The organism is Chryseobacterium endophyticum, assembly GCF_056333165.1.
In genome coordinates this window covers 57802-114994 of record NZ_JBWGXE010000010.1, presented here as the reverse complement: position 1 = coordinate 114994, position 57193 = coordinate 57802, and the positions used below count along the sequence as shown (strand labels likewise).

59 protein-coding genes and 1 tRNA gene (2 of these 60 running past the window's edge) are annotated in these 57193 nt (G+C 37.6%); 32 read left to right on the top strand and 28 right to left on the bottom strand.

Annotated features, from left to right (window positions below; genetic code table 11):
- The 3 genes in view from yajC to AC0N32_RS18495 are tightly spaced (at most 10 nt apart) and all read right to left on the bottom strand, a layout consistent with a single transcriptional unit that may run on beyond the window.
- On the bottom strand, positions 1-359 hold the 5' portion of the coding sequence (yajC, locus tag AC0N32_RS18505) for a preprotein translocase subunit YajC (RefSeq protein WP_476395321.1). 13 nt of this gene lie to the left of the window's left edge; 359 of the gene's 372 nt are visible here — the first part of the coding sequence; its start codon is at positions 357-359; the stop codon falls past the left edge of the window.
- A gap of 4 nt (positions 360-363) precedes the next feature.
- Positions 364-885, bottom strand: a complete 522-nt coding sequence (locus AC0N32_RS18500) for a DUF1573 domain-containing protein (RefSeq protein ID WP_476395320.1) — start codon at positions 883-885, stop codon at positions 364-366.
- A gap of 10 nt (positions 886-895) precedes the next feature.
- Positions 896-1801: a transcription antitermination protein NusB gene (locus AC0N32_RS18495; protein ID WP_476395319.1), complete on the bottom strand. Its 906-nt coding sequence runs from the start codon at positions 1799-1801 to the stop codon at positions 896-898.
- 90 nt (positions 1802-1891) lie between these two features.
- On the opposite strand from AC0N32_RS18495, the gene AC0N32_RS18490 reads away from it, so the two are divergent.
- Together AC0N32_RS18490 and AC0N32_RS18485 are read left to right on the top strand one after the other, a co-directional pair.
- Positions 1892-3553, top strand: coding sequence for an ABC transporter ATP-binding protein (locus AC0N32_RS18490; RefSeq protein ID WP_476395318.1), 1662 nt, complete (start codon positions 1892-1894; stop codon positions 3551-3553).
- Between the two features lie 99 nt (positions 3554-3652).
- Positions 3653-3988, top strand: a complete 336-nt coding sequence (locus tag AC0N32_RS18485) for a DUF3276 family protein (RefSeq protein ID WP_002976288.1) — start codon at positions 3653-3655, stop codon at positions 3986-3988.
- 249 nt (positions 3989-4237) lie between these two features.
- Here the strand turns inward: AC0N32_RS18485 and AC0N32_RS18480 are convergent, their stop codons facing one another.
- Positions 4238-8284 carry an RCC1 domain-containing protein gene (locus AC0N32_RS18480; protein ID WP_476395317.1) on the bottom strand — a complete coding sequence of 1349 codons (4047 nt, stop codon included), beginning with the start codon at positions 8282-8284 and terminating at the stop codon, positions 4238-4240.
- A 644-nt stretch (positions 8285-8928) separates the two neighbouring features.
- Between AC0N32_RS18480 and AC0N32_RS18475 the strand changes: the two genes are divergently transcribed.
- From AC0N32_RS18475 to AC0N32_RS18465, 3 genes are all read left to right on the top strand, one after another.
- Complete coding sequence (locus AC0N32_RS18475) at positions 8929-9816, top strand: hypothetical protein (protein ID WP_476395316.1); 888 nt, start codon at positions 8929-8931, stop codon at positions 9814-9816.
- 105 nt (positions 9817-9921) lie between these two features.
- Positions 9922-10305, top strand: a complete 384-nt coding sequence (locus AC0N32_RS18470) for a T9SS type A sorting domain-containing protein (RefSeq protein WP_476395315.1) — start codon at positions 9922-9924, stop codon at positions 10303-10305.
- A gap of 72 nt (positions 10306-10377) precedes the next feature.
- The gene (locus tag AC0N32_RS18465; RefSeq protein ID WP_476395314.1) at positions 10378-11475 is read left to right on the top strand and encodes a hypothetical protein; all 1098 of its coding nucleotides are present in this window, start codon (positions 10378-10380) and stop codon (positions 11473-11475) included.
- 77 nt (positions 11476-11552) lie between these two features.
- Here AC0N32_RS18465 and AC0N32_RS18460 read toward each other — a convergent pair.
- The 11 genes from AC0N32_RS18460 to AC0N32_RS18410 form a co-directional block, all read right to left on the bottom strand.
- A tRNA-His gene (locus tag AC0N32_RS18460) sits at positions 11553-11628 on the bottom strand.
- Positions 11629-11663: 35 nt separating this feature from the next.
- The gene (gene bshB1 / locus AC0N32_RS18455; protein WP_476395313.1) at positions 11664-12383 is read right to left on the bottom strand and encodes a bacillithiol biosynthesis deacetylase BshB1; all 720 of its coding nucleotides are present in this window, start codon (positions 12381-12383) and stop codon (positions 11664-11666) included.
- Between the two features lie 81 nt (positions 12384-12464).
- Positions 12465-14114 (bottom strand): tetratricopeptide repeat protein, encoded by a 1650-nt coding sequence (locus AC0N32_RS18450; RefSeq protein ID WP_476395312.1) that lies wholly within the window; start codon positions 14112-14114, stop codon positions 12465-12467.
- A 97-nt stretch (positions 14115-14211) separates the two neighbouring features.
- Complete coding sequence (locus tag AC0N32_RS18445; protein ID WP_476395311.1) at positions 14212-15084, bottom strand: PstS family phosphate ABC transporter substrate-binding protein; 873 nt, start codon at positions 15082-15084, stop codon at positions 14212-14214.
- Positions 15074-15271, bottom strand: coding sequence for a C4-dicarboxylate ABC transporter (locus AC0N32_RS18440; RefSeq protein ID WP_476395310.1), 198 nt, complete (start codon positions 15269-15271; stop codon positions 15074-15076). Before AC0N32_RS18440 ends, AC0N32_RS18445 begins: the two co-directional genes overlap by 11 nt.
- A 72-nt stretch (positions 15272-15343) precedes the next feature.
- The gene (locus AC0N32_RS18435) at positions 15344-16186 is read right to left on the bottom strand and encodes an energy transducer TonB (protein WP_476395309.1); all 843 of its coding nucleotides are present in this window, start codon (positions 16184-16186) and stop codon (positions 15344-15346) included.
- Between the two features lie 24 nt (positions 16187-16210).
- A complete protein-coding gene (locus AC0N32_RS18430; RefSeq protein ID WP_476395308.1) occupies positions 16211-16783 on the bottom strand; it encodes an ExbD/TolR family protein in 573 nt (190 codons plus the stop codon).
- A gap of 12 nt (positions 16784-16795) precedes the next feature.
- On the bottom strand, positions 16796-17404 hold the full coding sequence (locus AC0N32_RS18425; RefSeq protein WP_476395307.1) for an ExbD/TolR family protein: 609 nt from the start codon (positions 17402-17404) through the stop codon (positions 16796-16798).
- A gap of 61 nt (positions 17405-17465) precedes the next feature.
- On the bottom strand, positions 17466-18329 hold the full coding sequence (locus tag AC0N32_RS18420) for a MotA/TolQ/ExbB proton channel family protein (RefSeq protein ID WP_248388582.1): 864 nt from the start codon (positions 18327-18329) through the stop codon (positions 17466-17468).
- 240 nt (positions 18330-18569) lie between these two features.
- Positions 18570-21842, bottom strand: a complete 3273-nt coding sequence (gene leuS, locus AC0N32_RS18415) for a leucine--tRNA ligase (protein WP_476395306.1) — start codon at positions 21840-21842, stop codon at positions 18570-18572.
- A 187-nt stretch (positions 21843-22029) separates the two neighbouring features.
- Positions 22030-22503, bottom strand: a complete 474-nt coding sequence (locus AC0N32_RS18410; RefSeq protein ID WP_476395305.1) for a lipocalin family protein — start codon at positions 22501-22503, stop codon at positions 22030-22032.
- 195 nt (positions 22504-22698) lie between these two features.
- Here AC0N32_RS18410 and AC0N32_RS18405 point away from each other — a divergent pair, with 195 nt between their 5' ends.
- The 3 genes from AC0N32_RS18405 to AC0N32_RS18395 are packed head-to-tail and all read left to right on the top strand — an operon-like array spanning position 22699 to position 25082.
- Complete coding sequence (locus AC0N32_RS18405; RefSeq protein ID WP_476395304.1) at positions 22699-23676, top strand: acyltransferase family protein; 978 nt, start codon at positions 22699-22701, stop codon at positions 23674-23676.
- A gap of 11 nt (positions 23677-23687) precedes the next feature.
- On the top strand, positions 23688-24446 hold the full coding sequence (locus AC0N32_RS18400) for a glycosyltransferase family 2 protein (protein WP_476395303.1): 759 nt from the start codon (positions 23688-23690) through the stop codon (positions 24444-24446).
- A gap of 9 nt (positions 24447-24455) precedes the next feature.
- Complete coding sequence (locus AC0N32_RS18395; RefSeq protein WP_476395302.1) at positions 24456-25082, top strand: deoxyuridine 5'-triphosphate nucleotidohydrolase; 627 nt, start codon at positions 24456-24458, stop codon at positions 25080-25082.
- Here the strand turns inward: AC0N32_RS18395 and AC0N32_RS18390 are convergent.
- The 5 genes from AC0N32_RS18390 to AC0N32_RS18370 all read right to left on the bottom strand — a co-directional run bounded on the left by AC0N32_RS18390 (position 25074) and on the right by AC0N32_RS18370 (position 28584).
- On the bottom strand, positions 25074-26303 hold the full coding sequence (locus AC0N32_RS18390) for a 3-deoxy-D-manno-octulosonic acid transferase (RefSeq protein ID WP_476395301.1): 1230 nt from the start codon (positions 26301-26303) through the stop codon (positions 25074-25076). The genes AC0N32_RS18395 and AC0N32_RS18390 overlap by 9 nt on opposite strands.
- Before the next feature lie 12 nt (positions 26304-26315).
- A complete protein-coding gene (locus AC0N32_RS18385; RefSeq protein WP_476395300.1) occupies positions 26316-26654 on the bottom strand; it encodes a cupin domain-containing protein in 339 nt (112 codons plus the stop codon).
- On the bottom strand, positions 26651-27118 hold the full coding sequence (locus AC0N32_RS18380) for a DUF1648 domain-containing protein (protein WP_476395299.1): 468 nt from the start codon (positions 27116-27118) through the stop codon (positions 26651-26653). The genes AC0N32_RS18385 and AC0N32_RS18380 overlap by 4 nt, the downstream gene beginning before the upstream one ends.
- 18 nt (positions 27119-27136) lie before the next feature.
- Entirely contained in the window at positions 27137-27853 is a 717-nt protein-coding gene (locus tag AC0N32_RS18375) for a C40 family peptidase (RefSeq protein ID WP_476395298.1), read from the bottom strand.
- Between the two features lie 83 nt (positions 27854-27936).
- Positions 27937-28584 (bottom strand): O-methyltransferase, encoded by a 648-nt coding sequence (locus AC0N32_RS18370; protein ID WP_476395297.1) that lies wholly within the window; start codon positions 28582-28584, stop codon positions 27937-27939.
- Positions 28585-28750: 166 nt separating this feature from the next.
- Between AC0N32_RS18370 and AC0N32_RS18365 the strand changes: the two genes are divergently transcribed.
- A complete protein-coding gene (locus tag AC0N32_RS18365) occupies positions 28751-28906 on the top strand; it encodes a hypothetical protein (RefSeq protein ID WP_476395296.1) in 156 nt (51 codons plus the stop codon).
- Positions 28907-28964: 58 nt separating this feature from the next.
- Here AC0N32_RS18365 and AC0N32_RS18360 read toward each other — a convergent pair whose 3' ends face one another.
- The gene (locus AC0N32_RS18360; RefSeq protein ID WP_476395295.1) at positions 28965-29798 is read right to left on the bottom strand and encodes an OmpA family protein; all 834 of its coding nucleotides are present in this window, start codon (positions 29796-29798) and stop codon (positions 28965-28967) included.
- A gap of 85 nt (positions 29799-29883) precedes the next feature.
- Here AC0N32_RS18360 and tilS point away from each other — a divergent pair, with 85 nt between their 5' ends.
- The 7 genes from tilS to AC0N32_RS18325 all read left to right on the top strand — a co-directional run bounded on the left by tilS (position 29884) and on the right by AC0N32_RS18325 (position 37051).
- Complete coding sequence (gene tilS / locus AC0N32_RS18355) at positions 29884-31224, top strand: tRNA lysidine(34) synthetase TilS (RefSeq protein ID WP_476395294.1); 1341 nt, start codon at positions 29884-29886, stop codon at positions 31222-31224.
- The gene (locus tag AC0N32_RS18350) at positions 31214-33277 is read left to right on the top strand and encodes a protein-disulfide reductase DsbD family protein (RefSeq protein ID WP_476395293.1); all 2064 of its coding nucleotides are present in this window, start codon (positions 31214-31216) and stop codon (positions 33275-33277) included. The genes tilS and AC0N32_RS18350 overlap by 11 nt, the downstream gene beginning before the upstream one ends.
- A gap of 210 nt (positions 33278-33487) precedes the next feature.
- On the top strand, positions 33488-34015 hold the full coding sequence (locus AC0N32_RS18345) for a biopolymer transporter ExbD (RefSeq protein WP_476395292.1): 528 nt from the start codon (positions 33488-33490) through the stop codon (positions 34013-34015).
- A gap of 62 nt (positions 34016-34077) precedes the next feature.
- On the top strand, positions 34078-34593 hold the full coding sequence (locus AC0N32_RS18340) for a hypothetical protein (RefSeq protein ID WP_476395291.1): 516 nt from the start codon (positions 34078-34080) through the stop codon (positions 34591-34593).
- An 11-nt stretch (positions 34594-34604) separates the two neighbouring features.
- Complete coding sequence (locus AC0N32_RS18335; RefSeq protein ID WP_476395290.1) at positions 34605-35387, top strand: alpha/beta fold hydrolase; 783 nt, start codon at positions 34605-34607, stop codon at positions 35385-35387.
- Positions 35388-35391: 4 nt separating this feature from the next.
- Positions 35392-36216, top strand: a complete 825-nt coding sequence (locus tag AC0N32_RS18330; protein ID WP_476395289.1) for a hypothetical protein — start codon at positions 35392-35394, stop codon at positions 36214-36216.
- Between the two features lie 43 nt (positions 36217-36259).
- Positions 36260-37051 (top strand): patatin-like phospholipase family protein, encoded by a 792-nt coding sequence (locus tag AC0N32_RS18325; RefSeq protein WP_476395288.1) that lies wholly within the window; start codon positions 36260-36262, stop codon positions 37049-37051.
- 9 nt (positions 37052-37060) lie between these two features.
- Here the strand turns inward: AC0N32_RS18325 and AC0N32_RS18320 are convergent, their stop codons facing one another.
- Complete coding sequence (locus AC0N32_RS18320; RefSeq protein ID WP_476395287.1) at positions 37061-38068, bottom strand: DHH family phosphoesterase; 1008 nt, start codon at positions 38066-38068, stop codon at positions 37061-37063.
- Positions 38069-38287: 219 nt separating this feature from the next.
- Between AC0N32_RS18320 and rpmH the strand changes: the two genes are divergently transcribed.
- Positions 38288-38446, top strand: coding sequence for a 50S ribosomal protein L34 (gene rpmH, locus AC0N32_RS18315; protein ID WP_007843334.1), 159 nt, complete (start codon positions 38288-38290; stop codon positions 38444-38446).
- A gap of 155 nt (positions 38447-38601) precedes the next feature.
- On the top strand, positions 38602-39312 hold the full coding sequence (locus AC0N32_RS18310) for a cell division ATP-binding protein FtsE (RefSeq protein WP_476395286.1): 711 nt from the start codon (positions 38602-38604) through the stop codon (positions 39310-39312).
- Positions 39313-39348: 36 nt separating this feature from the next.
- Here AC0N32_RS18310 and AC0N32_RS18305 read toward each other — a convergent pair whose 3' ends face one another.
- Genes AC0N32_RS18305 through AC0N32_RS18295 form a run of 3 tightly spaced genes read right to left on the bottom strand, consistent with a single transcriptional unit; the run spans position 39349 to position 42096 of the window.
- The gene (locus AC0N32_RS18305; RefSeq protein WP_476395285.1) at positions 39349-40056 is read right to left on the bottom strand and encodes a tRNA1(Val) (adenine(37)-N6)-methyltransferase; all 708 of its coding nucleotides are present in this window, start codon (positions 40054-40056) and stop codon (positions 39349-39351) included.
- Complete coding sequence (locus AC0N32_RS18300) at positions 40056-41510, bottom strand: sensor histidine kinase (RefSeq protein WP_476395284.1); 1455 nt, start codon at positions 41508-41510, stop codon at positions 40056-40058. Before AC0N32_RS18300 ends, AC0N32_RS18305 begins: the two co-directional genes overlap by 1 nt.
- Positions 41500-42096: a riboflavin synthase gene (locus AC0N32_RS18295; protein ID WP_476395283.1), complete on the bottom strand. Its 597-nt coding sequence runs from the start codon at positions 42094-42096 to the stop codon at positions 41500-41502. The genes AC0N32_RS18300 and AC0N32_RS18295 overlap by 11 nt, the downstream gene beginning before the upstream one ends.
- Positions 42097-42145: 49 nt before the next feature.
- On the opposite strand from AC0N32_RS18295, the gene pdxA reads away from it, so the two are divergent.
- From pdxA to AC0N32_RS18225, 14 genes are all read left to right on the top strand, one after another.
- The gene (gene pdxA, locus AC0N32_RS18290) at positions 42146-43237 is read left to right on the top strand and encodes a 4-hydroxythreonine-4-phosphate dehydrogenase PdxA (RefSeq protein WP_476395282.1); all 1092 of its coding nucleotides are present in this window, start codon (positions 42146-42148) and stop codon (positions 43235-43237) included.
- Between the two features lie 84 nt (positions 43238-43321).
- A complete protein-coding gene (locus AC0N32_RS18285) occupies positions 43322-43843 on the top strand; it encodes a YceD family protein (RefSeq protein ID WP_476395281.1) in 522 nt (173 codons plus the stop codon).
- Between the two features lie 59 nt (positions 43844-43902).
- Positions 43903-44106, top strand: a complete 204-nt coding sequence (gene rpmF / locus AC0N32_RS18280; RefSeq protein WP_007843326.1) for a 50S ribosomal protein L32 — start codon at positions 43903-43905, stop codon at positions 44104-44106.
- A 126-nt stretch (positions 44107-44232) separates the two neighbouring features.
- Positions 44233-44718, top strand: a complete 486-nt coding sequence (gene accB, locus AC0N32_RS18275; protein ID WP_476395280.1) for an acetyl-CoA carboxylase biotin carboxyl carrier protein — start codon at positions 44233-44235, stop codon at positions 44716-44718.
- Between the two features lie 104 nt (positions 44719-44822).
- Entirely contained in the window at positions 44823-46178 is a 1356-nt protein-coding gene (gene accC / locus AC0N32_RS18270; protein ID WP_089853068.1) for an acetyl-CoA carboxylase biotin carboxylase subunit, read from the top strand.
- Between the two features lie 396 nt (positions 46179-46574).
- Entirely contained in the window at positions 46575-46997 is a 423-nt protein-coding gene (locus tag AC0N32_RS18265; protein ID WP_476395279.1) for a hypothetical protein, read from the top strand.
- Positions 46998-47012: 15 nt separating this feature from the next.
- The gene (locus AC0N32_RS18260) at positions 47013-47531 is read left to right on the top strand and encodes a hypothetical protein (RefSeq protein ID WP_476395278.1); all 519 of its coding nucleotides are present in this window, start codon (positions 47013-47015) and stop codon (positions 47529-47531) included.
- A 188-nt stretch (positions 47532-47719) separates the two neighbouring features.
- The gene (gene rocD, locus AC0N32_RS18255; protein WP_476395277.1) at positions 47720-48964 is read left to right on the top strand and encodes an ornithine--oxo-acid transaminase; all 1245 of its coding nucleotides are present in this window, start codon (positions 47720-47722) and stop codon (positions 48962-48964) included.
- Between the two features lie 5 nt (positions 48965-48969).
- A complete protein-coding gene (locus AC0N32_RS18250; RefSeq protein ID WP_476395276.1) occupies positions 48970-49755 on the top strand; it encodes a glycosyltransferase family 2 protein in 786 nt (261 codons plus the stop codon).
- A complete protein-coding gene (locus AC0N32_RS18245; RefSeq protein WP_476395275.1) occupies positions 49752-50516 on the top strand; it encodes a polysaccharide deacetylase family protein in 765 nt (254 codons plus the stop codon). Before AC0N32_RS18250 ends, AC0N32_RS18245 begins: the two co-directional genes overlap by 4 nt.
- Before the next feature lie 20 nt (positions 50517-50536).
- Positions 50537-51301, top strand: a complete 765-nt coding sequence (locus AC0N32_RS18240) for a glycosyltransferase family 2 protein (protein ID WP_476395274.1) — start codon at positions 50537-50539, stop codon at positions 51299-51301.
- 4 nt (positions 51302-51305) lie between these two features.
- Complete coding sequence (locus AC0N32_RS18235) at positions 51306-52295, top strand: WaaS/CpsH family glycosyltransferase (protein ID WP_476395273.1); 990 nt, start codon at positions 51306-51308, stop codon at positions 52293-52295.
- 2 nt (positions 52296-52297) lie between these two features.
- Positions 52298-53485, top strand: a complete 1188-nt coding sequence (locus AC0N32_RS18230) for a glycosyltransferase family 4 protein (protein ID WP_476395272.1) — start codon at positions 52298-52300, stop codon at positions 53483-53485.
- Positions 53486-53487: 2 nt separating this feature from the next.
- On the top strand, positions 53488-54735 hold the full coding sequence (locus tag AC0N32_RS18225; protein WP_476395271.1) for a glycosyltransferase: 1248 nt from the start codon (positions 53488-53490) through the stop codon (positions 54733-54735).
- Here AC0N32_RS18225 and AC0N32_RS18220 read toward each other — a convergent pair whose 3' ends face one another.
- The 3 genes in view from AC0N32_RS18220 to AC0N32_RS18210 are tightly spaced (at most 27 nt apart) and all read right to left on the bottom strand, a layout consistent with a single transcriptional unit that may run on beyond the window.
- A complete protein-coding gene (locus AC0N32_RS18220; protein ID WP_476395270.1) occupies positions 54736-56001 on the bottom strand; it encodes a glycosyltransferase in 1266 nt (421 codons plus the stop codon).
- Between the two features lie 27 nt (positions 56002-56028).
- Positions 56029-56676, bottom strand: a complete 648-nt coding sequence (locus AC0N32_RS18215; protein ID WP_476395269.1) for a glycosyltransferase — start codon at positions 56674-56676, stop codon at positions 56029-56031.
- Positions 56663-57193: the final stretch of a glycosyltransferase family 2 protein gene (locus AC0N32_RS18210; RefSeq protein ID WP_476395268.1), read on the bottom strand. It continues 657 nt past the right edge of the window; only the last 531 of its 1188 coding nucleotides appear in the window; its start codon lies off the right edge, out of view; its stop codon occupies positions 56663-56665. Before AC0N32_RS18210 ends, AC0N32_RS18215 begins: the two co-directional genes overlap by 14 nt.

Sequence of the window (57193 nt, the reverse complement as noted above, 5' to 3'; positions counted from 1 at the left end):
AGGTCGATTTCTTTTTTCTCTGTCGTTTTTTCAGCGGCTTTAGCTTTATCGCCAAAACGTGCTTCTGTAAACTCTCTTGAAACAGCTGCTTTTTCAAATTTCAGTTTCCCTGATAAGGTTTCGATAACAAAACCGTCATCCTGAACCTGGGCAATTCTTCCGTGGAGGCCTGAAGTAAGCACGACTCTTGTTCCTACTTTAAGGGTTTCCTGAAAGTTTTTTTCCTGCTTCTGCTTTCTCATCTGCGGCCTGATCATCAGGAAATAAAAACCGACAAACATAACCCCCATCATGATGAGCATCATGGAAGAGTTTCCTCCCGCGGCAGGTGCCTGTAAAAATATGGATAGTAAGTTCATGATCTTATGGTTGGATATTCGCGGTGAACGTTAATTTAATAGGTGCTTTTTCTACATTAGCAAAAACATCTGCAAATTTATTCACGTTTCCGTCGAAGTTGCTGGAATCGAAATGCAGGGTGATTTTTCCTTTTTTACCGGGCATGATCGGTTCTTTTGTAAAATCAGGAGCCGTACATCCGCATCCCGGTTTCACTTCTGAAATCACTAAAGGATTGTTTCCTGTGTTTGTAATTTCGTATACATGCTCTACTTTATCCCCTTTTTTAATTTTTCCGAAATCGAAGTTGTTTTCAGAAAGCGCGACAGTTGTCGTCGGCTGGTTGGATGCCGGTGTTGCTGCAGGAGCGGTTTCAGCAGATACCGGAGCTACGGCAGAATCACCCACGGTGGTAGCGGCAGGAGCTGCTGTAGAGTCTGTACCTGTAGCAGTTTCAGTACCTGTAACTTCTTTGTTTTCTTTTTTACAGGAAACCAATCCGAAACCGATTACTGATAAAGCGATGATTGATAATGTCTTTTTCATATTGAACTATTTATATTCTATTTAAATCTTTGCAGTATTTATCTAAAATCCCGTTAATGAAAATGTTGGACCGGTCGGTAGCGAATACTTTGGCAATCTCGATATATTCATTAATGATCACTCTTGAAGGGGTAAAAGGAAAATTATCCAGCTCCGCGATGGCCGTCGAAAGAATAACTTTATCCATCAGGGCAACTCTTTCAATATCCCAGTTCTCAAGTCTTTCCTCCAGTTTTTTCTCGTTGTTTTCCCAGCTGTCGAGGGTATTTCTTAAAAGCTTAATGGAGAATGTTTTGTCTTCATCATCTTTAATCATTTTAATTAAAGTTCTGCTTTCTTCATTTTCTTTCAGGAATCCGATTGTTTTTTGCACCATGGAATTGGCAATGTGAATATCATCGTACCATGAAAGTTCTTTATCTCCAAGATAATCGTGAAAATCATCATTTTCAGCGATATATCTTAAGAACAGTTTTCCGATAAATTTCTGATCTTCTTCAAAAGAATATCCGTTTTCTTTCATGAAATCCTGATATCTTTTTCCTGCGGTGATTCTTTGGAAGGTTTTTACCAGAAGGTCGTCATGCAGATCCCATTTCAATTGTTTGTGCTGGCCAGTAAAGAAAAGTCTTTCAGGATTTTCTTCGAGCTTCTGCAGAACCTTGTTGTTGATGAATTTTTGGTTAGGATTAATATCAGCATCGGTTTTAATATATTTATTTTTCCCGATTTCTATCTGATTTTCTGCCAGCTCTTTAAGAGCAACGAGAAAGTTTAACTCATAGATGTAGAGATAATAGATTTTCTCTATTACGGTAAACATATTTTTCTCTAACACATCAAATTTTACAGGATTCTGGTAATATGAATACACAGTCTGTACTACTTTTTCACGGATTTGTCGTCTTCCTAACATTCAAAGAGCTTTTTATGGGTGCAAAGATACAAAATTTAAAATTTATGAAATTCGTAGTGTGCCTACATTTTCTTAAATTTGTAAAACTTTATGAAAGCTTTAAAAACTTTAAACCCTTACTTCTGGAAGCACAAGATATTATTATTTTGGGGGGTACTTTTCATCATTGCCAGCAATTTCTTTAATATATATAAGGTACAATTCGTAGGAAAATCGGTGGATGAGCTTACAAAGAACGGTAATCTCGGTTTCAATAACCAGGTACTGATCTATGTTGCCATTATTGTAGGATGCTCGCTGCTCACAGGGTTTTTCACCTTTATGATGAGGCAGACCATTATCGTTGCTTCCAGGAGAATTGAGTATGAGCTGAAAAATAAAATCTACAGACATTACCAGGACCTTTCTTTAACAGATTACAAACAGACAACGATCGGCGACCTTATGAACAGGCTCAGTGAAGATGTCGTTGCGGTAAGAATGTACCTGGGACCCGGCGTTATGTATGTTGCGAATTTATTGGTTTTGGTTGTGATCACAGCGATTTATATGATCAAGACCGATGTTTCCATGACGCTGTGGACCTTGCTGCCCTTGCCTGTTTTATCATACGCTATTTATAAGGTAAGTTCGATTATTAACAGAAAGTCGAAAATTATGCAGAAAAGCCAGTCTGCCATTTCCACTTTTGTGCAGGACAGTTTTTCGGGAATCCGGGTGGTAAAATTTTTCGCACGGGAAAAATATATTGAAAAGAATTATGGGTTAAAAGTAACCGATTACCAGGACAAAGCTCTGGATCTTGCTAAGACCGAAGCATACTTCTTTACCATTATCCTTTTTGTTATCGGACTGCTGAATGTAGCCATCATCTGGATCGGCGGCCAGAAATATATCGCAGGAGAATTAAGCATCGGTAAAATTGCAGATTTCTTCATGTATATCAATACCCTGATCTTTCCTTTTTCCATGGTAGGCTGGGTAACTTCGGTGAACCAGAGAGCCGAAGCATCCATGCAGAGAATTAATGAGTTTATGGATAAAAAATCGGAAATCATTAACAAAAATTTTGAGGATTATCCTATCAGAGGAGATATTGAATTCAGAAATGTCTCTTACGTTTACCCTAACACAGGCATTAAAGCACTTGAGAATCTTAGTTTTAAAGTAAAAGCAGGAGAATCTCTTGCGATCATGGGAAAAACGGGAAGCGGAAAGTCGACCATCGCTTTGCTGCTTTGCCGGCTTATTGATCCTACAGAAGGTGAGATTTTAATTGACGGAAAGAATTTAAAGGATCATAATCTGGACAATTACAGAAGATACATCGGATATATTCCTCAGGAAAGTTATCTTTTTTCCGATTCTATTGAAAATAATATCGGGTTTGCCATTGATCATCCTACCCATGAAAGAGTCGTCGAGTATGCAAAAATTGCTGATGTCGATAAAAATATTGTAGACTTTAAAGATCAGTACAAAACGATGGTAGGCGAACGCGGAGTGATGCTTTCGGGAGGACAGAAACAAAGGATCTGTATAGCGAGAGCATTAATAAAAGACCCGAACATCATTATTTTCGACGATTCATTATCAGCCTTGGACACCGAAACGGAGCAGAATATCCTGGAAAATATCGACCGGAAAATTCACAATGCAACTTCTATAATCATCACACACAGAGAGTCTAGCGCTCAGAGGGCAGACAAGATTCTCAACCTTACAGAAATTAGCAATTCCATAACTGCATAGCGTATTCGTTCACAAATGTTAAATAAATCATAAAAAAAATTTTGTGATTAAAAGAAAACTTTTATATTTGTTCCTAACAAGATTAAAAAATATCTAACAATGAGTGAATACAAGGAACGCCATGAAAATGAAATTTTCACGAAGGTGTTAAAAGCAGGGAGAAGAACTTATTTCTTTGATGTGCGCGAGACGAAAGCAGGAGATTATTATCTTACGATTACCGAAAGCAAAAAGAATTTCGGAGAAAATGGAGAAGCAACATTTGAGAAGCACAAAATCTATCTTTACAAAGAAGATTTCAAAAGTTTTCAGGAGATGTTTAATGAATCCACAGATTTCATCATTAACGAAAAGGGCGAGGATGTAATATCGGAAAAGCATGACAAAGACTTCAAAAGCAGATCTTACACGATCGATTCTGACGACGAAGTTTAAAATATTTCAACAATATTGAATGACAAGCATCTTTACGGATGCTTTTTTTTGTGTCCCGGATTTCGGTTTTAATCTTCCTTAAGGCAGTTATAATCATGTTTTATAATTTTTGAAGTACAAATTCATTCAGTTAAAGTTATTGTTTTATTATTATCTAAAATAAAAATCAGCGTACACAAGATTGTATACGCTGATTATGATTTTATAAGCCTAGAATAGTTATTATATTTAAAAGACTTTTCTTAAAACTTATCGTTTGATTACTTTCACGGTTTTCATCGTATTATTGCCCGTATTTACCTGCACAAGATAGACTCCTGATGCGAAACCGGAAAAATCAACTGTTCCTTTCGTATCATTGATCATTTTAGTCGTTACCAACTGTCCCGCGGCACTATATACTGTTACTGAAATAATCTTTTCACTGTAAGAGATGTTAAGATCATCTTGTACCGGATTTGGGAAAACTTTCAGGTTATCACTGTTTGATCTTGTTGAAGTTTCATCTACTGCTAAGGCACTTACAGGACAACTAACAGGAACCAAAATTTTCTTTTGGATGTATGTACCATCTCCTAACTGACCAGAACTATTATTCCCACAACCTGACAGAAACCCATTGTTATCTATTACAAACGTATTGAATGAACCTCCTATCACGGTCTGTCTATTCGTTGATGTTCCTATTTGCATTGGAGTATCTCTGAGTGTTGTAGTTCCGTCTCCCAGCTGTCCAACATCATTATATCCCCATGTCCAAAGGGTTCCATCTGTTTTTATTGCTAAAGAAGTGTAAAAATTATTAGCGTCAATACTCTGCCAATTTGTGGATGATCCGATTTGGACAGGGCTTATTTTATCCGTTGTGGTTCCGTCACCTAATTGTCCGTAATTATTATATCCCCAAGCCCATAGCGTTCCATCTGTTTTTAGGGCCAATGAATAATTTAAACCGCCAATAATACTGTTCCAGTTCGTACCTGTTCCGATTTGCGTAGGAATATTTTTAGGAATTGTAGTTCCATCTCCCAATTGTCCTTTAGAATTATCTCCCCAGGCCCATAATGTTCCATTGGTCTTGATGGCTACCGTATGCAATACTCCAGGTGCTACAATGTTCCAGTCATTTGCTGTACCTATTTGTGTAGGAGTTGCTCTGTTAATCGCCGTTCCGTCACCTAATTGTCCAAGCTCATTAAGTCCCCAGGCCCATAATGTTCCATTGGATTTTATAGCTACTGTATAATTGTCTCCCGTTGCAATACTCATCCAATCATTTCCTGTTCCTATTTGTGTAGGATTGGTCCTGTTTGTTGTTGTTCCATCTCCTAATTGCCCGGAATTGTTATATCCCCAAGCCCATAATGTTCCATCGGTTTTTAATGCTATCGAGTGATACTTGCCAGCTGATACTTTTGACCAGTTATTTGCTATTCCAATTTGTGTTGGAATAATTACAGAAGTTGTAGTCCCTATTCCTAATTGTCCGTAATTATTACCTCCCCATGCCCATAATGTTCCGTCGGTTTTTATTCCTAATGAATAATTATCTCCCGCAGTAAAGTTTTGCCAACAACCTGTTGCGGATGTAGGAAGTGTAGTAAATGAACCTCCCGATATCCAATTAAACTGGTCGGATCCACATTTAGAGCTTACCCACCAATAGTAAGTAGTATTGGGTAATAAATTTGCCAGACTTGCTGTCGAGGAAGATGTACTTCCGTCTATACCCCCAATAATTGGATTTGTGCTGTAACGATACTGATACCCTCCGGCAGGAGCCGATGCTGGGGCTACCCATTGAAGTGTAGCTGATGAAGAAGTGATGTTAGAAGCATACAACTGGCTTGGAGGATTACAAGTCACAGAACATGCAATAGAAACAAATGAATTCTTCTGAACAATAGTACCATCGCCTAATTGTCCTGATTCATTAGCACCGGAAGATTTCAAAAAGAGATTGTTATTTAACGCCAAAGTATAATAGCCTCCTGCAGAGATCATACTAAAATCGTTGGCATTAGACATATAAACGGTGTTTGAATTATTATTGGTCGTACCGTTCGCCAATTGACCAAAATAATTATATCCGGTAGAAAACATATTTCCGGTATTCAAGATTCCTACCGTATGATACCCTCCTGCATCAAAGCTCTGAACCCCATCCATAACAAGAACCGGCGTTAATCTGTTGGTATACGTACCATCACCAAGTTGCCCCTGGCTGTTTTCTCCCCATCCGAACAAGATCCCGTTTGTAGTTTTTGCTACAGAATGTGCAAAGCCGGCAGAAATATCAGTCCAATTGTTACTGACTCCTATTTGCACCGGTGAAGTTCTTACGGTTGTTGTACCATCCCCTAACTGGCCAGATTGGTTATAACCCCAAGCCCAAAGAGTTCCGGTGGTTTTTGTTGCCACTGAAAAATCGGTTCCTGCGGCTATACTTTTCCAATTTGTTGCGGTCCCTATTTGTGTAGGAATGTTCTTATTTGTAAATGTACCGATACCCAACTGGCCATATTGATTACTTCCCCACGCCCATAGCGTTCCATTTGTTTTTGTAGCTAAAGCATGGGTCTTCCCTGCAGCAACATCTGCCCAGTCGGAAGCTGTTCCTATTTTTGTAGGTACCAACTGATTGACATTGTTTCCATTTCCTAACTGACCCAACGAATTATAGCCCCAAGCCCAAAGTGTTCCGTCGGTCTTTATCCCGATGGAGTACTCTGAACCGCCGACAATTTTTCTCCAGTTACTGGCCGTGCCGATCTGAATGGCTGTATTTTTGTTAGTGGTTGTCCCGTCGCCCAGTTGACCGTATTCGTTATTTCCCCAGGCCCAAAGCGTTCCATCGGTTTTTATTCCTAATGAATGGGTTTCGGCTGCATAAATTTTTTGCCAGCAGCCTTCCGGAGGAAGTGTGGTAAAAGATCCGCCAGCAACCCAGTCGCTTTGGCCCGATCCGCAAACAGACTTTATCCACCAGTAATAAGTGGTACCCGGTAATAAGTTGGTTAGATTGACATTTGTTGTCATTGAACCTCCATTGACACCTCCCATCGTTGGTGAAATACTACAAGAATAATAATATCCTCCTGCAGGAGCAGTTGCCGGAGCCGTCCAATTAAGCGTAGCCGTCAAAGCAGTGACATTCGAACTGTACAACTGACTTGGAGGATTACAGCCGGTCAAACAGTTAACCTGAGTGAGTGTATTTCTCTGTATAGTGGTCCCATCACCTATTTGCCCTACCGTATTAGCTCCACAAATCGACAAGTATCCGTCTAAATTGATGACCATTGTATTTGACAAACCTAATCCAATAGTTTTTCTATCAGTAGCCGTTCCGATAAGTGTTGGTAAGTTTCTATTGGTTGTTGTACCGTCTCCTAACTGCCCTTTTTCATTATATCCAAATGTATAAAGAGATCCATTAGACGAAATAAACGCAGAATGTACGGAATTTGCTGCAATACTCTGGACTCCCTGATAAATCATGACAGGTATCGAGCTATACTGTATAGAAGTACCCGTTCCCAATTGTCCAACATCGTTTCTACCCCACGTGTACAGTACACTATTTGTTTTAGTTGCTAAAGAATGACCATCACCTGCAGCTACATCTTTCCAATCAGTAGCTGTTCCGATCTGAGTAGGAGCCGTTTTACTAACTGTGGTTCCGTCCCCTAATTCACCATTGTTGTTGACCCCCCACCCCCAGAGTGTACCATTTGTTTTTGTAGCTAAAGTATGAGCACTTCCCAGTGAAACACTTCGCCAGTTGGTGTCTGTACCCACCTGAACAGGGGCTGTTATAGTACTCCCGATAGCTCCCACACCTAATTCTCCTAAATTATTGCGCCCCCAAGCCCATAAAGTTCCGTTTGTTTTTATAGCCATTACGTGCGGTCCTTCTGCACTGATGCTTTGCCAGTTTGTAGCTGTCCCTATTTGGGTAGGCGAATATCTATTAGAAGTAGTACCGTCACCTACTTGTCCATAGAGGTTCATCCCCCACGCCCAAAGCGTTCCATCTGTTTTAATAGCGACAGTAGATGCACTGCCGGCAGATACTGCGAGCCAGTTATTTCCTGTTCCTATCTGAACTGGCGTGCTTTTACTCATGCCTGTACCGTCCCCTAACTGGCCACTACCGTTATTTCCCCACGCCCAGAGGGTCCCGTCTGTTTTTATTCCCACAGAATGGGAATATCCGGCACTTATGCTTCTCCAGCATTGGGCAAATGACTGCATGCTGATTAAAAGCAGAAAAAAATAAATAATTTTCTTCATATTTTAGTTTTAAATTTTCCTACTCGTTTAGCTTTTCGGATTCGCTTCGTTTGAATGGTTCCTGAACTCCATTTATTTGAAAATTTCTTTTGAAATCGCCAAAATTTTATCTGATTAAAGTAGTAATCAAATAAGGTTGTCGATTGCACCATCAACATCTTTAAGAAATATTAAAGGATTTTAATGAGACTTTATCTGTCGAAAACAATTTCATTTTGACGAATTCTTTGTAGAATAGAATACAGTGTAGTGTAATTCATGATTTAATTTAGTTTTATTTCGGATAAGACAACATTAGCAATGATTTGTTATGTTGTTGACTGCAAAAATATAATTTTCCTGTGGACTTTCAAAAGGTTGACGAAAATTAGTAGACCGCACTCATTCTATAGATTTGATAAACTGGAGTAAAAGGATATTTTAATTTAAATTACCTTTTATTTTTGTTAAATATTTTGCTATTCTGAAAAAAATTTAATATCATCGTAAATTAAAAACAAACACCCAACCCATTGAAAATGAAAAATTTAAACCAAAAAAAAACTAATTACAGCAGAATAACAACTTAAACAAACAATAGCATTAATACAATCAACCATAACAAAAATTCCATGAAATAATTTTAACCTTATAAATATAAATACATGAAAAAAAAATTATCCCTTTTTATTCTGGCATCTGCATTCTGCTTTGCCCAAAATTCTCTAATGGTATCTCCTCAGACAGGAAATATGATTACTTCCGGAACCATTACAAATTTTAAACTTATCAGTGATGGCAGCAGTGTCGCACTGGTCGCAACCCATAATGCCAGCGGAAAAGTATTTATTGTTGATGTGAATGACAATAATCCAGCAGATAAAGCGGCTAATACTATTGCCACAACTTCCGGTAATGTAAAGACAAGAATCGGAGCTGCCATCGGACAGACCGTTACTTCAATAAAAAATATTGAAGTGAATCCTATTACTAATTCTGTTTATATCATGGCAATGGTAAATACAACCCCTTATTTTGTGAAACTGACAAATGCAGGAAATACGATCACTGCATTGAATTTTAATACAATGCCATATTGTACGTTAAACTTTACGAATGCAAATTGCGCCTTTCAGGATATAGCCTGGGGAGGCAACAGGCTTTTTGTTTCCAGTAATCATAATACGTTAAGAGGTGAGGTTGGGTATATCTCAGCACCTTTTACCCATAATACAACGATTACAAAGAGGTCTACTACGATGTTTAAATCCAATTGGGCCAATAACTATTATACATCCGCACCATTAGAAAATCTTAATTATTTAAAAATTAATAATGTAGAATATTTATGTGGTACGACAACCTGCGCGCCGGGCTTTTCGGAACCCGTATCTTCATTGGTCGGCAACTCCGGTCTATTTACGGTAAGAGAATCCTTTAATGTAGTTTCTGATTATTCTATCAAAACAATCGCAATTAATAACGGAATGGAAGCATATTTACTGGATCTTCATAATAATACAACATCTAATACCATTTACAGAATCGGGTAAAGATTTCTTGACGGCACCCCTTTTACAAACAATACTTATAACAGCAATGCTGTTGAGCTGAGAGATCCTATTGGTAATATCAACTCAAATCTAACCACTGAAGAGATGACGAGTTTCGCCGGTAATTTTTCTTCCATGGCTTATTATTCACCATGTGAGATTATGACCCTGTCTGCAGACTATCAGACATTAGGAAAACTCAGTGTCTGTACAGCCGCCTTAAATGTAGATGAGCAAAATGCTAAAAGTATCAAATTCGAGCTTTCTCCAAATCCGGCATCGGATGTACTGCATATTTATTATGATGATCAATTGTATAGAAATACAGAAGCTTCACTATACAGTTATGACGGAAAACTGATTAAAAAACAAATCATCGATTCAAATAACAGGATAATCCCAATTTCAGATTTACAATCTGGAAATTACCTGCTAAAAATCAGCAACAATGGAAGAGATGTTGGTTCTAAATCTTTCATAAAAAAATAACAACAAAAACCTTCTAAAGTTAGTGTGCGGATCAAAAGTCCGCACATTATTCTTTAATGTAAAATTTTACCGATGAAAGAAATAACTAAAATTAATTTAATGTGTCTTCTTGTATTCTTCTTTATCTTATTATACAGCCACGGCTGTTCGCAACAAATTTTTATTGATGCTAAAAAGCCCTATAAACCGTTGTTTAAAGTTTTTCCCGTTTATAGAGATGACAGGCAGCCATCAGACATTTTAAAAATTTTTATGATTCAGGAAGGGAAGGAATCTGAAACACCACTTCTGGGAAATTATTCTGTAACAGAAGACACTTTATTTTTTGAACCTCAGTTTGAACTGGGTGACGGACTTGCGTTTAGTGCTCACTTTTATAATAAAAATGATACCGTAAAAAGTTTCTACAAAACTCCATCCATCAGTCTTAACATCAACAAAGAGGTTGTAATAAAAGATATCTTTCCAAGAAGTCATGAAATTCCAAAGAATATACTAACTCTCTATGTTGAATTTTCAGAACCTATGATGGAGGATGAAGCTGCTTTCAGGTTTATCAATTTGTATAATGAAAATGATGAAATACTTCCTAATGTCTGGCTTAATAAAAGCCGATGGGTCAATAATAAAATTTTAATGCTGATGATACATCCCGGAAGAGTAAAAAGCGGAATATCCTATTATGACAATTTGGGTGACATTTTTGATGTAGGAAAAAAGTATTATCTGGAGATCACAGATAAAGTAAAACCATTATACAAAAACGCAAAAGTAAAGCCTTTTATCAAAGAATTCAAAATTATTGAAGCTGAAACAAGCTGCCCAAAAATCCTAAGCAATAAAATCAATAAACTCAAAAAAAATACCAGAGAAAAACTCAAAATCGTATTCAGCAGGACCATGGACCTTTATTCGATCCTTGGCGGAATTTCTGTAAGCACATACAAAACAAATCTGAATATTGAAGGAGAACTGGTCCCAGGAAAAGATGACACGGAATGGTATTTTGTACCGGATAAACCATGGCAAGAGGAAAAATACACTTTAATTTTCAGCACCTATGTTTCCGATCCTTCCGGCAATGGACTTATAAAGCCATTTGAAACGCGTAACATCAAGAAAATTTACTCCAAAGAAATTGTTAAAAGGATAAATTTTAAAACGAATTAAGGACAAATGAAATTCACCACCATAAGAAACAGCCCATAAAAAATCCCGCTTAAAAAATAAGCGGGATCCCTAATTTTGGGTGAATGATGGGTCTCGAACCCACGACCTTCGGAACCACAATCCGACGCTCTAACCAACTGAGCTACAATCACCGTTTTGTGAGTGCAAATATAGGAAAGATTTTTTAACTACCAAACAATTCCGTCAAAATTTTTCAGCGCCATTAACTTCTCAGACGTAAATCCCTCAGCATAAGTCACTCCGGATAATCGCCCTAAATCCTGAGCACGGTACGTTAAACTTTCAAAAAAGTCTTTTGACGTAATCGGCGTTTCCGGTTCTTTCGAGGCAGGATCATAGAATTGAGTTTTAAAAGCCATGCACGCTGCAATTTTTTTATCCAGGTGTTCACTGATATCAATAACAAATTCAGGTTCTATATTTTTCCATTGTATGTAGTGAAAAACATGCTTTGGCCGCCAGATGTCCTGGTTTTCACCTTCGAGAACCGTTTCAATTTTCCTTAGCCCTGCTAAAAAGCACGCATCAGATACTAATTTCGCACCTTTTGCATGATCCGGATGTCTGTCATCAATTGCATTGGCTAAAACAATTTCCGGGCGGTATTTGCGGATCATTTTTACAATCCTCATCTGATACTCCTCAGAGTTTTCAAGAAAACCATCTTTCATGGCTAAATTTTCTCTTGCTGCCACACCGAGAATCTTAGCAGAATCGGCAGCCTCGGACTTTCTTGTTTCTTCAGTTCCTCTTGTGCCCAGCTCCCCGCGTGTAAGATCAACAATGGCACAAACTTTTCCTTCATAGACCATTTTCGCTATCGTTCCGCCGCATCCAAGCTCAACATCATCAGGATGAGCACCAAAAGCTAATATATCTGTTTTCATACCTTCAAAGATAAGATTTAAAAGAAAAACTTCCCAAACATAATGTCCGGGAAGTTGTATACTTATAATTTAAAATTTAAATTATTTATTAATTTCAGCGTTAAGCTTAACAGCATCCTGATAAGTAGGATCCAGCTGCAATGATTTCGCAACATAATCCTTCGCTTTAGCCATATCAGCATCTTTGCTTAAATAGGCCACCGCAAAATATGCGTATGCAAGTGTTTGCTTGTTAGCTTCTTTTTCTTCAGGTTTTACCGTATTGATGAATTTCTCATAAGCAACTTTTGCCGCATCATTGTTTCCAGCCTGCTGATAAGAATATCCTAAGCTGTAATAGCCTGGCGCCCAGTCAGGAAGAAGTGTATTCATTTTCTGCCATGTCTGGATAGCTCCGTTCCAGTTTTTTGCTTCCTGGTAAGCAGTAGCCAATTTAAACAAAGAATCGGTATCCTGAGCATTTGCTGCTACTTTCTGTTTCAAACCTTCGATAACAGGATTCGTAGGTCCCGCGTCTACATCAGCCTGAGAAGCACCTCCGCCTGAGATTTTAGCCAATTCCATATCCCATTTCATGGTTTCATCTTTAGCAGCCTTGGCAATAGCAATTTTCTGTTGTGCTTCGGTAGTCAATGCTGTCTTTTTAGCAGAATCTGTTTCTGTTTTAGCTAATCCGGCAGCAATAAGACCTTGTAATCCCTGGTCTGCAGGCTGTACTCGGGATTTTTCTGCCTGTGAAACAAAATTATCCATATTCTGCTTTGCTTCAGCATATTTACCGTCAGCATATAACTGGTAAGCTCTTAATTTGAACTTAATCGGATCATTTATTTTATCAAAAATCTTATCCAGGACCTGCTTAGAGTTTGCATAATCTTCATTGGTGAAATAAAGTTTAGCAATTTCCAATTGAGTATATGGATCCTCATCCGCATATTTGGTATAATTGATAAGGTCCTGAGTCGCTTTTGCATTTTGCTGATAACGGATGTCATAAGCAGCTAAAGCTTTGTAAGCAGGAGCATAGGTAGGGTCTGTAGCAATAGCTTTATCGATGCTTGTTTTAGCCTGTTGCCATTGTTGTGCCGCCATCCATAAAGTTCCTATTCTTGTATAAACAGATGCCTTGTTTTTGGCTAAAGGAAGCGCCTTGTCGTAAGCACTCATTGCTTCACCAGGCATTCTTTTCAACCGGTAAGCATCTCCCAAAGTATAATAGTAATGTGCTGGAACTTCTTTCTTCGAAGCTCTTTCAATGGCTTTATTCAAATACTGGATTGCTAAGTCGGGAGAGTTATTCTTTTCAAATAAAGTTAATGCTTCTGCTGCTCTGAACAATACTTCGGCATCTTTCTCTCTTGAATCAGAAACAATACTCTGGATTTCGGTAACTGCATTTTTATCTCCTTTTCCAAGCTTTACAGTAGCCAGACCGATCTTATTTAAATAACTTTTCTTATCCGCAGCCAGGCCTTTGTTGAAATTTTCCGTAGCGGCTGCATAATCAGGTTCTCCCTGCTTTAAATAAGTATTTCCTAAGTAAAAATAATTCTCAGCTGTCGGAGCTGAAGAAATCATATTCGTAAAATTAGTTTTTGCCTGGGCAAATTTGTCACTGTCCATACTGTTGATTCCATCCTGTACGGTTTGCGCAAACGCAAAATTGGTAAAAAATACCACTGCTGCTCCAAAAGCAATCTTCTTTACATTCAAATTCATTATATCTCTCATTTTATATTTTCTAAAACTAAATTTCAGTTTAAATTCTCCACAATTTTCAGACCAAAATAATGATTTATTTTTTGTCAACATCTTAATTTAATATATTTTAACGCATTTGTACTTCTCTTCTATACAGATTGTACGGCTGCAAACCTTCCTTCTGAACGATCATCTGTCCCAGCTGTGTGCAGGAATATCTTATAAAGCCATTGGCTATATTGAAATTTCCTTCATTTGTTAAAAAATACAAAACCCTGGTGAAGGGATAGTTCATTTTGCGCAGGTTTTCAGAATCAGTGGTATACATTTTCCCATTACTTTCCACAGAAAGTATTTTCACCATATTTCTTAATTCTTCAGATTCTTTGTCGTAAGGTCTGCTGAATGTGTTAAGACCAATAACGCCAATTTTTTCAGGATATTTCTTTAATTCTTCAATAATATTTTTGTTCCCGGGAATAATTGAAAATTTCAGATCTTTAGGCTGTTTCTTCAGTTTTTGGGCAACAAAATTCAGGTTGCTGGAGTTTACTCCGTCGAATATGAAATTCTTTTCCTCAGACCGCATTACCTGCTCTATTTCTTCCATGGAAATACTTTCTTTCGGAGAATCTTTCGGAACGACAAAGATAACGGCATCGGCAGCGAATCTTGCCGGCAGAAATTTGAGTTCTACATGTTCTTCATAGGTTTTGATTTCCTCGGGAGACAGATCTCTTGACATTACAATAATTCTGGCTTTGTCTTTTAGAAGATCCAGGAAACCGAGATCTTCCTTTTTTGTCACAACTTTAATCCTGGTTTCAGGATAGTTGATCATATACCCTTCTGCCAGAGCCTCTGTCACACTTTTAAAGGACTCGTCCGTAAGAATTGTCATTTCACCTTTATGATAAGAAGGGGATTTTTCTTCTTTATTACAGGCAACTGCTATTATACTGAGCAAAAACAGCATGACAGCTTTAAAACTATTTCTCATCGCCTGAATTTTTAATTTTTGAAACCGCTCTGTATATTCTGAAAATACCGTACAGGATAAGCAGGCCGCCCAACGCATAGGCTACCCCGGGTTCCAAAACGGTAAAGAAGAATTTGTAAAGAATCACTACGATTCCCAAAACGATATAGAATAATCCCGTAACAAGGGATAACCAATTGAACATCATGTAACAAAAATACCAAAAAAAATAAAAAGAGAAGCATAAGCTTCTCTTTTTTAATTATTATTTAAAGATAAATTATCCTTCAAAATTCATAGTCAGAGGCAATCTGAATCTATAACGTACAGACTGGCCGTTGATTTTCGCAGGAGTCCATTTATTTTTAATAGATTTAATTGTTCTGATCGCTTCAGCATTGAAGTCTGAATTACCTCCCGAAGCCTTCACGTCGGTGATGCTTCCATCTCTTTCAACTACGAAAGTTACTTCAGCTTTTACCGTACCTTCATCTCCGTTCATCGCAGAACCGTCAAAGTTACTGGATACTTTATTTCTGAAAGCATTGATTCCTCCAGGGAATTCTGCTGTCTGCTCTACTTCCGTATAAACCTGGTTTTCGTTAACCTGAGGTTTAACTTCAGCTGTAGAAGTTCTGGTACCCGTTGATGGCGGTGGCGGTGGTGGCGTATAGGCCGGAGCTTTTACCCCTTCCTGATTCACCAAACCGGTTGTTGTTTCCAACTGCTTGGAAATCGGTGGCGGCGGCGTTTCAATTTTCGGAGCTTTTACAGGCTCAGGAACCACGTTTTGAATAATTTCAATTTTCTCCTCCTCTTTTGGTGGAGGTGGTGGAGGAGGTTCTTCTTCTTTCGGCTGCTCAATAATTTTATCTTCCTGAAGGATTTCCACTAAATCTGCCTTTACTTCTTGTTTAGGAGGTTCAGTTAATCTTTTAATGGTAAGATAAATAAAAGGAGACAATGCCGCAACAAGGAATACTGCTGTTCCAACGATGAAAGATTTTGTCAGAAGCCTAGGATACTGATGTCTTAAATCGTATGCACCATATTCTTTGTTTCTATTTTCAAATACGATCTCATCTAAAGTAAGATTCGGCTCGTATACATTTTCATTTGCCATAGATATACAATTTTATGGTTTAAATTACTTAGTAGCCGGTGCTGCTGCAGCTCCGGAATTCCCAACTTTCTTATCATAAATAGCTTTCTCCCAAGGCTTAAGATCAGTAACACCGTACTGTTCGCTTTTGGTGATCGCCATTTCATCAAGAATATCTACAAAGTTTTTATATACAGCATCGTCAGTCGGTTTGATAATCACGGTAAACTTGGATTTATCTGCCGCACTTGCTTTTGCCTGCTCAATCACTTTTCTGATTCCTTCTCTGTCGTAAGTGGTTTCGTTAAGATTCTGATCGGTTAAGGATGTATTATCCTGCTGATGCCAGAAGATCTTATTGTCTTTTCCCAATAACAAAGAAATGGAGTTAGAAAGTTTAATTTCTGTTGGAGGTGGTTTTTTAGTTTCATCTTTCGGTTTTGCCGGAAGACCCAAATCCATCACATTCGGTTTAGAGAATGTGGTTGTGAACATAAAGAAGGTAATCAATAGAAAACCCAAGTCCACCATCGGAGTCATATCGACTCTGGTACTCTGTTTCTTGGAACGTACCTTGCCGCCTTTGGCGCCCTTTTCCTGTACTTGTACTTCTGCCATTTCTAATCGATATTATTCGTTAGGTTTACCTTCTTGTGATGTAATCAACCAAAATTTAAGAAAATCGATATCTCTTAAACCTTCAAATAAGCTTTTTACTTTTGGATACTCTGTTGTAACGTCTCCTTTGATTGCCAATTTGTAATCAGGATTTACCGCTAAACTTTCTTTTACCCAGTCTACCAATTGCTTATTTGTACTATCCATAGGAATCCCTGTAGGACTCTTGAAATTCTTCTGCGCGTCATCTGGCAAATCGAGGTAGCTTTTCAGCTGGTTCATAGGAACGCCGATAGCCTGTACTTTCTGGAATGCAGCTTTTTCTTTATTGTCAAAAGTAACGCCGTACTTTTTACCCATATTGTCCAAAAGCTGTAATCTTTCTGATGCGTTTTCTACAGGCTGGAAATAGAATTTCCCGTCCGCAGTTGCGTTGATGGTCATCAAACTTGCATCAGGAAGTAACTTCTCTGATATTGAAGATGGCGGTTTAATCTGCTCCACGTCAGGTTTTTTAAACTGAGTGGTCAAGATAAAGAATGTAAGTAGGAGGAATGCAACGTCACACATTGCCGTCATATCCGTCACTACTCCATGTCTTTTTGGTTTGACTCTCGCCATTATTATTAATGATTTTTAATTAGACTTCTTTTTACTTAATGCAAATTCTTTGCTAAAATTCTTAGTTGAATTCAGCGAAAGACTGTTGGATACTCATAGCGATCTCGTCGATCTTGTAAGTTAATCCGTCGATTTTAGAAGTAAAGAAGTTATAAAGGATGATAGCGATTGCTGAAGTACCGATACCTAAAGCTGTGTTGATCAAGGCTTCAGAGATACCTGTAGAAAGTGCAGCCGCATCCGGAGTACCTCCTCCTGATCCTAATGCGAAGAACGCCTTGATCATCCCGATTACCGTACCTAAAAGTGCTACTAACGTTGCAACAGTACCTAAAGTAGAAAGGATCATCATGTTTTTCTCAAGCATTGGCATTTCAAGAGTTGTAGCTTCTTCGATGGCTTTGTTAAGCGCTACCATTTTCTGCTCTTTGTTTAATGTAGTATCATGAGATAAAGCTTTGTAAGTCGTAAGACCTTCTTTTACTACGTTACCAACAGAACCCTGTTGTCTGTCGCACTCTTCTAAAGCTTCATCAATTTTGTTTTGGTTTAGTAAACTTCTTACCTGAATTACGAAGTTATCCAAGTTTCCTTTTCCTGCAGCTCTTCCTAAAACCAAAGCTCTTTCAATTGAAAACACGATAACGGTTAACATGAAAGTAATCAAGATTGGTACGATAACCCCTCCTTTGTAGATAATTCCTAAGAAAGAATCTGGGTGAATGTCTTTTCCTTCAACATCTGAAAAAGCTACCGATCCTGCACCTAATTTGTCAGCATCTTTAAAATTTCCAGGGCTACCCAAAACGAATAAATAAATACAAATTCCTATAGCTAAGATAATAGGAATAATAACAGCTGGGTTTAAACCTCCCGCTTTTCTAGCAACTACTTGCTCATCATTTTTTGAAACATTCATTTCCATATTTAACTAAATTATATTGTTTTAAAATTTTACAGGGTGTAAATTAAAGGCAAAATTAATTAAAATCCAATAGTCTCAAATAAACATTTCTGTTTTTTTTGGCAATAAAATTTTAATACGATTTCGATATTATAATTATTTTCTCTTTTTTTGGCAATAATCGTTAAATTTAATCATTACGTTAAAAAATTAAAAAAATTAAGCCTTCATTTTTTTTAATTTGCCAATGTTAATTTTTATTTAAATTACAATGTTCACAATTCTTCCCGGTACCACAATGATTTTTTTCGGTGTTTTACCCTCCAAAAACTGCTGTACTTTTGCGTCCTGCAAGACCAGATCTTCTACTTCTTTTGCGGAAAGCTGGGCAGACAACGGCAATTTATGTTTCGTTTTTCCATTAATACTGATCGGATATTCGATCTCATCTTCTACCAGATAATCCTCGTTCAGAACAGGGAATTTTTCAAACTCAATAGAAGCGGTATGGCCCAGCAGACTCCAGAGCTCTTCACAGATGTGCGGCGCATAAGGAGAAATGATAACGGCCAAAGGCTCCAAAATATTGCGTTTGTTGCATTTTATTTTTTGCAATTCGTTTACAGCGATCATAAATGATGATACAGACGTATTGAAAGAGAAGTTTTCAATATCATAAACGACCTTCTTTATCAAAGTGTGCAAAATTTTATATTCCGCTTTTGTTGGCTCTTCATCTGACACTTCAAAAACTTCGCCATTGAAATATAAATTCCAGAATTTTTTAAGGAATCCATACACACCGCTTAGTCCCTGCGTGTTCCAAGGCTTGGATTGTTCCAGTGGCCCGAGGAACATTTCATACAATCTTAAACCGTCTGCTCCGTATTCTTCACAGATATCATCCGGGTTTACTACATTATGAGTTCTTTTAGACATTTTGTCGACTTCTCTTTCAACAATATATTTACCATCTTCAAGGATAAATTCAGCATCGTTAAATTCAGGTCGCCAGTTTCTTAAAGCTTCAACATCCAATTCATCATTCCCTTTTATCATTGAAATATCAACAGGTATCCTTTGTGTTGTATAATCTTTGGCCAAATTTTTCGAAACAATTTTATTAGTTCCGTCAATTCTAAAAATCAAAGCACTATATCCCAAAATCATCCCCTGATTGATCAGCTTCTGGAAAGGCTCATTATGGCTGATATATCCTCTATCTTTTAAAAACATATTCCAAAAACGGGAATACAGTAAGTGACCGGTTGCGTGCTCGCTTCCCCCGATATAAAGATCAACCTGTCCCCAGTAATCGGCAAGGTCTTTTTTAACAAAAACATTTTCGTCATGTGGATCCATGTATCGTAAGAAATACCATGAGCTTCCCGCCCAACCCGGCATTGTAGATAATTCTAAAGGGAAAACCGTTTCCTCGTCGATCAGATTTGTATCAACAACTTTTTGGTTTGCTTCGTCCCATGCAAAAGTTTTGGCATTACCCAACGGCGGATCTCCGTCTTCGGTTGGTAAGTATTTTTCAACTTCAGGAAGTTCCAGAGGCAATGCGGAAACCGGCAAGGTGTAAGGCATTCCATCCTTATAATATATAGGAACCGGCTCACCCCAATATCTTTGTCTGGAGAAAATCGCGTCACGCTGCCTGTAATTGGTGGTTCCGTGCCCGATTCCTCTTTTTTCAATCGCAGAAATAATCAGAGCTTTTGCTTCGTCATATTTCAAGCCGTTTAGAAAATCAGAATTTACACATACCGAATCTTTAGAATCAAAAGATTTTTCCTGAATGTCTTCGTCGGTTTCTACAACCTTTTTTATCTGTAAATTAAATTTCTTTGCAAATCTGTGGTCACGCTCATCATGCGCTGGAACGGCCATAACAGCCCCCGTCCCATAGCCCATCAAAACATAATCTGAAATGTAGACCGGCATTTTTTCATTGCTGAACGGATTGATCGCGTAACTTCCCGTAAAAGCTCCTGAAACGTTCTTCACATCTGCCATGCGATCTCTTTCCGTTTTTTTGGAAGTTTCTTCGATGTATGCATCAACTTCGGCTTTTTGTTCTGGTGTGGTAATTGTTTCCACCAAAGGATTTTCCGGCGCTAATACCATGAACGTGGCTCCAAAAATCGTATCAGGTCTTGTGGTAAACACCTCAATCCTCTCCCTAAATCCCTCTCCCGAGGAGAGGGACTTTTTAGATTCTGAAAATTGTTGATTATTTTCTTCTAATTTTCGCTTTATCTGTTCTACAACATCCTCTATATTATTAAGAACTTCTTCATTTGAAAATCGCAAAACTTCGTAGCCAAAAGAGTTAAGATATTGAGTTCTTATATTATCGTATTCAACCTGCTGTTCTTCAGAATGATAACCTCCGTCTACTTCAATTACCAATTTATTTTCAAGACTAACAAAATCAACAATGTAGTCTTTTATTAAGTGCTGTCTTCTAAATTTACTTTCGAGCTTTCTATTTCTAAGCATTTGCCAAAGCGTATCTTCGCCCTCCGTTGCTTCGTGGCGCATATTTTTAGCATGCTGTAACAAAATTTTAGAATTTTGACCTCCCGTTAAATAACCCGGCTTTTTATTTTCCAGGCTGTCAGCTCCCTCTCCTTTGGAGAGGGTTGGGGTGAGGATTTCAAAACTCACCTGTGCTCCCTGCGACTTTCCGATCCAGTATTCCTGGGAATCTTTCAATGGCTGTGGCCAGTCGAGACTTTTCAATCCCTGAAGCAATCTTTCAGAATAGGCAGAAATCCTCATGCTCCACTGCATCATTTTCTTTTGAAAAACAGGATAGCCTCCTCTTTCGGATTTCCCGTCTTTTACCTCATCATTCGCGAGTACGGTTCCTAATGCCGGACACCAGTTTACGGTTGTTTCTGCCCTGTAGGCGAGGCGATAGTTTAAAAGGATATCTTCTTTATCGATCTCAGAAGCAGCATTCCATTCTTCTGCGGTGAAGTGCAGTTCATCATTCTGGTTGGCATTTAAGCCTTCTGTTCCTATCTCTCCAAAACGTTTAATCAAAGTAGAAATCGGTTCTGCCTGGTCTGTATCTTTATTATACCACGAATGGAACAATTCAATAAAAATCCATTGGGTCCATTTATAATAAGAAGGATCGGAAGTTCTCACCTCACGGCTCCAGTCGAAGGAGAAACCTATTTTTCTAAGCTGCTCTTCGTATCTTGTGATATTCTGTTCAGTCGTTACGGCAGGATGCTGGCCGGTCTGGATAGCATACTGCTCAGCAGGAAGTCCGAAGCTGTCGTAGCCTACCGGATGCAGCACATTGAATCCCTGGTGTCTTTTGTATCTCGCATAAATATCAGATGCAATATATCCCAGAGGATGCCCCACATGAAGGCCGGCTCCGGAGGGATACGGAAACATATCGAGTACGTAAAATTTAGGTTTTTCGGTGCTGTCGGAAGTTTTATAGGTTTGATTTTCTTCCCAGTATTTCTGCCACTTTTTTTCTATCTGCTGATGATCGTAAAACACGTGTATATGTAGATGTTAGATGTTAGACTTTAGATATTAGATTAAAATTTATTTTTGCTCTAAAATTCATGTTTCACAAAAATACTAATTTTAGTAGAAATAGAATTTAAATTTGAATTAAATAAACAAAAACAAAAATCCCATCCGGAGATGAGATCTTAAGTTTTCAATAAGAAGAAAACCTTTACTATTGAGGAATTCTTTTTAAAGTATACGTTTTTGACTGGTATTCGGTAGGATCTGAAGTGTCTTCGATTTTAATGTTCAGGGTTGTGTCATTAAGGGTGATCACACTTCCTTTGTCGGCTTCCACGATTCCCTGGTATTTGATCTGAATAGCCTTAGTATCTTTGTCGTAGGTATAGCTGAAGGTTCTGTCGAAAACCGGCTGGCAGGTTCCCGGTGATGTTCCTTCTCCGTTATCCGTTCTTTTTCCTGCACCTGCCGCAGCAAATACCCATCTTGATGTTTTCTGGCAATTCGAATCGAAAGTAATGGCGTCCGAAACAGGATCATCTCCTATAGGTACAGTGGTAACAACCACTTTCATAGGCTGCCATGTCCCTACAATCGGATATTCCATTGGCGTCTCGTCGTCGTTATTACATCCGGTCGCTGCAAATAATGATAGACCTGCAAAGAGTAATGCTAATTTCTTCATGTATCAAATTTTTCAAGCGCTAAAATTATAATTTTTTTGATTTATTTAATAATTTTTTGCAAGAAATTATTATAAACTTACATATTTCCAAAAATAGTAAGGTGAAAACGAGGTAATGCAGTGGTTTTAATAAAAATATTTAAAAGATATCATTACTGTATTCCTGAAAAAGCTATTTTTGCAAAAACAACACAAATGGTAGATATTAAGAAAAATAATTTTGATTTCATCCGTGTTCTGCTTGCCTTTATTGTCTTCCTTGGCCATCTTGGGACTTTAAGTGCTTCCGAAGAGCTGAAATTCTTACAGTACAGCCCGATAGAGATCGCCGTTTTCGGTTTTTTCGTCGTGAGTGGTTTTCTTATCGCCAGAAGCTATGAAAGATCCTCAGGTTTAAAAAGTTATTTACAAAAACGCTTACGGAGAATTGTTCCGGCCTATCTGCTGGTGGTTTTTCTCTCCGCGGGTTTATTGAGCCTGGTAAGCATTTATTCATTCAAAGAATACTTCAGCAATCCACAGGTTTACAAATATCTTTTCTGGAACGGTCTCTTTCTGAACTTTAAAGCGCCATGGCTGCCGGGAGTCTTTGGGAATCAGGCTATAAATGGTGCCCTCTGGACATTGAAAATAGAAATGTCATACTACTTCTGTGTTCCGCTGCTATTTTTACTCTTTAGAAAAAATAATAAATACATGAACATCAGCCTGATAGTCATTTATTTTCTATCACTAATCTATCTTAATTATTTTGAATCTCTCAATCAGACTTCAACCGCAAAACAGCTTCCGGGCGCGCTTTCCTATTTTATTCCCGGAATGCTTATTTATTTTAACTTTAATCTTTTCATCAGATATAAAAATGCACTTTTTATCGTCGCCATAAGTACAGTCTGGATGGATCTGATTTTTAACATGATTCTGTTTTCGCCGGTGATGATCGGCATTATTGTTCTGTATATCGCTTATTCTTTTAAATTCTTAAATAATTTCGGGAAATACGGAGATTTCACCTATGGAATTTATATCTTCCATTTCCCCATCATCCGTGTTTTTACGACCCTGGGGCTTTTCCGGGATTACAATCCTTACATTATGGCTTTGCTCTGCATGCTTATTGTAGCTTTAGTAGGGATTTGTTCATGGTATTTTTTCGAGAAAAAATTTTTATAAAACAAACACAAATGAATGATCTTGTTTCCATTATTACTCCTTCATATAATTCTGCGGAATATATTGAAGAAACAGTACAGTGCGTGCTTGACCAGACCTACAAGAATTGGGAATGGCTGATCACAGATGATCTTTCCAGTGATCATACCGTGGAGATTTTACAGCAATATCCGGATCCGAGAATAAAGATTCAGGTCCTTGAACACAATGGCGGAGCGGGAAATGCCCGTAATAAAAGTCTTGAAAGAGCTAAGGGACGCTATATTGCCTTTCTGGACTCCGACGATGTATGGCATCCTGAATATCTCGAAACGATGGTTGCTTATATGAAAGAACATAAGGCAGAACTGGTCTACTGCAATTATTCGCGGTGTGATGAGCATACGATGCAGCCGGTACTTAAAGATTTTGAGGCTGATGCCATTGTTACTTTTTCAAATTTACTAAAGACCTGCAGGCTGGCGCCGGTTTCTACAATGTACGATACAAAGAGAGTCGGCAAATTTTTCTTTCCTGTAAAAAGCAAACGCGAAGACCACGTCATGTGGCTGAACCTGCTGAAGAAAATCCCTGAAGGTTATCCCGTAAAAAAAACACTTGCCCGGTATAGGATGCGCGAAAACAGCGTTTCACGAAAGAAGAAAAATATCATCAGGGATCAATATCTTGTATACAAAGACTTTATGGGATTTTCCACGGTGAAGTCATTGTATTATACCGCAAATTGGGCATTCAACGGATTTTTAAAATATTCGAAATTTTTTAATTAATTTTAAAAAATGGAATATTCAAAAGAATTTAAAGCCGCTATAAGCAATTTTTCATCCATAGAGAAAGACCGGCTGATCTTCAGGTTGTTAAAGAAAGACCGGCTTTTATCTGAAAAATTATACTTCGAACTTATTGATCCTGAAACCACAGACAACAAAAGGGACGCCATGGAGGAAATTGTGGCAGAAAGAGTGGTAATGGCTTCAAAATACATCAGCAATCAAAAATATTTCCTGAGTACAATCCGGAAGATCAGTGCGGAAATCACGGAACATGTTAAAATAACGACCGATAAGTTCGGAGAAGTTTCGCTCAATCTGCTGTTGATCAATAAAATCCTTGATTACAATGAAGATCTCGGCAGGCAGAGGTTTGATAATGTCTATAAACTTTATCTCTACCTCATCAATAAAACAGTGAAAGCTTTATTGCTCACCAAAAAACTGGATGCAGACTACTGGATGGAAATCGATGAATATCTTGACGAATTGAATGGGAAAATTCATCAGAACCACTATCTTTCAAAACTATTTATCAATAACGGGATCGATTTCAATTGGCTTACAAGTGACAAAATTCCCGAAAACTTCGATCAGATCATTAAGGAAATAAAAAACCAGGGATTTTTACGATAATATTTTACTGATAATCAAATCAGTGGAATTGGGTTTTTCAGTGATAAACTTCCGCGCGTTCTGTGACATCATCCCGAGTGTTTCCTCGTTATTGATCAGGAACATCACAAAATCTGCGGCAAGACCGGCGGTTTCAAAAGATTTACCCCCATCTGCAAGGATCAGTTCATCAGCTTCGGGATTTTTCCGGTAGTGGTTTCCAAAAATGACGGGAACGCCAAAAGTTGCGGCTTCCAGAATATTGTGGAGTCCGGCACTGTGAAAACCGCCTCCCACTACGGCAATATCTGCATAAGAATAAAGCCTTGACAGTAATCCAATGCTGTCAATAATCAAAACCCTTGACCGGAAATCCTGAGTAGATTCTGTAATTTCACTATAAAGCATAGCACCTGGAAAAATCTGTTGTAAGTGCTGAACCCTTTTAAGGTCGTGCGGAGCCAGGATAAGCTTTGCGTAAGGACTTCCCTGTAAAACTTCCTCGGCTATTTTTTCTTCCGCCTGCCATGAGCTTCCAAAAACGACAGCCTTGTCCCGGCCGATAAAATTTTTAATAAATTCTATATGATTATTTTGAGCGTGCAGCTGTTTCACCCTGTCAAACCTGGTATCTCCGGTTACGGAAGACCTGGTAAGGCTTACGCTTTTGGCAAGCGCAAAAGACATATCGGTCTGATGAAAAAACCAGTCGATATTTTGTTGCAGCTGTTTTACAAACCATTTGCCGTAAGAGGTAAAAAATGACTGTCTTTCATAGAACAATGCTGAAATGACATACGTTTTTACGTTTTTCTGTTTTAGTGCTTGGAGGAGATTGTACCAATAATCATATTTTACCGTAAAAAAGATATCGACATTCATACTGGAAACAAAATCCGTAATATGAGACTTTTTATCAAATGGAAGGTAGCAGATTACGTCTGCCATATTTTTTTTCTTTACAACATTTTCATATCCTGAAGGCGAAAAAAAAGTAACAAGGACTTTATGACCGGATAACCTTTCCTTTAGTTTTTCCAGCACCGGAAGCCCCTGCTCATATTCCCCAAGGCTGGCTGCATGCATCCAGATTACCTTATCAGAGTTTGAAAATGCAGTCCTTATTTTTTGCAAAGATTCTTTCCTGCCGAGAATTCCTTTTTTCGCTTTATCATTAAATAAAGAAAAAACCTTCATTCCGAAGATCAGCAGATTTATAAATAGGTTGTAGAAAAAAGTCATCTTAAGTACGTTTTAAACTTCCGTTCTATCGTTATTCGTCGAAGGATTTGAAATGACTAAAAATTCCAGATCATTCTCAGATTCATTAGAAATATAATGTTTTGATTTTGGTGAAATAGAAATACTTTCACCTGCTTTCACAGAAAATTTTTCATCGTTGATATAGAAAACCGCCTTTCCTTTCAAAATGTAAAAAAACTGTTCCGCATGATGATGAAAATGGAGCTTTTCGGCAGTCCGTGAAGGCATTATTTCCTGCTTAACGGAAAGATTTTCAGAATCCTTCAGAACCCAGCTGTCACAGCCGTTTCCCCAAATATAATCTTCAGCGTTATTTTTAGACTTAATCATTTGAAAATACCTACAAAAATGAATAAAACAATTAAACTTCCGATTATTGAAAACAGCGTGACTGAAAAAGCCACTCTCGGTTTTGCCATACCATTCAGTGAAGATCGAAACATATGATCCTGTCCGTTGAAAAAAATCAGGGTGATCAAAAGAAAAAGCCAGCGTATGAAAATTCCCATGATCAGGAATTGAGTGTTCTCGTTTTTTTCGGTAATTGGTACGGGATAATTGGATGATTCCGGACTTCTGACAATCAATGCAAATAAAAAATATAAAACCGTCAGCACGGCCGGCATCAGGTAAAAAAATTTTTTGTTTCCGAAATTATCGGCCTTTCCGTCAAAATCAAAATGAATGGGAATGGTTTCCGGCAACGCTTTGTAATGCTTTATGGTAAACCCCCATAGAAATACGAGGAGCCCGAAATTTAAAATATCAAAAATCAAAAGAAGGATATTTTCCATTCAAATTAATTTTAAAATTTACAATATACTTTTAATCACTCTCAGCTTGTGAGTATGTTTGTTCATTTCTTTGTTAAAAATCCCGGTCGAATCGAGCGTATCGATACGCACTTTACCGGAAGCATGAATGATTTTCTGGTTCTCCAGCATGATCCCGACATGAATGATTTTACCTTCAGGATTTTCAAAAAACGCAAGATCGCCAGGCTGGCTTTCTTCAACAAAAGTTAAAGATTCTCCGACCTCTACCTGCTGTGAGGTATCGCGTGGTAATTTTATATTGTGAACTTTGTACACCAGCTGCGTAAACCCGGAGCAATCTACCGCGAAGAAACTTTTTCCACCCCATAGATAGGGAACATTGAGAAACTCTTTTGCCGTTAATGCAATGCTTTCCCGTACGTCATGGCTTCTTCTCGAGGCCACCACCGGAAATTCGACTTCGGATCCCATAGAAAGGAGCGTTTTTCCGTCATGCATGAGTACAGAAGAAAAGTCTTCCGTTACCACTGTGACTTTACGTCTGGCAAGCTCTTCTCCGGTCACCGGCTTCAGCTGTTTGGTATCCATCCAGCCTTCGTAGCCATCGTAATGCATCTTTATTTTGGTCCAGTTCTTATTTACTTCAAGAATATCGGCACCTTCACCGAACAGGATTTCTGTGACAATTTCCGCTTTGTCAGAGTTTTCTGCCCGTACCGGCGCTACCGTAACAATACAAATTCCTTTATCCATTTGTTTCCATTAACGATTGAATGATTTAAAGATAAAAATCAGACTGCTTTATCTTTTACTATTTAATTTTAAACCTTTTACTTTTATTTTCTTCTGAGAAAATTTACCCCGTCGCGCAAAGGTAAAATAAGATTTTCAAAGTCATCATCCGCAGCAATTAAATCATTTAATTCCTTAATAACCTGTGTAGATTTCTGCTTTGGGTTTTCTTCCAGCACTTTACCGTACCAGAGAACGTTATCGAACATGACAACAGATCCGGATTTCGTGCGCGGTTTAATGAGTCTGAAATATTCTGCATAATTTTCTTTGTCTGCATCAATAAAAACAAGGTCAAAGACTTCGTCGGTCTCTTTCAAAAATTCCTTCGCATCCCTGAGTTTAAAATCGATCTGAGAAGAATGTGCGCTTTCTGCAAAATATTTCCGAGGTAAATAGGCCAGATCTTCATTTACATCAAGCGTCGTTATTTTACCATTTTCAGGAAGCCCTTCTGCCAGGCAAAGCGTTGCATACCCCGTGAAGGTACCGATCTCCAGGATGTTTTCAGGTTTGATCATTTGGGAAATCATCGTTAATAACCTTCCCTGCTGGTAGCCTGAAATCATGTGTGGCTGGGTCGTTTTCTGGTAAGTTTCTCTTCTCAACTTTTTCAGGATTTCCGGTTCTCTGGAAGCATGGGTTTCCAGGTATCTGTCCATTTCCGGATTCTTTTCTTCAAAAAAGCTCATTCTACAAATTTTGTTGATTCAAATTTACTTAAATATAAGCAAAAAGCGTAAAGAATAAGAAATATTCTGGTCCTGTAAAACCGGTAGAAAAATTACCGTGAAAATACGGATGTTGCGGTCGGCAGAATAGCTATACATTTGGATCAGGGTAAAAACACTAATTAAAATGGATGCAGGAGAAAAACAAATTAATCAAGAGAAAAAAAAGAGAAGCACACGATCTGAAGAGAGAACAGCGCCTCCGAAAAAAACTAAGCCGGAAACGTCCAATTCATTTTTGCAGCGAATTATTTCCTTATTGAAAAAAGAAGAATTAATTTGATTAAAAATAAATCCCGAATTTCTTCGGGATTTATTGTATTGATTGAATGTTGTTCTAATTATTTTTTCGGCGTAATATCCATTAATTTCATAAATTCATCAAGCTTCGGCATGATGATGATTTCCGTTCTTCTGTTTTCAGCTCTTCCGGAAACGCTCATGTTGGTGGCTTTAGGATTGTATTCAGATCGTCCTCCGGCAGTGATTCTTGCAGGATCTACACCAAATTGGGTCTGTAAAACCTTCGCAACAGAAGTTCCTCTAAGCGCAGAAAGATCCCAGTTGTCTCTTGGCAGGTTTGTAGAGTTCAAAGGAGCATTATCGGTGTTCCCTTCGATCAGTACAGAATATTTGTCGTAGTCATTGATTACTTTAGCTACTTTTCCCAATACTTCCTGTGCTGCAGGCAATATATTATAATCTCCTGTTTTATACAACATTTTATCTGAAAGTGAGATCATTACCACACCTTTAAGAACTTTCACCTGAACATCGTCGTCTGCTACATTATCCAATGATCTTTTAAGCTTGTTTGATAAAGCAAGGTTCAGGCTGTCGTTTTTAGCATTGCTTGAAATCAACTGCTTGATATAAGAATTTGAAGCGTTGATCTCCCCTACTAACTTATCAATATTGGCCGAGCTTTTTCCTGTATTGGAAAGACATGCATCCAATGATGACTTCAAAGCATCATGCTGGCTTTTCAATAAGTTATTTTCGCTTGTCAAAGCAGAGTTCTGAGACTTCAGATCCTGAATTTCTCTTTGTCTTTCACCTACGTTTTCAATACATTGTTTGTAATTTGAGCTCAGTGCATCATACTGTTTTTTGCTGATACAAGATGTCATTCCCAACACCATTGCAGATACTGCTAAGATTTTAAAAATTTTCATAAATAATCATTTTTAGACGACCAAAGGTAGCAAAATTCATTTTAATTATATCGATTATCTTTGCACAAAGAAATTCTCAGCATACATGTTGGAAACCACCTCCTTTAAAAATCAGTTACAGAATCTGGTACCCTCGCCTTTCAGCCGGAGCTACCTTCTTGCGGTGAGCGGCGGCGCAGATTCTATGGTTTTAGCGCATCTTTTTAAAAATTCGGGACTGTCATTTCAGGTTGCCCATATTAATTACAAGCTGCGTGGCAACGATTCTGATCTCGATCAAAAAACAGTAGAGGATTTCTGCAGAAAAAATGATATTAAATTTCATCTCTACGAAGTCTCCGACAACGACCAAAAACCGGAAAATTCCATTCAGCTTTGGGCAAGGGAATTGAGGTATGCTTTTTTTAACCAGATCCGGAAAAAGGAAAAACTGGATTTTTTAGTGACCGCCCATCATCTTAATGACCAGCTCGAAACATTCATTATCAATCTTTCAAAAGCTGCCGGCATCAATGGCTTAAGCGGAATCCCTGCTCATGACAACCAAATTTTACGGCCTTTGCTCGATTTTACAAAAGAAGAGATTTATGCTTTTGCCCAAAAGAGCGGTATTGAATTCCGGGAAGATCTCTCCAATCGGAAAAATGATTATTTAAGAAATAAAATACGGAATGAAATCGTTCCGCAATTGACACAGACCAATGATCATTTCCTTGAAAACTTTAAAAAAAGTTCACGGTACCTTAACCAGACAAAAGATTTTGTACAGCAACAGATCCGCGAAATCGAAAACCGCATTGCAATATTTAACCCATCCCACAAAATCTTTTCAAAAGAACAACTTGGGCGGGAAAGTGATTTTGTGAAGTTTGAAATTTTAAAAAAATACGGCTTTAACCGGGAGGAAGGAATTCCTAAAATCTTCAAGGCTGAAAACGGCAGTTCATTTTTTTCCAAAGAATATCAGTTGATGGTAAATTATGACGAATTGGTTTTAACGGAATTAAAGGCACAAACGGGAAAACCAGGCACAAACCATTCTGAAGAGATTCTTTTGATAGAAAAATTTGAATTTTCTGAAAACCAAATGACCATTAATCTCGAAAATATAATTGAAATCGAATCAATCAATAAAAGTCTTGAATGGACTTTTGATGCCCAAAAACTAAGGTTTCCGCTGCGATTGAGAAGGGCGGAGAACGGTGATGAATTTCATCCGTCCGGATTTTCAGGGAAAAAGAAAGTTTCTAAGTTTTTTAGGGACGAAAAAATATCTATTTTAGCGAGGCAAAAAATCTGGATCCTTACCGACCGTGAAAATTCCGTACTCGGGATTATTCCTTTCAGACAGGACCGGAGAAATGCGGGGAATGAGAACTCCGGATATATTCTCAAAATTTTAATAAGAAGTAAAAATGAAATTTAGAAACTGGTTTTTATTGGTTCTGCTGTTTTTGGCAACCGGAATCAATGCACAAATCAAAAATCCTGTAAAATTTAAATTTACAATCAACGAATTAGGCGACAATCAATATGAAGCCGTGCTGAATGCGACCATGGAAAGCGGTTGGCACATTTATTCCAAAGACATTCCGGAAGACACAGGAATTCCGACCGAATATAAAGTTTCGGGGAAAAATATTGAACTGATCGGTAAATTCACGGAAGTCGGTAAAAAACACGAAGAATTTTCTGAAGCTTTTGGCGGAAAGATTATTTTTTATTCCAATTCTGCTGGCTTTAAACAAAAATTCAAATTAAAAGACGCCACAAAACCGGGCGATGTTGTAGCAGAAATCACTTACCAGACCTGTGATGACAGGGTTTGCCTTGCGCCCAATACGTTGGAATTCAACAAACAGGTTACCCCAAAAGGCACTTCTCAAGAAACGGCAGCTCCCACCACGGAACCGGAAAAAGATTCTGCAAAAATGGAAACGGTAGTCGAAAACCCGGCTAAAGGCACCATAACGGTAACAGAAACCTCCAAACTGGATCCTAAACAGCTGAAAATAGAATCGATTGATTTTCAAAAACCATTAACCGATTGCGGAACAGCAACGGCAAAAGTAGACGAAAATTACTGGACCTATCTTTTCCTTGGTTTTATCGGAGGACTTATTGCTTTGCTTACACCCTGTGTTTTCCCAATGATTCCTTTGACGGTTTCTTTCTTCACGAAAGGCAGCATGAACAAAGCGAAAGGAAAAAGAGATGCTTTCATATACGGATTTTTCATCCTGTTGATCTTTGTTCTCTTAAGTGTTCCTTTTCACATTATCGACGGGATTGCCGGTAATATTTTCAACGAAATATCTACCAGCGTATGGCTGAATATCGCATTCTTCATCATCTTTATTTTCTTTGCAGGAAGCTTCTTCGGGTACTATGACATTACCCTGCCGAGCTCCATTGCCAACAAATCTTCGAAGGCGGAAGAAGCAGGAGGAATAATCGGAATTTTCTTCATGGCTTTGACACTGGTAATTGTTTCGTTCTCATGTACAGGTCCTATTTTAGGAAGCTTATTGGGAAGCGCTGTGACCGGTTCGGCTAATGTTCCTATGTTGTTGACCTTTGCTTTGGCAGGATTCGGACTGGCCTGGGCGATCATTTTCGGATTGCTGGCATTATTCCCGCAGGCATTGCAAAGCCTTCCTAAATCGGGAGGTTGGATGAATACGGTAAAAGTTGTTTTAGGTTTTGTAGAACTGGCTTTAGCACTGAAATTTTTATCCAAGGCAGACCTCGTTTCTAAAACATTCTTATTAAAAAGAGAATTGTTCATTGTGATCTGGGTTCTTGTGGCGCTTGGATTAGCTTTATATTTATTTGGCGTGATAAAGTTCCCGCACGACGATAAAAAACCTAAGATCTCCGCTACCCGAAAAATTCTTGGTATGCTGGGACTGGGATTTGTCATTTATCTCGTACAGGGATTAATTCCTTCCGATCGTCCGAAACTTCAGCTGTTGAGCGGAATTTTACCTCCGTTGAACGTAAGCTATTTCCACGACGAAAAAGACGGTATTCTGGGAATGCATCCGGAACATGATTTCTTTAAAGCAGTGGAACTTGCCAAAAAAGAAAACAAGCCTATATTGATCGACTTTACAGGATACGGCTGCGAAAACTGTAGAAAAATGGAGGAATTTGTATGGAGCGAAAGTGATATTCTTCCGATTCTTCAGAATGATGTTGTATTGGCTTCTTTATATGTAGATGATAAAGAAGAATTGCCTGAAGACCAGAAAACAAAGATCGATCTTGGGGACGGACAGGTAAAGAAAGTGAAAACAATCGGTGACCGATGGAGCTTATTCCAACAGGTTAATTTCAATAATAACTCACAGCCGCATTACGTTCTGGTAACGCCGGACGGAAAAGTGATCAACACACCGGTTTCGGGATACATGCCTAAGGGAGACTTTAAAAAATTCCTGGAATGTGGTGTAAACTATTTCAAAAAGAATAAATAATTTTATCTAAAATATTCATAAAGCCTTTTCTGTAACGAAAGGGCTTTTTTTATGGTATTGATTCATAGCAAAATAGAAATGATCTTATTCAGATAATAACAAAACAGCAATTAAAATATGAATTAGGTATATATTTTGTATTCATTTTTAAAAATAAGTACAAAATCGACACCTTATTTTAAAACTGTTTAACATTTAAAACTATTAATCATGGCTGAAGTAATTGCACAAGAAAAGCAGGGAGGAAGCAAACAAAGAAAAAAAATGATCAGAGTAGATATGACTCCGATGGTTGATCTGGGATTTTTGCTCATTACATTCTTTATGTTTACCACAAATTTCACAAAACCTAATGTGATGGATCTGGGATTACCGGCGAAAGATCCGAACCCAATTCCACAACCGACACCCCCAATTGATGTTAATAATCAAATTACATTTATTTTAGGTAAAGACAACCGTGTATTTTACCATCAGAGCACGAAGGAAGATTTAAGTAAAACCAATTTAAAGGAAACGGATTTCAACGGGCTGAATATTACCAGAATTATTTCCGAAGCTTATTACAAGGCGCCTAAGAAGGAAAATTTCACGATCATTATCGAACCGACCGACGATGCCAATTATAAGAACTTCGTTGATGTTCTGGATAATATTGCCATTTCCAAGAAAGAACGTTACGGCGTTACCGACGTTAAACCGTGGGAAAAGAAAGTTTACGAAGAATTAACCCAATAAAGATCAAAGGGCATTTTCAAAATGCTCTTTTTTTATTTACTTTTGAGTTATAATTTTATTCAATGAAAAACTTTTTGACCGTATTCGCCTTTACCGCTTTACTTATTTCATGTTCTAAAAAAGAAACATCATCTGCAACAAATTCAAATCAGGCAGACAGCACAAAGATCATTGACTCTATCAATGCCGCGAGAACCAAGATTAATGACAGCATAAAATCTAAAAACCGGTTCAGGGATTTTAGCGGAAAACATACCTTCACCCATAATTTAATTAATAAAAAAGGCTCTTTAAACTTTGAGAAAGTAGAAGGTGAAAGAGACCGTTATAAAGTTTCGGGAGAAATAAGATCCGGAAAAAATTATGTCACTATAGACGGCACTGCAAATGTGGTTTCGGACAATCATGTGAATTTCTCCGGAACACTGACGCAGAGTATTTCTGAGTACGATAACGGAAAACCTTACGTACGAAAAAAGCCCAAAACATTCATGTCTAAAGACGGCGGAAAAACATACAGGCTACAGGACATGGTAAATGGTTCGGGATTTGTTGATCATATCGATATCCATTTTTAATTGCTGAAACTATGCTGAATTTTGAAAGAAAGGGAAACGGAAAAGAAACTTTGGTCCTGCTTCACGGCTTTATGGAAAATCTTTCTATCTGGAGCGATATGGAACCCAATCTGTCTGAAAATTTTTCATTATTAAAAATCGATCTTCCCGGCCATGGAAAGTCGGACATCATTGCTGAAGTCCAGACCATGGAACTCATGGCGGAAGAGGTGAAAAAAGTTCTGGACGATCAAAATCTGCAAAAAATTCATTTGCTGGGACACTCGATGGGTGGCTACATTTCATTAGGATTCGCTGAAAAATATCCTGAATACCTGAAAAGTTTAACTTTATTTTTCTCAACCTTTTTGCCGGATGATGCAGAAAAAAAGCAACAGCGCATCAAAAGCTACAGAATCATTGAAGATGCTTTTGCCCATTATGCAAGAGCCGGAGTCCCCAATCTTTTTAATCCCAATGAAAGGGACATTCTTGAAGGCAAAATAGAAACGGCGCTTGAAGTAGCCCTTTCCACACATAATATGGGCGCCCTGGCCTCCGTAAAAGGAATGGTGGAGAGAACGGATAAAAAGCACGTTCTCGAAAATCTCGACGCTAAAATATTGGTTTTGGCAGGCAAATATGACAACGCCGTAAAGACGGAAACGTTGATCAAAAATCTTCCAGACAGAACCAACATAAAATCTTACATTCTTGACTGCGGGCACAACGGGCATTGGGAGAAACCGTCCATTTGTGCAGAGATCATCAATACGGAGCTTCTTCATAATTTACCGAAACATCTAGTTTTTTAGTTTTATGAAAACAGGATTTTTATCACTTCTATTTCTTGCAGTCCTGAGCTGTAAAAAAGAAAATACCGTTTCAACAAATCATCAAAACAAAGCCGAAACCATTACCTCTCAAAACAGTAAAAACCATCCGGAGACTCCATCACAAAACAAAGAAGAAATATTTAATTTCCAGAATGAGCTTTGTGACAATAAAGGATATTTTGATGCGGATAAATATTCGAAAGAACAACTGCAGGATACTTATATCCTTTGGTACAAAATGAGTGGCTCCCTGCTAAGCACAACTTCCGTATTCAATCTTAGCGGCTTACAGAAAGTACGTGCTGAAAAAGAGGCCATCTTATCGAAACTTGACCAGGATTTTTCCGATCAGAAAAAGAGACTTGAAAATTTAAAATTGGTAAATGATCCATACTGGGAAAATGTAAGAGCGCAAAAATTGCGGGAACTGGATTACGAATACGCATTCAGGAAAACTGAAATCCAGGCCTTTTCAAATCCGGGAGTTCTTCTTAGCCCTAAATTTTCTAAAGAATGCGAAAATTTCGCAAAAGCTTTAAATTCAAACGACACCCGAATGGTTGAAGAATGGAGAAAGCTCCGTGAAGAAATGAGTAGAAAAAACAGCGATCCGCAAAGGATCATGGATGAATTTGAAGAACGTTTAAACTCATCTGAAAAGGAAGATTTTGCCACGATTGATTTAATTACTTTCGGCTGGGGAAACTGTGTGAATGATCATATAAAAAGAGTCGACTATGACGAAAATATGTATAAAAAATTCAATGCTCTTTTCATAAAAATCGATTCTGAGTGCGATGAACCTTAAAATTGCTTTATAAATCCGTATCTTAGTAAGGATAAAATTTTCAATGGGTATATTCTCTTTCAAAAAAAAGAAACCGGTTATCGGTCTTACGCTTTCGGGCGGAGGAATGCGTGGAATTGCCCATATTGCGGTATTAAAAGCTTTGGAAGAATACAATCTGAAACCGGATATTATTTCGGGAACCAGCGCGGGATCTATCGTAGGTGCCTTTTATTCTTTGGGAAAAACGCCGGAAGAGATGATGGAAATTGTGAAGCAGACTACTTTTTTTTCAAGGTCTTTTCTAAAACTCTCCAAAAATGGAATTTTCAGTTCAAAGTTTATCCTGAAATTATTCATGGACCATTTTCCGCAGGATGATTTCAAGGTTTTAAAAATTCCGGTATACGTTGCGGCCACCGAAATGACACACGGCATCGTAGATTTTTTCTCGGAGGGTGAGCTTTTTGGTCCGCTGCTCGCATCATCGAGTGTCCCATTTATTTTACCTCCAGTAAAGATCGGGGAAAAAATTTACGTAGACGGCGGTGTTCTGGATAACCTGCCCATTGAACCTATTATCGATAAATGTGACTTTTTAATTGCCTCTCATGTTAATTCCATCAGCTACGACAGCCTTGAGAAAATGACCTTAATGAAGGAATTTGACCGTATTCTTCACCTCGCCATTGCAAAATCTGTTTACTCAAAAGCGAAATCCTGTGATATATTCCTGAACCCGCCAAAAATGACGAAGTTCAGCCTATTCAACAAAAAATTTCTTGATATCATGTTTCAGGAAGTTTACGAATACACCTGTAAAGAACTTGAGGAAAAAGGATATTCGAGAGTGTGAGTACCTAAATTACAAACTGTCTTCAGCCTCAATCTTATTTTTAAAGGTTTCAATCGTACCCTGAAGCGATTCATAAGATTTTCCTCCGGCTGCATTGATGTGCCCTCCTCCATTAAAATATTTTCTTGAAAACTGGTTCACATCCATATCATCTTTGCTTCGGAAAGAGATCTTGATAAAATTCTCATAAAGATCTTCCATAAAAAAGGCCGCCATTTTCACCCCCATAATACTTAGCCCGTAGTTGACAAATCCCTCTGTATCCCCTTTCTGAAAACCGTATTCTTTAAGCTCTTCTCTGGTAAGATAAAGAACAGCCACTTTGCCGTCTTTTACCACTTCTATCCTTCCCAAAATCAAAGCCAGCAGATGAAGGCGGGAAACCGTATTGGTATCCCAGGTACTGGAAGTGATCATGGCAGGATCTGCCCCGTGCTCGATAAGGTTGGCAATAATGCGGTGTGTTGCCGCACTGGTGGAGCGAAAACGGAAACCGCCTGTATCAGTCATGATTCCGGTATACAGACATTCTGCAATATCTTTGTCAACAAGCTGCTCATCGTCCATTGCCTCAATAAAATGATACACCATCTGGCATGTGGCAGGAATGATGGTATCCGAATATACGAAGTCAAAGTCTTCGGGTTGCTGATGATGATCAATAAGAATTTTTTTAGCTTTTGACTGATTAAGCCAGTCTCCCAGCAAACCGATTCTGGAATGCGCATTAAAATCAAGACAGAAAATAACATCTGCGTCATGAATCAGATCAGACGCTACTTTTCTTTTATACTCGCCGATCAAGACTTTTTTGGCTTCCGGCATCCATTTCAGAAATTTCGGAAAATCATTCGGAACGATTACTTCTGCAAAAATTCCTTTTGCTTTAAGATAATGTTTAAGACCTAAGCTGGAACCAATAGCATCTCCATCAGGATTGTAATGGGTAAGGATTACGATTTTATTTTCCGGAGTAAGTAACGTATTGATTTCTAAAAGTTCCGCGGGTGTAAACATGAGATGTTTCTTTTCTTTAAAATTAAGTTTCCAAAGATAGAGCTTTTAAATAAATCGGAAAGTATTATTTTTGCCTGCGTTAAAATCCCGATAAATTGGACGTCGGCAAAATCTTATCAAAAATTTCAAAAAAATATGGGTAAAGTTTGTAACTTTTAAAAAATTGCATATCTTTGCAACCTGAAAATTAATAGATAATTACGATTTAAACATATAGTAATGAGTAAAAGAACATTCCAGCCATCAGAAAGAAAAAGAAGAAACAAACACGGTTTCAGAGAAAGAATGTCTACGCCAAATGGAAGAAGAGTTTTGGCTGCGAGAAGAGCTAAAGGCAGAAAGAGTTTAACTGTAAGTGCATCACGCGCTAAGAGATAATCTTTTTATTATCATATTACAAATCATGCTTGAAAAGAAGTTTTTCAGGCATTTTTTGTTGTTAAAATTTCCTAAAATTTAGGTTCCTAAGTCTTCTTTTTCCTATTTTTAAAATCTGAAAAAATATTTTAGAATAGCACTTTTAAAATTGAATTATGCCACATACACATATTGCCGGAGACAACATTATCAACCTGCAGCACGCAAAGATTGCACAGAAAAACTTCACCGTACTTTCTGATGTAAATCTTAATATCAAAAAAGGAAGATTCTGCTACCTTATCGGAAAAACAGGCTCCGGGAAGAGTTCATTACTGAAAACATTATATGGGCATATTCCTCTGGCTTCAGGGCACGGCGCAGTTGTCGGCTTTGACCTGGCTAAACTGAGAGCTTCAGACGTTCCGAATCTCAGAAGAAAATTAGGAATCGTTTTCCAGGATTTCCAGCTGCTTTCCGACAGAACTGTGGAGAAAAATCTGAAATTCGTACTTGAAGCAACGGGATGGAGCGACAAAGTAAAAATGGAAGACCGCATCAATGAGGTTTTGGGAAGTGTGAATATGAAAAGTAAGAAACACAAGATGCCTCATGAGCTTTCCGGTGGAGAACAGCAGCGTGTGGCGATTGCCAGAGCTTTACTTAATCACCCAGACCTTATTTTAGCGGATGAGCCTACCGGAAACCTTGACCCTGAGACCTCCAACGAAATCATGACGCTGCTGAAGCAGGTTGCTTTGGAAAACGGAGCTGCCGTAGTAATGGCTACCCATGATTACCACATGATCCAGAATTTCCCGGGAGAAGCCATAAGATGTGAGGATGGGAAAGTTTCCGTATTGGATACCGCTGAATTATTTGAATAAAACAAATATTTAGATTTAACATATTACTACTAAAATCTAATTTCTAACTTCTTTTTTAAAAACATGAAACTCTTTGGTGAGTTCAAGATATTGGTCCGAGTATTGTCTCGGACTTTTTTCTATGATAAATTCCGATTCCTGAAGTGATTTTTCAGTTGAGGAAAATTCGAGAATGAGCCTCTTTACGTTTGAATCAACAATACCTTTTATGTTGATCTTTCGAATTAAATACAAATGACTTTCTTTAGCAATAGTCACAAAATTATTTCCGGCCTCGACAGGAATGATGACGGACAAAATCCCTTCCTGTGAAAGAAGTGTCGAGGATTTTACGATCAGCTGGCGAAAGTTCAGTTCCACCGCCTGTCTCGCAATTTTATCTTTCTCAGAATCTGAGATTTCAAAATAAGGAGGATTCGAAACAATCAGGTCAAACCTTTCTTTGGCTTCAAATTCTTTAAAATCCTGATGTTCATTCTTTAGCCTGGACGAGAAAGGCGAGTTTTCAAAATTAATTCTGGTAAGATTTGCCGCTTCTTTATTAATATCAATTCCAAAAAAATTGGCATCAGCATTTCTCTGTGCAAGCATTAATGAGATCAGTCCGGTTCCCGTTCCGACTTCCAGAACCTGGTTTGCATCATCAACATTCGCCAAGGCGCCAAGCAAAACACCGTCGGTTCCCACACGGAAAACGTCTTCCGACTGCTGAATCGAAAACTGTTTAAATAGAAATGATTTCACTATAAATTCGTAGGCAAAGTAATGGTGAATGTTGATCCTTTTCCGACTTCGGATTTTACGGCAATTTCTCCCTTGTAGTCTTCCACCATTTTTCTGACCATGGATAAACCAAGGCCCATTCCGCTGTTTTTGGAGGTGAAATTAGGTTCAAAAATTCTTTCGTAAATATTCTCAGGAATCCCGATACCATTATCCTGAACGGAAATCATTATCCTCCGCTGATGCTGTTCCACATCAACATTAATGATGAGTTTTCTTTCATCGCTTTCCGCCTGTTTTGCATTGGTTACAAGATTGGTTATGATTCTGGAGAGATAAATCCTGTCCATATTAATCATAATATTGCTTTTATTGGCATGCATGAAAATGCTGTCATCATTGAACACACGCAGGATATCCTCAACCTCATTGTTAAGATTAATGATTTCATTATTTTTTTCCGGCAACTTGGCAAATTCGGAAAAAGCGGATGCAACAGTGGCGATAAGATCAATCTGATCCACCATCGTTTTGCTCATCTGTTTTACTTTCTCTCTTACATTCGGATCTTCGGGATCAAATTTCCTTTCAAAATTCTGGATCGTCAGTTTCATTGGCGTAAGCGGGTTTTTCACTTCATGGGCGACCTGCTTGGCCATTTCGCGCCAGGCTTCTTCAGAAGCTTTGAAACGAAGCCTTTCTTTCTGATCCTGAATCTGAAGGATCATCCGGTTGTAAGCCCTTGCCAGAGCATTCAGCTCATCGTTTTTATAATATCTGATAGGCCGCATTTCATTTTCGAATAAGGTAATACGGGTAATCATATCGGAAAACTTAGTGATGTTTTTAGCAAGACTGTTAGACATTACCCAACTGAACCAGACACTGAATAAAATAAGAATGATATCGACAAGGATTATATATTTTACATAAGTATTCAGAACATCAAAATAAGCCGATTCATTATGATACAAAGGAATGTATACAATGGCAATCGGCTCAAGATCATTGTTTTTCAGCAAAAGATAGGAAGAGGTAAGAACTGCATCCCTGGAAGCATCATAGCCTTTAATATCAACCCTGGCTTTGGTAGCCAGAATTCTGTTGACAATATTAATAGGAATCTTTTTCTGTTCTACCAGACTTTCTTCTTTATTTGAAAGCAGATAATTCCCTTTTAAATCATATAAAATGATATCATGCTGATTGATATCGGCAATTTCAAAGATTTTGTTATCCAGAAGCCGGGGAAGATCTTGAGTTTCGGTATGTTTCATGCTCACTGCATAATCCAGGTACCTTATGACCGCTCCTGTTTTTTCCTGCATATCAATCCTGCTTTTCTGTACAGAATTTTCCCTGAGGACAAAATAAGGAACCAGTGAGGAAGCCACTACACTTAAAAGACATACCAATAAGAATCCAAAAAAGACACGGTTTCTTAAGCTATATCCTTTGTACATACTAATTGACATTCTGTTTTTTAATTAACCTAGCAATATACTTACCAATTATATCAAATTCTAAATTAACTTTATCCCCAATTTTCAAATATTTCATGTTTGTAAATTCCCAGGTATAAGGAATAATCGCCACTGAAAACCTGTTATCTTCGCTTTTGGCAACCGTAAGACTGATTCCGTTTACCGTGATAGAACCCTGCGGAACCGTCACAAAACTTCCATCGCTTTCGTATGACATGGTGATGAAATAACTTCCGTCTTTGTTTTCAATATTTACTACCTCCCCTGTTTTATCAACGTGTCCCTGCACGATATGTCCGTCGAGTCTTCCGTCCATTTTCATGCATCGTTCAAGGTTTACCACCGTTCCGACTTCCCATTTTCCGAGGTTTGTTTTTTCTAAAGTTTCATTGATGGCTGTTACTACGTATTGGTTTCCGTCGATCTTCACGACGGTAAGACAACAGCCGTTGTGCGCCAGGCTCTGGTCGATTTTCAACTCATGGGTAAAAGGGCAGGTTAAAGTAAAATCAATATTGCTTCCGTTTTCTTCAATCTTCTCAATTATTCCAACTGCTTCAATTATTCCTGTGAACATATTATTTTTTGCTAAATTTGTAGTTTATTAATCTTCAAAGATAATCAAAATGAGCCCAAAAAACCATAAAGTACGAGTAGGAATTTCAATAGGAGATTTCAACGGCATCGGTCCCGAAATCATTATGAAATCCCTGGCTGACAAAACCATTACGGATTTTTTCACTCCGGTAATTTTTGGTTCGGGAAAATTATTTACCTATCAGAAAAATATTTTCAAACTTAACGTAAACTTCAACTACATCAACGAAGCGTCACAGGCACAGGGAGCAAAAATAAACATGGTAAACCTGGTGAAGGACAATTCTACAGTAGAGCTGGGAACACCGACGGAAGAATCCACCAAAATGGCCATCGACTCGCTGGAAGCGGCCACAGAAGCTTTACTGAAAGGAGAAATCGATGTCCTTGTCACAGCACCGATCAATAAAGATGAGATGGTGAAAATGGGCTTCAAACACGCAGGACACACCGGATATTTTGAAGAAAAATTCAATAAAAAAGGATTGATGTTCCTGGTAACGGAAGAATTAAAAGTCGCCGTGCTGACGCATCACATCCCGATCGCCCAGGTTGCTGAAAATATTTCCAAGGAAAAAATTAAAAAGCAGATCCGGGTTTTAAACCAGACTTTAATTGAAGATTTCAATATTACAAAACCTAAAATTGCCGTTTTAGGACTGAATCCGCACGCGGGTGACGGCGGCGTAATCGGAAAAGAAGAAATTGAGATCATCGCGCCGGCCATTAAGGAACTTTCAGACAACGGAATCCTTGCATTCGGCCCCTTCCCTGCCGACAGTTTTTTCCAGCCGGGAAAATATAAAAGTTTCGATGCGGTTCTGGCCATGTACCACGATCAGGGCTTAGCACCTTTTAAAACACTGGCCTATGAAGAAGGCGTAAATTATACCGCAGGGCTTCCGTTCATCAGGACATCACCCGATCACGGAACGGCCTACGATATTGCCGGTAAAAATATGGCCGATGAACAAAGTTTTACGGAAGCTATTTTCACTGCCATTAAAATATTCAGACACCGAAGCGAATACAACGATTTGATGAGCAACCGGCTTCAGCCCAGAAAAATGGCTGTTGATAACGGAATAGACGAAGATTTGCCGGACGAATCTGAAGGCTAAACCTTTAAAAGAGATTTTAAATTAATTTGTTTTAGAATTTATTTGTTATTATAAAAAAATTGCATATTTTTGCACACTCATTTTATGGACAAGTTAAGAAACTATGACGTAAGCTTTTCCGGGCTAAAAACCGGCAAGCACGAGTTCAGGTTTGAGATAGATAAAGAGTTCTTTCAATTATTTGACACTGAACAGGAATTTACAAATCCCAGAATTTCAGTAGATGTCTTATTAGACAAGCATACTACATTCCTGGAATTTGAGATTAAAGCAGATGGCATGGTAGAGCTGGTTTGCGACATTACAAACGAAAGTTTTGACCACCCTATCGAAAATGAAATCAAGGTTTTGGTAAAATTCGGTGAAGAATATGACGACAGTGAAGAAGACGTCATTACGATTCCTACAAACGATTATGCTTTCAATATAGCACAGCTGATGTACGAAAATGTAGCGCTATCAATCCCGATGAAGAAAATCTCACCGAATGTGAGTGATGAAGATCTTGCAATCCTGGAAAAGTTCAGTCCGAAAGAAGATGAAGAAGAAGAACATGAAAGTGATCCCCGTTGGGACGCACTAAAAAATTTAAAGAATAAAAATTAAATAGTTTAATGATGAGATGATGAATCTCATCGCTCATCAGTTAAAAAAGTTATTAGAAAATGGCACATCCAAAGAGAAGACAGTCGTCTACAAGAAGAGATAAGAGAAGAACTCACTATAAAGCTGTAGTTCCTCAATTGGCTAAAGATGCAACAACAGGAGAGCTTCACCTATACCACAGAGCTCACTGGCATGAAGGAAAACTTTACTACAGAGGTAAAGTAGTATTGGAAAAAGAAGTAGCAACTACTGAAGAAAACTAAGAGTCGCTTTCACTGAAAAACACTCGTTTTTATACAAAAACCGCCCGATTTTTATAAAATTTGGCGGTTTTTTGTTGTTTTTTACGATTTTTTGGTATCTTTGACCCAAAATCAAATATCAATTTTATGGACATTAAAGACATACAAAATCTTATTAAGTTTGTATCTAAAGCAGAAGTATCTGAAGTAAAATACAAGACTAAAGATTTCGAAATCACTATTAAAACTCCATTAGCAGGAAGCGAAATGGCTTATGCTCAGCCTGCGGTTTACCATACGGCTCCTCAACAGGTAGCGGCGGCTCCGGCACCGGCAGCAACTCCTGCGGCAGCTCCGGCACAAAGCACCGAGCCGGCTGCTGATAATAGTAAATATGTTACCATTAAGTCTCCTATGATCGGTACTTTCTACAGAAAACCTTCTCCGGACAAAGATGTATTTGTAAATGTCGGCGATGAAGTTTCAAACGGAAAAGTTGTTTGTGTGATCGAGGCGATGAAGCTATTCAACCAGATCGAGTCTGAAGTAAGCGGAAAGATCGTTAAAATCTTAGTAGATGATGCTACCCCTGTAGAATACGACCAACCTTTATTCTTAGTAGATCCATCATAATTTAGTTAGAAGTTAGAATTTAGAAAATAGAAGTTAGATAGCTAACTTTTAAGTTTCGTACTCATGTCTAATTTTCAAATTATCTAATTTTCAAATTAAAGAAGATGTTCAAAAAAATATTAATAGCCAATCGTGGCGAAATTGCAATGCGTATCTTACGTACTTGTAAAGAAATGGGGATCAAGACCGTTGCGGTATATTCTACGGCAGACAAAGACAGTCTTCACGTAAGATTTGCTGATGAGGCGGTTTGTATTGGTCCTGCAATGAGCAAAGACTCATACCTTAAAATTCCTAATATCATTGCTGCTGCAGAAATTACCAATGCAGATGCCATTCACCCGGGTTACGGTTTCTTATCTGAAAATGCCAACTTTTCAAGAATCTGCCAGAAGAACGGTATTAAGTTCATTGGTGCTACCCCTGAGCAAATCGAAAAAATGGGAGATAAAGCCAATGCCAAGGCAACAATGAAGGCAGCGGGTGTACCTTGTGTACCCGGTTCCGACGGATTAATAGAATCTTATGAACATGCCGTAAAAATTGCTGAAGAGACGGGGTATCCTGTAATGATCAAAGCAACAGCAGGAGGCGGCGGAAAAGGGATGAGAGCTGTTTGGAAAGCCGAAGACCTTAAAGACCACTGGGAATCTGCTATTCAGGAAGCGGTGGCCGCTTTCGGTAACGGAGGCATGTACATGGAAAAACTGATCGAGGAACCAAGACATATTGAAATTCAGGTTGCGGGAGACCAATTCGGGAAAGCGTGTCACCTTTCGGAAAGAGACTGCTCGGTACAGAGAAGAAATCAGAAACTGACGGAAGAAACGCCTTCTCCTTTCATGACGGACGAACTTCGTGAGAAAATGGGTGAAGCTGCTGTTAAGGCTGCAGAATTTATCGGATACGAAGGTGTAGGAACGATCGAATTCCTGGTAGACAAGCACAGAAATTTCTATTTCATGGAAATGAATACAAGAATCCAGGTAGAACACCCGATCACGGAACAGGTTATTGATTATGACCTGATCAGAGAACAGATTCTTTTAGCTGCAGGAACGCCGATTTCAGGAATCAATTATTACCCTAAGCTACATTCCATCGAGTGTAGAATCAATGCGGAAGATCCTTACATGGATTTCCGACCTTCTCCGGGGAAAATTACAGGATTGAATATTCCTGGCGGACACGGGGTAAGAGTTGATACACACGTTTATTCAGGATATACAATTCCTTCCAATTACGACTCAATGATCGCCAAGCTGATTACCACGGCTCAAACCCGTGAGGAAGCGATTGCCAAAATGAGAAGAGCACTGGAAGAATTTTATATTGAAGGTGTAAAAACGACAATTCCTTTCCACAGACAGCTGATGGATAATGAAGATTATCTTTCAGGAAACTATACGACGAAATTCATGGAGGATTTTGTAATGGATAGAAAATATGATAATCATTAAGATTATTTTAAAATAAATTTCCAAACCGTCTCAAAAATGAGACGGTTTTTTTGTTTAAAAATCACCCTTTTGTATGATTGTGCGACTGCTAGCCTTACAATAATTTTGATAAAACCTCTTATTAAACACAAAAAATTTTACCCATCAAAAACTTAGCTTTAATTTCATTCTGCCTGTTGACCCATCTTCTTTTTGGGCAAAAAAATTTGATGAAGATAAACTAATGACAGAATATCTCGAAGGAAAGGGGCTATACGTAGAGGAGAAGAAAGTGATATTCATAGAAGATTTATAACTGATATTTAATTATTTATGAAAATAAAAAATATATTCCCATTTTTAGTTATTTTGTTTTCGACATTCTGGAATCTTAATTTTGCGCAGGAAAAAGAAATTTTGAAAATTTTGAATCGGAAACTGAAAAAAGAAGTAAAAAATCAACTTCAATCCTCCAACTTTAATGAAGATACCATCAGCATTATCGAAGAGTTCTCTATCAATAAAGACAAGATCCTGACTTTTACCATTAAAAAAACAAGTCCGTATTCCAAGGGTTATCAGATTATAAAACAAGAAGTTCCATTACATCAAATAAAAAAGATAGGAAAAGATATCCAGATTATTTTAGAAACCGAAAAAAATGCAGTTGAAACACACTTTACAACAGTTGATGAAGGTTCAAAAGCACAAGTCATACATGAAAGCCTGTTTTTCTTATACATCACTGATGAAAAAGAAGACGACAGCCTGGGTATTGAGCTTCAGAAAGCTTTTCGGAAAGCGGGCTATGAAATTCAGAAAGATCCCTGGTATGATTAATTTTAATACGTAAGAATGAAACTGAAAGGGAAAGAAAAGAAATTCTGGTGGGATTTTGCCAGAATCAAAGATTCGAAAAGGATTCCGGATGAAATACCCGGATTTACAAGCATCGACTCCTCGGATGACGATGAATATATTGCAATCCTTTTTGAGAGGGTGAAAATCATCCATTATCTATATTTTAAGGAAACAAAAATTACGGATGAAACGGTACGTCTGATTTCCCATGTTCAGCAGTTAAAAAGCCTGACATTAATGAAACACCCAAACATTACGAAAAAAAGCCTTCCCTATCTCAATACATTAACCGACCTGGAATATCTGGACATCTGGAAAACAGAAATTACCGTTAAAGATATTTACCAGCTCGATCAGCTTCAAAACCTAAAAGAATTGCACGTAGCTTCTCTGGGTTATGAATTCAGCAGCCATTTCCAGATGGAAAGTGATCTTATTTTGGAGGAGGTTATTCATTTAGAAACGATTTTGCCACATTGTAAGTTTTATATAGATCATGACCTTTATCCGTAAATTTATTATTTGTTAATATACTTTTACAGAAAGATATTATACCTGCAACATGATCTTAATGTCAATAATATTTTTAAAGACATCTGTTTTCAGCATTAAAATGTTCTCGGATCAGGCTGTTTTTCAGTGTCTATTTTCTGTTTATCCATCTCATTTATAATGTTTACATTTGCGCAAAATCAACATATATGTCAACAGCAGAAACAGTGAAAGATTCACAATATTTTATTGGCCTTGAAGATAAATACGGCGCCCACAATTACCACCCTCTTCCTGTGGTGTTAGACAGAGGAGAAGGCGTTTTCGTATGGGATGTCGAAGGTAAGAAATATTATGATTTTCTTTCAGCTTATTCTGCAGTAAACCAAGGACATTCACATCCGAAAATCGTAGACGCTTTAGTAGAGCAGGCTAAAAAACTGGCTTTGACATCGAGAGCTTTCTACAATTCAAAGCTGGGAGAATACGAAGAAAAAATCACCCATCTTTTCGGTTTTGATAAAGTTTTACCTATGAATTCCGGGGCTGAAGCGGTAGAAACTGCCGTAAAATTAGCCAGAAAATGGAGCTATGAAGTAAAAGGAATTTCCGAAAATGCAGCAAAAATTATTGTCTGTGAAAACAACTTCCACGGAAGAACAACGACGATCGTTTCATTTTCAAATGATCCTGATGCCAATCAGAATTATGGTCCTTTTACACCCGGATTTATTAAAATCCCTTATAACGATATTGCTGCTCTTGAAGAAGTTCTTAACAGAGAAGCTGGAAATATTGCAGCATTTTTAGTTGAACCCATCCAGGGTGAAGCGGGAGTTTATGTTCCGAATGACGGTTTCCTGAAAAATGCTTCCGAATTGTGTAAAAAACACAATGTTCTTTTCATCGCAGACGAAGTTCAGACCGGAATCGCAAGAACCGGAAAACTGATTGCCTGTCATCATGAAGATGTACAGCCTGATATTTTGATTTTAGGAAAAGCCTTATCCGGAGGCATGTATCCGGTATCAGCAGTTTTAGCCGATAACGAGATCATGAACGTCATAAAACCCGGCCAACACGGTTCTACTTTTGGAGGAAATCCTATTGCCTGCGCAGTAGCAGTAGCCGCCCTTAATGTCGTAGAGGAAGAAAAATTATCTGAAAGAGCTGAAGAACTTGGAAAATTATTCAGATCTGAGATTGAAAAAATAATAGAAAAGTCCGCTCTGATCACAAAAGTTCGGGGAAAAGGATTACTGAATGCCATTCTGATCAATGACACACCGGAAAGCTCCACCGCATGGAATATCTGTTTAAAGTTAAAAGAAAACGGACTTTTAGCGAAGCCTACCCACGGAAATATCATCAGACTGGCTCCACCATTGGTTATTACGGAAGAGCAGCTTTTGGATTGTGTGAAAATTATTGAAAAAACCATCCTTTCTTTTTAACACAAATGGCACTTTCCCTCGCAGTCATTACTTACAATGAAGAAGATAATATTGTAAGATTACTTAATGCCGTTAAAGACACCGTTGATGAAGTTATTATCGTAGACAGCCATTCCACAGACAGGACGAAGGAAATCTGTCTTCAGAATTATCCGGATATAAAATTTTATGAAAGGAAATTCAACGGGTATGGTGAGCAGAAAAATTATGCACTCAGCCTTTGTTCAAAGCAGTGGGTGCTTTTTCTGGATGCAGATGAAGTCCCGGATGAAGAGATGCTGCAGTCGATCCGGAATATCATTTCTTCAGGAAATACGGGACACTGTGTATATAAGGCCAGATACAACAATCATCTCGGCATCCACCTGATCAGGTTTGGAGGATGGGGAAATGTGTGCAAAGAAAGGCTCTTCAGAAAAGATTCTGCAAAATATTCTGATGATAAAGTCCATGAATTCCTGATTACCAGCCAAAAAGCGGGAATTCTGGAAGGAAAAATAGACCACTTTACCTACAAAAGCATTCATCATCACATTGCTAAAATCAATACGTATTCTGATATGATGGCGGAAAAGATGTTTGAACGCGGGAAAAAATATCAGAATTTTAAAATCATCATCAGTCCCGTTTTCGAGTTTATCAAAGTATTTGTATTTAAATTTGGCTTTTTAGATGGTTTTGCGGGATTTTACGTAGCGAAGACCATGTCCTATTATACTTTTTTAAAATACATAAAACTGCGTGAAAAAATAAGAATCCGGGAAATCAGAAAAAAATGTGGTGAGTTATGATGATTCTTTATTTCACCACACCCGTATTGCTTTTTGTTGTCATTTATTTCCGGCTTTATCTTTATTTATTCCCCAAAAACCGGATGATCATTTTAATGTATCATCAGATTGCAGAAGAAAGCGGCGAAGATCTTACGGTTAGCCTGAAGAATCTTGAGGATCAATTTAAATATTTAAACCAAAAAAAATATCAATCCAGGTTTTTCAGTGAATTGAATATTCCATGCAGAAGAAGCATTATTATCACCTTTGATGACGGATACAAAAATAATGAAGTCCATCTCCCGGCCTTATTGGAAAAATACAATCTGAATGCAACGATATTTATTCCCACAGAATTTATTCAGAAAGGATATAAAAATAATGAGATGATGAATTTTGAGGAGATTCGTAATCTTAACCGTGAACGTTTTGAAATTGCTCTTCACAGTCATTCTCATCAAAACTTCAGAAGTGTTTCTGCTGATTTTATAGAACATGATCTTCAAAAAAACATGCAGATTCTGGAGGATGAAAATATACAATATTCAAAGGTTCTGGCCTATCCTTACGGGAAATATCCCAAAAAAGATCCGGCAAAAACAGCCGTTTTTTCAGTTTTGCAACGTCTGGGAATTCTCTACGCGGTCAGAATCGGAAATAAAATCAATTATTTCCCAACCCGAAAACCTTATGAACTGTGCAGAATAGACATAAAGGGGAAAGATACGCTGATACATTTCAAATTAAAACTTATCTTTGGTAGATTAAAAATGTTTTAGGAAAGATAAATTAATTGGTAATGACAGAACAAGGTGTGATGAATGTAAGTGGCTTAATCATAACCTATAACGAAGAAAAAAACATTCAGGAAGTACTGGAATGCTTTGATTTCTGTGACGAAATTATCGTGGTAGACTCATTCAGTACGGACAAAACTGTAGAAATTGCACAAAAATATCCGAAAGTAAAGATCATTCAAAACGCATTTGAAGACTTTACAAAGCAGAGGAATATCGCACTGGATGCTGCAAAAAACGATTGGGTATTATTTCTTGACGGTGACGAAAGAATCACCGCTCCCCTCAAAAAAGAAATCATAAACGAACTTAAAAAGCCTGCGCAGAAAGACGCTTATTACTTTTACCGGAAATTTTACTTTGCCGGAAAGCCGATTCACTATTCAGGAACGCAGACTGACAAAAACTTCAGGCTTTTCAGAAAATCCAGGGCCCGGTATATCAGTGGAAAAAAAGTTCATGAAACGCTCCATGTTAACGGAACGGTTGGCGAAATGAAAAATAAACTTTTGCATTTTTCCGTTAGTGATTATGAGTCTTATAAAACAAAAATGATTCATTACGGCGTTCTGAAAGGACAGGAATTGGCGGCCCATGGCAAAAAATATAACCGTATCTCCCAATATTCCAAGACAGCATTCAAGTTTTTTAAGGCATACATTTTGCGTTTAGGTATTCTTGACGGAAAAGAAGGCTACCAGCTTTCTTACCTGCAGTCCTTAAGTGTTTTTGAAACTTATGAATCATTAAAAAAGGAACAAAACTAACTGGATGAAAATTTGTGTAATTAGTTTCGATTTTTGGGGATATGATTACTATATTGTGGATGCTCTGAAGTCTAAAAATATAGACGCCCGGCACATTAAAATAAGCGATGTCACCCATTCTAATTTTAGTGAAAGGGCAACGAATGCCGTAAGCAAAATTTTCCTTAATAAAAACCTGAAAACAGAAAAAAGACAAAAATTTGTTACCGATTCTCTGGAACAGATTGGCTACCAGGATCAGATTTTGGTGATGAATCCCGATACTTTTGACCTGTCAACACTTGAAGAAATTAGAAAATATACCGGAAGGCTAATCACCTATCTTTATGACAGCCTCGACCGGGTTCCGGTCGACAAAGAAAAACTGGATCTTTTTGATAAAATTTTCTCATTCGATATTGCCGATGTGCAGCAATATGGTTTTGAAAAGCTGACCAACTACATCTACCTTCCCCTTACGCGGTGCGAAAAACAGAATCCTGAAATGGATCTTTTCTACATCACATCTTATGACAATAAAAGAGTAGAATTCATTAAACTTCTTACCAAAAGACTTCTGGAGCTGAAACTCAAATTCCAGATCATTGTCATCGGAAAGAAAGGATGGAAACATCAGCTGAAAAATGTCTTCATTAAAATTCCGGAAAACCTGCACATTGTCTTCAGCATAAAAAAAATAAGTCATAAAAAGCTTCCGGAATATTATAAAAATTCGCGAGCTTTGCTTGATCTTACCCGTGAAAACCAATATGGACTGAGTTTCCGGGTTTTTGAAGCGATGGCATTGGAAAAGAAAATCATTACAGACAATCAATTGATTAAAGATTATGATTTTTATAGTCCTGAGAACATCCTGGTTTTAAATGAAACTTGCAGCAATCTTGAAAAATCTTTTTTTGAGACTCCCTACGAGAAAGTTCCGCAGGAGATTTACTACAAATACACACTGGATCACTGGACGGATAAGGTTTTCGGGCTCAACAAAAAAACATAATAATGGGAATTATAAAGAAAATAAAAAAACACTTCAGAAGAAAAGAAAAACTAAAAACTCTTGGTACCCGGGAAATTGCCAGCATTACCTCCTTCGATCCTTCAAAAAAAACCATCCTATTTACATCCAGGGATTTCCCTACCCATGATAAAGATTCAGGTTCTAACAGGCTTAAAGAGATTATTTTAATTTATAAAAGTTTAGATTACAACTGTATCCTGTTCGCGCCCGATATGTTTGAAGATGATCCTTACGTAAAGTTTTATACAGAACAAAATATCATTGTGTTTGTAGAAAACGCAAAGTTCCCAAACATCTACGATTTTGCAGGTTCCCTGAAAAAAATAGATTTCGTTTGGTTCAACGGCCCGCTTGCCCTTAATTTATTTTATCAAAAAATGAAAACGGTTCTGCCTAATGCCAAATATATCTATGATATGGTAGACATCCATTTTTTACGGTTCAAAAGAGCAATTGAGATCGAACCCAATCGTATTTCGTTAAAAAAGAATTATAAGCACTTCTTCCGGCTGGAAACCGTTGTCGCACCTAAACTGGATTACATCATTGCGATTTCCGACAAAGAAAAAGAGATCATGAGCCGGTATGCAGATAAAAATAAGATCATCACCATATCCAACATTCATTATCCTAAGATTGATATTTCCGAAAGAAAGAATTTCACAGCAAGCAAGGGAATTCTTTTCATCGGATCAATTCATGAACCAAATATCGATGCGGTAAAGTTCCTGTATGACAAAATAATGCCTCTGGTCTGGAATACAAATCCTGAACTTGAAGTAAGCATCATCGGAAATGTGGCCGACAAGCTTGATGTAAAACAATATCCTAAATTTAAATTTTTAGGTTTTGTAGAAAGTATTGAGGATCAATTTATAACCTCAAAACTCATGGTGGCGCCGTTACGATTTGGCGCCGGGGTAAAGGGCAAAATCGGACAGGCTTTCGAATATTTCCTTCCGGTAATCACTACGGATATCGGGGCAGAAGGAATGCAGCTTGTCAATGAAAAAAACGTATTGATTGCCAATGAAGAAAAATCGTTTGCAGAAGCCATCATAAGGCTGAATAATGATGAGGAGCTTTGGAATACGTTAAGCAAAAATTCGACAGACAGTCTGAAACCTTTTTCACCTGAAGAAACGAGAGAAAAAATTAAAACTTTATAAGCATGTCATTAAATGTTAATTATCATGGCTTTTTTGACGGAAATTTCGGAATTTCTGAAGCTACCCGGCTGAATGCGTTAGCTTTGGAAAAAGCAGGAATACAGGTACATAAAATCAACTATTCCAGTGATACTTTTAAAAGACTCACTGAAATTTCATCAACGGAAAATAGTAACCGGATTAATATTTTTCACATAAATATTAATTTCATCAATGACTTCTTTTCAAAAAATCAGGATCTTAAATTAGGCAATCATTACAATATTATCTACTGGGCCTGGGAATTTCCGGAAGTTTCTGATAAAGTGGCTCAGCTGCTGAATATGTTTGATGAACTTTGGGTACCGAGTGATTTTTGCGTTAATATCTTTACGAAGTATACAGGGATACCTGTCATAAGGTTTTCCCATCCTATTCAGAAGCTTGAAAGTTCAAAAGATTTTGATCTTACGCATTACGGCATTCCTAAAGAATCAAAAATCTATCTCACTATTTTTGATTCATTGAGTACAACCATTCGAAAAAATCCTGAAGCAACTCTTGAAGCTTTTAACACCGTTTTTAAAGATGACCAGGAAAGTTTTTTGATTGTAAAAACCCATAATCTGGAGAGAAGTAAAGACGCCCAAAAAGCTTTGGAAAAATATAATAATATTGCCAATATTATCATTATTAATGAGCATTTTTCTAAGGAAAAACTTCACTCTCTCATTCAGCAGTCGGATGTTTTAATCTCTCTGCATGGCTCTGAAGGATTTGGCCTTACCATGGCCGAAGCAATGGCCTACGGAAAAATTGTTATCGGAACCGGGTATTCCGGAAACCTGGATTTTATGAACGTGAATAATAGTTTCCTGGTTCAATATGATTTTATCAAAACATCCAATACAAAAGGGCTGATTGATGAAGGACTGACCCTTGCAAAACCAAGACTTCAGGATGCCGTGGCAAAATTATTATATATCAAAAACAATTTCAATTCGTTAGATCATTTCAGAGAAAACGCAGAACTTCAGATAGAAACGAATTTTTCATTAGAATCCATCGGCGAATTATTTAAAACCAGGTTAAATTTCATCAATACTTTTGATAAAGAACAAGCCAATGCCGGCTCAGATATAAACAATATTTTTTATGTGAGTGAAATTGAAAGATTAAATAAAAAAGTTAATTATCTGGAAAGAACCGTTTACAATAAAGTCAGAAAAAAAGTAAATGTTTTTCTTAAAAAAATAAAAGGCAGAGAATAATTATTTTCTGCCTTTTCTGTTTCTCAGATACATTTTTACATTGTAGATCAGCTGTATGGGTGCGCTTTTTTTATAGATTTTAAGATCCTTCTTCAGTCGAACATACTCTGAATAGATTTTTATTAACTGGGATTTGTTTTTCTCAATTTTATTCTGAGCGATAATTTCCAGGCCTCTCTCCTTAATAAGCTGACCTATATGCTGGAATGATAATTTCTCATGTACTGAAGCATATCCTTTTTGAGCTTTATTCTCCAATAATTCCCTGTCGTTGAATACAATTCTTAAATATTCTTCTGTCTGCTGCAAATCCGGTTCCGACCAGACGGTATTGGAGTCATAATTAATCACAGCAGATTGGGAACTTATCTTTTGAGCCTGAACGAGAAAACTGTTTTCCGGGTTCATAAATTCAAGATTCCCGGAATATCCTGTTGCGATCACGGGCTTACCAAGAAACATGGCTTCGGCCATAGTGAGGCCAAAACCTTCGGCACGATGTAGTGAAATGTAGCAGTCACAATGACTAATAAGGTTGTTAAGAGAATTCTTATCAAATATCTTTTCGACTATTTTTATCCTTTCGGAAGAACCTATCGCATCAAGTATTTGCTTCTTTTCTTCTGGAAAGCGTGTTGATAAAGATGTTTTAATCGTCAGGAAAGCATTATTCTCGCCTGTGTCAAAAGTTTTCCGAAAAACTTTTATAAGGCTCAGGACATTCTTTCTTTCCAACGAGCTATTATAGTCGAAAATAAAAAGAAAATTAAATTTATTTTTATCGAAAATATCTTTAACCGTCTTTTCTTCAGGCTCATTTACCGGAAACTGTACAGGATGGGGAATGACGATTACCGGCAACGAAACATATTTTTCTATGCAATTTTTACAATATTCCGAAGGGGTCCAGATTTCATCAAAAAGATTGAGGTGGGCAATATACGGTTCCGGGATTGTTTCCGATTCCCAGGCCATGTATAAAATATTGTATTTGTTTTCGAAAAAAGAAAAATCAAAGTGTGAGAAAAAATTAAAAACCTCCTCAGACGGCGAAATTTGGATCAGATTAATCGGATGGTCAGCTTTTTCGGCAAATTCTGTGAACGTATTGTCATTATCATTATGATTTGTTTTGACATCATAATTGATAATATTTAATGGTATATCTGCCTGTAAAATAGCTTTACAATTAAGTCTTGTAGCTTCTGCAATACCAAACTCGCCTTTTATAAAACCAAATACATTAATCCCGAGTTGTCTGTTCATCTGTTTCGATAATAAAGTTTAGTCCGTTTACAATGTATCATAGAATACGTTTTGTGTAATCTGTCTGTCGATATCTTTATGATGCAGAATACAGTGGTCGAAATTTTCGGTAGGGAAATAGAATGCTTTTTCAAAACCTATCAGTTTCTCATGAACTTTATTGACCCAGTGAATATTTTTATTCAATTTAAAAAGTCTCATCTGATAATCCGGATAATTTATGTAATTCTTATCATTTACTGCCCACTTCCACTTTGTGATATGATCTTCGGTAATCCCTTTTACAGTATTGATTCTTGGAATAAAAAACATATCGAAACCCGATTTCTTTTTCAACACATTTTTTATTGATTTCATAAGACTTTCCTGGGGAACCTCGTCTGCATCGATCTGAAACAGGTAATCTTTTGTTGCTGACTTTATAAGCTCATTTTTAAAAGATGCAAAATCACCCTTTAGAAATGTTTCTTTATGGAGTACCTTTCCCTTATATTTTTCCAGTACAGAATCTACGTCGGTATTTCTGGAAGTAATATCCTGCAAAACAATAACCTCATCTTCGTCATCAACAAACTTGAATAAGAATGTGAGCAAAGAGTCCAGCTCTTTAGCCTCATTACAAACTGTGATTCCGTAAGAAATAGTAACTTTTTTAAAAAGGCTAAAAAAACTCATTGTAAGATTTATTTATGTTTTGGTGTTCGTGAGACCGCTTTTTTATGATATTGACCTTAATACCCAGTTTCCCATATTTTTTATCAAAGCCCAAAAGCATTTTTGAGATTGTTTTTTGAGATGATAGCTTTTGAATAATTTCCGGAATGTTATGAATGACTTTATAAGAACCGCTTCTCCATTTTTTAGCATCAATTGTAACAATAATATCATTTGTTTTCGAAGCAGACCATGATTTAAATTTCTCGCGGATATCAATTTTCGACTTTGAGCTTTCTTTTTTCAGATAGCCTTCCACCACATCCTCATGATCTACATACAAATCTGTCGCGAAAGGTTCTGTAACATCGATAGATTCATCGGTAGCATTTTTTATAACAAAACCTATATCGTATGATTTTTTAACAGGACTGTTGGTGAAAAAATGCCATTTTCTTATGAAGTTTCTTAAAGAATCTTTTTCAACAGTTTTTGTTTTTTTGGAAAACTCCTCAGAAAACCTTGATGTTTTACTCAC

What these genes read in the sequence shown, in the direction of transcription:
- AC0N32_RS18220 (WP_476395270.1), bottom strand. Translation starts at nt 56,001, where the DNA reads ATGAACAGACAACTCGGGATTAATGTATTTGGTTTTATAAAAGGCGAG.
- AC0N32_RS18285 (WP_476395281.1), top strand. Translation starts at nt 43,322, where the DNA reads ATGGACAAGTTAAGAAACTATGACGTAAGCTTTTCCGGGCTAAAAACC.
- AC0N32_RS18300 (WP_476395284.1), bottom strand. Translation starts at nt 41,510, where the DNA reads ATGTCAATTAGTATGTACAAAGGATATAGCTTAAGAAACCGTGTCTTT.
- AC0N32_RS18490 (WP_476395318.1), top strand. Translation starts at nt 1,892, where the DNA reads ATGAAAGCTTTAAAAACTTTAAACCCTTACTTCTGGAAGCACAAGATA.
- AC0N32_RS18250 (WP_476395276.1), top strand. Translation starts at nt 48,970, where the DNA reads ATGGCACTTTCCCTCGCAGTCATTACTTACAATGAAGAAGATAATATT.
- AC0N32_RS18475 (WP_476395316.1), top strand. Translation starts at nt 8,929, where the DNA reads ATGAAAAAAAAATTATCCCTTTTTATTCTGGCATCTGCATTCTGCTTT.
- AC0N32_RS18310 (WP_476395286.1), top strand. Translation starts at nt 38,602, where the DNA reads ATGCCACATACACATATTGCCGGAGACAACATTATCAACCTGCAGCAC.
- AC0N32_RS18240 (WP_476395274.1), top strand. Translation starts at nt 50,537, where the DNA reads ATGACAGAACAAGGTGTGATGAATGTAAGTGGCTTAATCATAACCTAT.
- AC0N32_RS18435 (WP_476395309.1), bottom strand. Translation starts at nt 16,186, where the DNA reads ATGGCAAATGAAAATGTATACGAGCCGAATCTTACTTTAGATGAGATC.
- AC0N32_RS18410 (WP_476395305.1), bottom strand. Translation starts at nt 22,503, where the DNA reads ATGAAGAAATTAGCATTACTCTTTGCAGGTCTATCATTATTTGCAGCG.
- AC0N32_RS18495 (WP_476395319.1), bottom strand. Translation starts at nt 1,801, where the DNA reads ATGTTAGGAAGACGACAAATCCGTGAAAAAGTAGTACAGACTGTGTAT.
- AC0N32_RS18390 (WP_476395301.1), bottom strand. Translation starts at nt 26,303, where the DNA reads ATGACTTTTTTCTACAACCTATTTATAAATCTGCTGATCTTCGGAATG.
- AC0N32_RS18485 (WP_002976288.1), top strand. Translation starts at nt 3,653, where the DNA reads ATGAGTGAATACAAGGAACGCCATGAAAATGAAATTTTCACGAAGGTG.
- AC0N32_RS18230 (WP_476395272.1), top strand. Translation starts at nt 52,298, where the DNA reads ATGGGAATTATAAAGAAAATAAAAAAACACTTCAGAAGAAAAGAAAAA.
- AC0N32_RS18420 (WP_248388582.1), bottom strand. Translation starts at nt 18,329, where the DNA reads ATGGAAATGAATGTTTCAAAAAATGATGAGCAAGTAGTTGCTAGAAAA.
- AC0N32_RS18465 (WP_476395314.1), top strand. Translation starts at nt 10,378, where the DNA reads ATGAAAGAAATAACTAAAATTAATTTAATGTGTCTTCTTGTATTCTTC.
- AC0N32_RS18235 (WP_476395273.1), top strand. Translation starts at nt 51,306, where the DNA reads ATGAAAATTTGTGTAATTAGTTTCGATTTTTGGGGATATGATTACTAT.
- AC0N32_RS18400 (WP_476395303.1), top strand. Translation starts at nt 23,688, where the DNA reads ATGAATGATCTTGTTTCCATTATTACTCCTTCATATAATTCTGCGGAA.
- AC0N32_RS18445 (WP_476395311.1), bottom strand. Translation starts at nt 15,084, where the DNA reads ATGAGAAATAGTTTTAAAGCTGTCATGCTGTTTTTGCTCAGTATAATA.
- pdxA (WP_476395282.1), top strand. Translation starts at nt 42,146, where the DNA reads ATGAGCCCAAAAAACCATAAAGTACGAGTAGGAATTTCAATAGGAGAT.
- AC0N32_RS18320 (WP_476395287.1), bottom strand. Translation starts at nt 38,068, where the DNA reads ATGTTTACACCCGCGGAACTTTTAGAAATCAATACGTTACTTACTCCG.
- tilS (WP_476395294.1), top strand. Translation starts at nt 29,884, where the DNA reads ATGTTGGAAACCACCTCCTTTAAAAATCAGTTACAGAATCTGGTACCC.
- AC0N32_RS18500 (WP_476395320.1), bottom strand. Translation starts at nt 885, where the DNA reads ATGAAAAAGACATTATCAATCATCGCTTTATCAGTAATCGGTTTCGGA.
- AC0N32_RS18225 (WP_476395271.1), top strand. Translation starts at nt 53,488, where the DNA reads ATGTCATTAAATGTTAATTATCATGGCTTTTTTGACGGAAATTTCGGA.
- AC0N32_RS18470 (WP_476395315.1), top strand. Translation starts at nt 9,922, where the DNA reads ATGACGAGTTTCGCCGGTAATTTTTCTTCCATGGCTTATTATTCACCA.
- AC0N32_RS18380 (WP_476395299.1), bottom strand. Translation starts at nt 27,118, where the DNA reads ATGGAAAATATCCTTCTTTTGATTTTTGATATTTTAAATTTCGGGCTC.
- AC0N32_RS18425 (WP_476395307.1), bottom strand. Translation starts at nt 17,404, where the DNA reads ATGGCGAGAGTCAAACCAAAAAGACATGGAGTAGTGACGGATATGACG.
- AC0N32_RS18260 (WP_476395278.1), top strand. Translation starts at nt 47,013, where the DNA reads ATGAAACTGAAAGGGAAAGAAAAGAAATTCTGGTGGGATTTTGCCAGA.
- rpmH (WP_007843334.1), top strand. Translation starts at nt 38,288, where the DNA reads ATGAGTAAAAGAACATTCCAGCCATCAGAAAGAAAAAGAAGAAACAAA.
- AC0N32_RS18325 (WP_476395288.1), top strand. Translation starts at nt 36,260, where the DNA reads ATGGGTATATTCTCTTTCAAAAAAAAGAAACCGGTTATCGGTCTTACG.
- AC0N32_RS18335 (WP_476395290.1), top strand. Translation starts at nt 34,605, where the DNA reads ATGCTGAATTTTGAAAGAAAGGGAAACGGAAAAGAAACTTTGGTCCTG.
- AC0N32_RS18365 (WP_476395296.1), top strand. Translation starts at nt 28,751, where the DNA reads ATGGATGCAGGAGAAAAACAAATTAATCAAGAGAAAAAAAAGAGAAGC.
- accC (WP_089853068.1), top strand. Translation starts at nt 44,823, where the DNA reads ATGTTCAAAAAAATATTAATAGCCAATCGTGGCGAAATTGCAATGCGT.
- AC0N32_RS18215 (WP_476395269.1), bottom strand. Translation starts at nt 56,676, where the DNA reads ATGAGTTTTTTTAGCCTTTTTAAAAAAGTTACTATTTCTTACGGAATC.
- AC0N32_RS18350 (WP_476395293.1), top strand. Translation starts at nt 31,214, where the DNA reads ATGAAATTTAGAAACTGGTTTTTATTGGTTCTGCTGTTTTTGGCAACC.
- rocD (WP_476395277.1), top strand. Translation starts at nt 47,720, where the DNA reads ATGTCAACAGCAGAAACAGTGAAAGATTCACAATATTTTATTGGCCTT.
- rpmF (WP_007843326.1), top strand. Translation starts at nt 43,903, where the DNA reads ATGGCACATCCAAAGAGAAGACAGTCGTCTACAAGAAGAGATAAGAGA.
- AC0N32_RS18330 (WP_476395289.1), top strand. Translation starts at nt 35,392, where the DNA reads ATGAAAACAGGATTTTTATCACTTCTATTTCTTGCAGTCCTGAGCTGT.
- AC0N32_RS18360 (WP_476395295.1), bottom strand. Translation starts at nt 29,798, where the DNA reads ATGAAAATTTTTAAAATCTTAGCAGTATCTGCAATGGTGTTGGGAATG.
- AC0N32_RS18385 (WP_476395300.1), bottom strand. Translation starts at nt 26,654, where the DNA reads ATGATTAAGTCTAAAAATAACGCTGAAGATTATATTTGGGGAAACGGC.
- AC0N32_RS18430 (WP_476395308.1), bottom strand. Translation starts at nt 16,783, where the DNA reads ATGGCAGAAGTACAAGTACAGGAAAAGGGCGCCAAAGGCGGCAAGGTA.
- AC0N32_RS18375 (WP_476395298.1), bottom strand. Translation starts at nt 27,853, where the DNA reads ATGGATAAAGGAATTTGTATTGTTACGGTAGCGCCGGTACGGGCAGAA.
- AC0N32_RS18440 (WP_476395310.1), bottom strand. Translation starts at nt 15,271, where the DNA reads ATGATGTTCAATTGGTTATCCCTTGTTACGGGATTATTCTATATCGTT.
- AC0N32_RS18340 (WP_476395291.1), top strand. Translation starts at nt 34,078, where the DNA reads ATGAAAAACTTTTTGACCGTATTCGCCTTTACCGCTTTACTTATTTCA.
- bshB1 (WP_476395313.1), bottom strand. Translation starts at nt 12,383, where the DNA reads ATGAAAACAGATATATTAGCTTTTGGTGCTCATCCTGATGATGTTGAG.
- AC0N32_RS18405 (WP_476395304.1), top strand. Translation starts at nt 22,699, where the DNA reads ATGGTAGATATTAAGAAAAATAATTTTGATTTCATCCGTGTTCTGCTT.
- AC0N32_RS18450 (WP_476395312.1), bottom strand. Translation starts at nt 14,114, where the DNA reads ATGAGAGATATAATGAATTTGAATGTAAAGAAGATTGCTTTTGGAGCA.
- AC0N32_RS18370 (WP_476395297.1), bottom strand. Translation starts at nt 28,584, where the DNA reads ATGAGCTTTTTTGAAGAAAAGAATCCGGAAATGGACAGATACCTGGAA.
- AC0N32_RS18480 (WP_476395317.1), bottom strand. Translation starts at nt 8,284, where the DNA reads ATGAAGAAAATTATTTATTTTTTTCTGCTTTTAATCAGCATGCAGTCA.
- accB (WP_476395280.1), top strand. Translation starts at nt 44,233, where the DNA reads ATGGACATTAAAGACATACAAAATCTTATTAAGTTTGTATCTAAAGCA.
- AC0N32_RS18295 (WP_476395283.1), bottom strand. Translation starts at nt 42,096, where the DNA reads ATGTTCACAGGAATAATTGAAGCAGTTGGAATAATTGAGAAGATTGAA.
- AC0N32_RS18345 (WP_476395292.1), top strand. Translation starts at nt 33,488, where the DNA reads ATGGCTGAAGTAATTGCACAAGAAAAGCAGGGAGGAAGCAAACAAAGA.
- AC0N32_RS18245 (WP_476395275.1), top strand. Translation starts at nt 49,752, where the DNA reads ATGATGATTCTTTATTTCACCACACCCGTATTGCTTTTTGTTGTCATT.
- AC0N32_RS18395 (WP_476395302.1), top strand. Translation starts at nt 24,456, where the DNA reads ATGGAATATTCAAAAGAATTTAAAGCCGCTATAAGCAATTTTTCATCC.